Origin of the sequence: Streptomyces sp. NPDC102451, from assembly GCF_044765485.1 — a bacterium.
Lineage (GTDB): Bacteria > Actinomycetota > Actinomycetes > Streptomycetales > Streptomycetaceae > Streptomyces.
In genome coordinates this window covers 554,602-609,314 of sequence record NZ_JBIWKD010000003.1, presented here as the reverse complement: position 1 = coordinate 609,314, position 54,713 = coordinate 554,602, and the positions used below count along the sequence as shown (strand labels likewise).

59 protein-coding genes and 1 pseudogene (2 of these 60 only partly in view) are annotated in these 54,713 nt (G+C 70.8%); 30 read left to right on the top strand and 30 right to left on the bottom strand.

Features of this window, described 5'->3' with window-relative positions; translation table 11 throughout:
- From ACIRD8_RS09955 to ACIRD8_RS09945, 3 genes are all read left to right on the top strand, one after another.
- A protein-coding gene (locus ACIRD8_RS09955) for a GntR family transcriptional regulator (protein WP_403988527.1) crosses the window boundary here: on the top strand, positions 1-471 show its 3' portion. Its footprint begins 420 nt before the window's first position; only the last 471 of its 891 coding nucleotides appear in the window; its start codon lies off the left edge, out of view; the stop codon is at positions 469-471.
- Between the two features lie 135 nt (positions 472-606).
- Positions 607-1,308, top strand: coding sequence for an HAD family hydrolase (locus ACIRD8_RS09950; RefSeq protein ID WP_403988525.1), 702 nt, complete (start codon positions 607-609; stop codon positions 1,306-1,308).
- Positions 1,309-1,479: 171 nt separating this feature from the next.
- Complete coding sequence (locus ACIRD8_RS09945) at positions 1,480-2,598, top strand: phosphotransferase family protein (protein WP_403988523.1); 1,119 nt, start codon at positions 1,480-1,482, stop codon at positions 2,596-2,598.
- Here ACIRD8_RS09945 and ACIRD8_RS09940 read toward each other — a convergent pair.
- The gene (locus tag ACIRD8_RS09940; RefSeq protein ID WP_403988521.1) at positions 2,579-3,352 is read right to left on the bottom strand and encodes an ABC transporter permease; all 774 of its coding nucleotides are present in this window, start codon (positions 3,350-3,352) and stop codon (positions 2,579-2,581) included. The two genes, ACIRD8_RS09945 and ACIRD8_RS09940, sit on opposite strands and share 20 nt — an antisense overlap.
- Positions 3,345-4,313 (bottom strand): ATP-binding cassette domain-containing protein, encoded by a 969-nt coding sequence (locus tag ACIRD8_RS09935; RefSeq protein ID WP_403988721.1) that lies wholly within the window; start codon positions 4,311-4,313, stop codon positions 3,345-3,347. Before ACIRD8_RS09935 ends, ACIRD8_RS09940 begins: the two co-directional genes overlap by 8 nt.
- A 109-nt stretch (positions 4,314-4,422) precedes the next feature.
- On the opposite strand from ACIRD8_RS09935, the gene ACIRD8_RS09930 reads away from it, so the two are divergent.
- Positions 4,423-5,196, top strand: coding sequence for a TetR/AcrR family transcriptional regulator C-terminal domain-containing protein (locus ACIRD8_RS09930; RefSeq protein WP_403988519.1), 774 nt, complete (start codon positions 4,423-4,425; stop codon positions 5,194-5,196).
- A complete protein-coding gene (locus ACIRD8_RS09925) occupies positions 5,193-5,873 on the top strand; it encodes a TetR/AcrR family transcriptional regulator (RefSeq protein WP_403988517.1) in 681 nt (226 codons plus the stop codon). Before ACIRD8_RS09930 ends, ACIRD8_RS09925 begins: the two co-directional genes overlap by 4 nt.
- Here ACIRD8_RS09925 and ACIRD8_RS09920 read toward each other — a convergent pair.
- The 10 genes from ACIRD8_RS09920 to ACIRD8_RS09875 form a co-directional block, all read right to left on the bottom strand.
- The gene (locus ACIRD8_RS09920; protein WP_403988515.1) at positions 5,842-6,660 is read right to left on the bottom strand and encodes a phosphotransferase enzyme family protein; all 819 of its coding nucleotides are present in this window, start codon (positions 6,658-6,660) and stop codon (positions 5,842-5,844) included. The two genes, ACIRD8_RS09925 and ACIRD8_RS09920, sit on opposite strands and share 32 nt — an antisense overlap.
- Positions 6,657-7,280, bottom strand: coding sequence for an HAD-IA family hydrolase (locus ACIRD8_RS09915; protein WP_403988513.1), 624 nt, complete (start codon positions 7,278-7,280; stop codon positions 6,657-6,659). The genes ACIRD8_RS09920 and ACIRD8_RS09915 overlap by 4 nt, the downstream gene beginning before the upstream one ends.
- Complete coding sequence (locus tag ACIRD8_RS09910; protein WP_403988511.1) at positions 7,277-7,762, bottom strand: pyridoxamine 5'-phosphate oxidase family protein; 486 nt, start codon at positions 7,760-7,762, stop codon at positions 7,277-7,279. Before ACIRD8_RS09910 ends, ACIRD8_RS09915 begins: the two co-directional genes overlap by 4 nt.
- Before the next feature lie 26 nt (positions 7,763-7,788).
- The gene (locus tag ACIRD8_RS09905; protein ID WP_403988719.1) at positions 7,789-9,150 is read right to left on the bottom strand and encodes an MFS transporter; all 1,362 of its coding nucleotides are present in this window, start codon (positions 9,148-9,150) and stop codon (positions 7,789-7,791) included.
- Between the two features lie 232 nt (positions 9,151-9,382).
- Complete coding sequence (locus ACIRD8_RS09900) at positions 9,383-9,871, bottom strand: MarR family winged helix-turn-helix transcriptional regulator (protein ID WP_403988509.1); 489 nt, start codon at positions 9,869-9,871, stop codon at positions 9,383-9,385.
- A gap of 50 nt (positions 9,872-9,921) precedes the next feature.
- Positions 9,922-10,257 (bottom strand): deoxyxylulose-5-phosphate synthase, encoded by a 336-nt coding sequence (locus tag ACIRD8_RS09895; RefSeq protein WP_403988507.1) that lies wholly within the window; start codon positions 10,255-10,257, stop codon positions 9,922-9,924.
- A 118-nt stretch (positions 10,258-10,375) separates the two neighbouring features.
- On the bottom strand, positions 10,376-10,969 hold the full coding sequence (locus tag ACIRD8_RS09890; RefSeq protein WP_403988505.1) for a DinB family protein: 594 nt from the start codon (positions 10,967-10,969) through the stop codon (positions 10,376-10,378).
- Entirely contained in the window at positions 10,966-11,484 is a 519-nt protein-coding gene (locus tag ACIRD8_RS09885; protein ID WP_403988503.1) for an ATP-binding protein, read from the bottom strand. The genes ACIRD8_RS09890 and ACIRD8_RS09885 overlap by 4 nt, the downstream gene beginning before the upstream one ends.
- Positions 11,485-11,552: 68 nt before the next feature.
- Positions 11,553-12,386, bottom strand: coding sequence for an NAD(P)H-binding protein (locus ACIRD8_RS09880; RefSeq protein WP_403988501.1), 834 nt, complete (start codon positions 12,384-12,386; stop codon positions 11,553-11,555).
- A 131-nt stretch (positions 12,387-12,517) separates the two neighbouring features.
- Positions 12,518-13,183: a TetR/AcrR family transcriptional regulator gene (locus tag ACIRD8_RS09875; protein WP_403988499.1), complete on the bottom strand. Its 666-nt coding sequence runs from the start codon at positions 13,181-13,183 to the stop codon at positions 12,518-12,520.
- 109 nt (positions 13,184-13,292) lie between these two features.
- On the opposite strand from ACIRD8_RS09875, the gene ACIRD8_RS09870 reads away from it, so the two are divergent.
- Together ACIRD8_RS09870 and ACIRD8_RS09865 are read left to right on the top strand one after the other, a co-directional pair.
- Positions 13,293-14,252, top strand: coding sequence for an SDR family NAD(P)-dependent oxidoreductase (locus ACIRD8_RS09870; protein WP_403988497.1), 960 nt, complete (start codon positions 13,293-13,295; stop codon positions 14,250-14,252).
- A 108-nt stretch (positions 14,253-14,360) separates the two neighbouring features.
- Positions 14,361-15,401 (top strand): hypothetical protein, encoded by a 1,041-nt coding sequence (locus tag ACIRD8_RS09865; protein ID WP_403988495.1) that lies wholly within the window; start codon positions 14,361-14,363, stop codon positions 15,399-15,401.
- On the opposite strand, the gene ACIRD8_RS09860 is transcribed toward ACIRD8_RS09865, so the two are convergent.
- Positions 15,351-16,205, bottom strand: coding sequence for an SMI1/KNR4 family protein (locus ACIRD8_RS09860; RefSeq protein ID WP_403988493.1), 855 nt, complete (start codon positions 16,203-16,205; stop codon positions 15,351-15,353). The genes ACIRD8_RS09865 and ACIRD8_RS09860 overlap by 51 nt on opposite strands.
- A 124-nt stretch (positions 16,206-16,329) precedes the next feature.
- Between ACIRD8_RS09860 and ACIRD8_RS09855 the strand changes: the two genes are divergently transcribed.
- The 3 genes from ACIRD8_RS09855 to ACIRD8_RS09845 all read left to right on the top strand — a co-directional run bounded on the left by ACIRD8_RS09855 (position 16,330) and on the right by ACIRD8_RS09845 (position 18,018).
- Positions 16,330-16,842 (top strand): helix-turn-helix domain-containing protein, encoded by a 513-nt coding sequence (locus ACIRD8_RS09855; protein WP_403988491.1) that lies wholly within the window; start codon positions 16,330-16,332, stop codon positions 16,840-16,842.
- A gap of 32 nt (positions 16,843-16,874) precedes the next feature.
- On the top strand, positions 16,875-17,570 hold the full coding sequence (locus tag ACIRD8_RS09850) for a hypothetical protein (RefSeq protein WP_403988489.1): 696 nt from the start codon (positions 16,875-16,877) through the stop codon (positions 17,568-17,570).
- A 112-nt stretch (positions 17,571-17,682) separates the two neighbouring features.
- Positions 17,683-18,018 (top strand): DUF2516 family protein, encoded by a 336-nt coding sequence (locus ACIRD8_RS09845; RefSeq protein ID WP_359467581.1) that lies wholly within the window; start codon positions 17,683-17,685, stop codon positions 18,016-18,018.
- Here ACIRD8_RS09845 and ACIRD8_RS09840 read toward each other — a convergent pair.
- The 3 genes from ACIRD8_RS09840 to ACIRD8_RS09830 form a co-directional block, all read right to left on the bottom strand.
- Complete coding sequence (locus ACIRD8_RS09840; protein WP_403988487.1) at positions 18,000-19,349, bottom strand: PP2C family protein-serine/threonine phosphatase; 1,350 nt, start codon at positions 19,347-19,349, stop codon at positions 18,000-18,002. The two genes, ACIRD8_RS09845 and ACIRD8_RS09840, sit on opposite strands and share 19 nt — an antisense overlap.
- 312 nt (positions 19,350-19,661) lie before the next feature.
- Positions 19,662-20,738, bottom strand: a complete 1,077-nt coding sequence (locus ACIRD8_RS09835) for an NlpC/P60 family protein (protein ID WP_403988485.1) — start codon at positions 20,736-20,738, stop codon at positions 19,662-19,664.
- Between the two features lie 221 nt (positions 20,739-20,959).
- A complete protein-coding gene (locus ACIRD8_RS09830; RefSeq protein WP_403988484.1) occupies positions 20,960-21,745 on the bottom strand; it encodes a class I SAM-dependent methyltransferase in 786 nt (261 codons plus the stop codon).
- A 193-nt stretch (positions 21,746-21,938) separates the two neighbouring features.
- On the opposite strand from ACIRD8_RS09830, the gene mshA reads away from it, so the two are divergent.
- Entirely contained in the window at positions 21,939-23,288 is a 1,350-nt protein-coding gene (gene mshA / locus ACIRD8_RS09825) for a D-inositol-3-phosphate glycosyltransferase (protein ID WP_403988482.1), read from the top strand.
- 50 nt (positions 23,289-23,338) lie between these two features.
- On the top strand, positions 23,339-23,848 hold the full coding sequence (locus ACIRD8_RS09820; protein WP_403988480.1) for a YbjN domain-containing protein: 510 nt from the start codon (positions 23,339-23,341) through the stop codon (positions 23,846-23,848).
- A gap of 20 nt (positions 23,849-23,868) precedes the next feature.
- Here the strand turns inward: ACIRD8_RS09820 and ACIRD8_RS09815 are convergent, their stop codons facing one another.
- On the bottom strand, positions 23,869-24,843 hold the full coding sequence (locus ACIRD8_RS09815; RefSeq protein WP_403988478.1) for a phosphotransferase family protein: 975 nt from the start codon (positions 24,841-24,843) through the stop codon (positions 23,869-23,871).
- A 223-nt stretch (positions 24,844-25,066) separates the two neighbouring features.
- On the opposite strand from ACIRD8_RS09815, the gene ACIRD8_RS09810 reads away from it, so the two are divergent.
- On the top strand, positions 25,067-25,846 hold the full coding sequence (locus ACIRD8_RS09810; protein WP_403988477.1) for a hypothetical protein: 780 nt from the start codon (positions 25,067-25,069) through the stop codon (positions 25,844-25,846).
- Here the strand turns inward: ACIRD8_RS09810 and ACIRD8_RS09805 are convergent.
- The 4 genes and pseudogenes from ACIRD8_RS09805 to ACIRD8_RS09790 all read right to left on the bottom strand — a co-directional run.
- Positions 25,830-26,099: pseudogene (locus ACIRD8_RS09805) on the bottom strand (EamA family transporter); the annotation flags it as partial. The gene ACIRD8_RS09810 and the pseudogene ACIRD8_RS09805 overlap by 17 nt on opposite strands.
- A 64-nt stretch (positions 26,100-26,163) precedes the next feature.
- The gene (locus tag ACIRD8_RS09800) at positions 26,164-26,406 is read right to left on the bottom strand and encodes a hypothetical protein (protein ID WP_403988475.1); all 243 of its coding nucleotides are present in this window, start codon (positions 26,404-26,406) and stop codon (positions 26,164-26,166) included.
- Complete coding sequence (locus ACIRD8_RS09795) at positions 26,403-26,651, bottom strand: hypothetical protein (protein ID WP_031093484.1); 249 nt, start codon at positions 26,649-26,651, stop codon at positions 26,403-26,405. The genes ACIRD8_RS09800 and ACIRD8_RS09795 overlap by 4 nt, the downstream gene beginning before the upstream one ends.
- Before the next feature lie 88 nt (positions 26,652-26,739).
- A complete protein-coding gene (locus tag ACIRD8_RS09790; protein WP_403988717.1) occupies positions 26,740-27,057 on the bottom strand; it encodes an NUDIX domain-containing protein in 318 nt (105 codons plus the stop codon).
- Positions 27,058-27,259: 202 nt separating this feature from the next.
- Between ACIRD8_RS09790 and ACIRD8_RS09785 the strand changes: the two genes are divergently transcribed.
- The 3 genes from ACIRD8_RS09785 to ACIRD8_RS09775 all read left to right on the top strand — a co-directional run bounded on the left by ACIRD8_RS09785 (position 27,260) and on the right by ACIRD8_RS09775 (position 29,053).
- Positions 27,260-28,072 (top strand): barstar family protein, encoded by an 813-nt coding sequence (locus ACIRD8_RS09785; RefSeq protein ID WP_403988473.1) that lies wholly within the window; start codon positions 27,260-27,262, stop codon positions 28,070-28,072.
- Positions 28,073-28,283: 211 nt separating this feature from the next.
- Positions 28,284-28,646: a hypothetical protein gene (locus ACIRD8_RS09780; RefSeq protein ID WP_403780662.1), complete on the top strand. Its 363-nt coding sequence runs from the start codon at positions 28,284-28,286 to the stop codon at positions 28,644-28,646.
- A 59-nt stretch (positions 28,647-28,705) separates the two neighbouring features.
- On the top strand, positions 28,706-29,053 hold the full coding sequence (locus ACIRD8_RS09775) for a hypothetical protein (RefSeq protein WP_403988470.1): 348 nt from the start codon (positions 28,706-28,708) through the stop codon (positions 29,051-29,053).
- 12 nt (positions 29,054-29,065) lie between these two features.
- Here ACIRD8_RS09775 and ACIRD8_RS09770 read toward each other — a convergent pair whose 3' ends face one another.
- The 5 genes from ACIRD8_RS09770 to ACIRD8_RS09750 form a co-directional block, all read right to left on the bottom strand.
- Entirely contained in the window at positions 29,066-29,485 is a 420-nt protein-coding gene (locus ACIRD8_RS09770; protein WP_403988468.1) for a hypothetical protein, read from the bottom strand.
- Positions 29,485-31,830 carry a hypothetical protein gene (locus ACIRD8_RS09765; protein ID WP_403988466.1) on the bottom strand — a complete coding sequence of 782 codons (2,346 nt, stop codon included), beginning with the start codon at positions 31,828-31,830 and terminating at the stop codon, positions 29,485-29,487. The genes ACIRD8_RS09770 and ACIRD8_RS09765 overlap by 1 nt, the downstream gene beginning before the upstream one ends.
- Positions 31,827-33,698, bottom strand: a complete 1,872-nt coding sequence (locus ACIRD8_RS09760) for a hypothetical protein (RefSeq protein ID WP_403988465.1) — start codon at positions 33,696-33,698, stop codon at positions 31,827-31,829. The genes ACIRD8_RS09765 and ACIRD8_RS09760 overlap by 4 nt, the downstream gene beginning before the upstream one ends.
- 83 nt (positions 33,699-33,781) lie before the next feature.
- Positions 33,782-35,242, bottom strand: a complete 1,461-nt coding sequence (locus tag ACIRD8_RS09755; protein ID WP_403988464.1) for a site-specific integrase — start codon at positions 35,240-35,242, stop codon at positions 33,782-33,784.
- An 83-nt stretch (positions 35,243-35,325) separates the two neighbouring features.
- Positions 35,326-35,535, bottom strand: coding sequence for a hypothetical protein (locus tag ACIRD8_RS09750; RefSeq protein ID WP_403988463.1), 210 nt, complete (start codon positions 35,533-35,535; stop codon positions 35,326-35,328).
- 91 nt (positions 35,536-35,626) lie between these two features.
- Here ACIRD8_RS09750 and ACIRD8_RS09745 point away from each other — a divergent pair, with 91 nt between their 5' ends.
- Positions 35,627-36,166, top strand: a complete 540-nt coding sequence (locus ACIRD8_RS09745) for a GNAT family N-acetyltransferase (RefSeq protein WP_403988462.1) — start codon at positions 35,627-35,629, stop codon at positions 36,164-36,166.
- A gap of 699 nt (positions 36,167-36,865) precedes the next feature.
- Positions 36,866-37,624, top strand: a complete 759-nt coding sequence (locus ACIRD8_RS09740) for a DUF6928 family protein (protein ID WP_403988461.1) — start codon at positions 36,866-36,868, stop codon at positions 37,622-37,624.
- Positions 37,625-37,815: 191 nt separating this feature from the next.
- Here the strand turns inward: ACIRD8_RS09740 and ACIRD8_RS09735 are convergent, their stop codons facing one another.
- Positions 37,816-38,577 carry a phosphoglyceromutase gene (locus tag ACIRD8_RS09735; protein ID WP_403988460.1) on the bottom strand — a complete coding sequence of 254 codons (762 nt, stop codon included), beginning with the start codon at positions 38,575-38,577 and terminating at the stop codon, positions 37,816-37,818.
- A 202-nt stretch (positions 38,578-38,779) separates the two neighbouring features.
- Between ACIRD8_RS09735 and ACIRD8_RS09730 the strand changes: the two genes are divergently transcribed.
- A complete protein-coding gene (locus ACIRD8_RS09730; protein WP_403988458.1) occupies positions 38,780-40,051 on the top strand; it encodes an MDR family MFS transporter in 1,272 nt (423 codons plus the stop codon).
- A gap of 157 nt (positions 40,052-40,208) precedes the next feature.
- On the opposite strand, the gene ACIRD8_RS09725 is transcribed toward ACIRD8_RS09730, so the two are convergent.
- Together ACIRD8_RS09725 and phoU are read right to left on the bottom strand one after the other, a co-directional pair.
- Positions 40,209-40,352 carry a hypothetical protein gene (locus ACIRD8_RS09725; RefSeq protein WP_356707990.1) on the bottom strand — a complete coding sequence of 48 codons (144 nt, stop codon included), beginning with the start codon at positions 40,350-40,352 and terminating at the stop codon, positions 40,209-40,211.
- A gap of 182 nt (positions 40,353-40,534) precedes the next feature.
- Positions 40,535-41,212, bottom strand: coding sequence for a phosphate signaling complex protein PhoU (gene phoU / locus ACIRD8_RS09720; protein WP_099174137.1), 678 nt, complete (start codon positions 41,210-41,212; stop codon positions 40,535-40,537).
- A 247-nt stretch (positions 41,213-41,459) separates the two neighbouring features.
- On the opposite strand from phoU, the gene ACIRD8_RS09715 reads away from it, so the two are divergent.
- Positions 41,460-42,728, top strand: coding sequence for a sensor histidine kinase (locus ACIRD8_RS09715; RefSeq protein WP_403988455.1), 1,269 nt, complete (start codon positions 41,460-41,462; stop codon positions 42,726-42,728).
- Positions 42,725-43,405, top strand: coding sequence for a response regulator transcription factor (locus ACIRD8_RS09710; RefSeq protein WP_099174135.1), 681 nt, complete (start codon positions 42,725-42,727; stop codon positions 43,403-43,405). The genes ACIRD8_RS09715 and ACIRD8_RS09710 overlap by 4 nt, the downstream gene beginning before the upstream one ends.
- A gap of 132 nt (positions 43,406-43,537) precedes the next feature.
- On the opposite strand, the gene ACIRD8_RS09705 is transcribed toward ACIRD8_RS09710, so the two are convergent.
- Positions 43,538-44,206: a DUF461 domain-containing protein gene (locus tag ACIRD8_RS09705; protein WP_403988454.1), complete on the bottom strand. Its 669-nt coding sequence runs from the start codon at positions 44,204-44,206 to the stop codon at positions 43,538-43,540.
- A 676-nt stretch (positions 44,207-44,882) separates the two neighbouring features.
- On the opposite strand from ACIRD8_RS09705, the gene ACIRD8_RS09700 reads away from it, so the two are divergent.
- The 9 genes from ACIRD8_RS09700 to rlmB form a co-directional block, all read left to right on the top strand.
- Positions 44,883-45,365, top strand: a complete 483-nt coding sequence (locus tag ACIRD8_RS09700; RefSeq protein ID WP_006380568.1) for a CarD family transcriptional regulator — start codon at positions 44,883-44,885, stop codon at positions 45,363-45,365.
- A 500-nt stretch (positions 45,366-45,865) separates the two neighbouring features.
- The gene (gene ispD / locus ACIRD8_RS09695) at positions 45,866-46,630 is read left to right on the top strand and encodes a 2-C-methyl-D-erythritol 4-phosphate cytidylyltransferase (protein WP_403988452.1); all 765 of its coding nucleotides are present in this window, start codon (positions 45,866-45,868) and stop codon (positions 46,628-46,630) included.
- Positions 46,620-47,135, top strand: coding sequence for a 2-C-methyl-D-erythritol 2,4-cyclodiphosphate synthase (gene ispF / locus ACIRD8_RS09690; RefSeq protein ID WP_099174131.1), 516 nt, complete (start codon positions 46,620-46,622; stop codon positions 47,133-47,135). The genes ispD and ispF overlap by 11 nt, the downstream gene beginning before the upstream one ends.
- A 157-nt stretch (positions 47,136-47,292) precedes the next feature.
- On the top strand, positions 47,293-47,874 hold the full coding sequence (locus ACIRD8_RS09685; RefSeq protein ID WP_403988715.1) for a GNAT family N-acetyltransferase: 582 nt from the start codon (positions 47,293-47,295) through the stop codon (positions 47,872-47,874).
- A gap of 27 nt (positions 47,875-47,901) precedes the next feature.
- Positions 47,902-49,416: an ABC transporter substrate-binding protein gene (locus ACIRD8_RS09680; protein ID WP_403988450.1), complete on the top strand. Its 1,515-nt coding sequence runs from the start codon at positions 47,902-47,904 to the stop codon at positions 49,414-49,416.
- Positions 49,417-49,420: 4 nt separating this feature from the next.
- Positions 49,421-51,133, top strand: coding sequence for an ABC transporter permease subunit (locus tag ACIRD8_RS09675; protein ID WP_403988448.1), 1,713 nt, complete (start codon positions 49,421-49,423; stop codon positions 51,131-51,133).
- Positions 51,130-52,371 carry an MFS transporter gene (locus ACIRD8_RS09670; protein WP_403988446.1) on the top strand — a complete coding sequence of 414 codons (1,242 nt, stop codon included), beginning with the start codon at positions 51,130-51,132 and terminating at the stop codon, positions 52,369-52,371. Before ACIRD8_RS09675 ends, ACIRD8_RS09670 begins: the two co-directional genes overlap by 4 nt.
- A 60-nt stretch (positions 52,372-52,431) precedes the next feature.
- Positions 52,432-53,829, top strand: coding sequence for a cysteine--tRNA ligase (cysS, locus tag ACIRD8_RS09665; protein ID WP_403988444.1), 1,398 nt, complete (start codon positions 52,432-52,434; stop codon positions 53,827-53,829).
- A 106-nt stretch (positions 53,830-53,935) separates the two neighbouring features.
- Positions 53,936-54,713, top strand: partial view of a 23S rRNA (guanosine(2251)-2'-O)-methyltransferase RlmB gene (gene rlmB / locus ACIRD8_RS09660; protein WP_403988442.1) — the 5' portion only. Its footprint extends 179 nt past the window's final position; only the first 778 of its 957 coding nucleotides appear in the window; it begins with the start codon at positions 53,936-53,938; its stop codon lies off the right edge, out of view.

Genomic DNA, 54,713 nt, shown 5'->3' with positions numbered 1-54,713 from the left:
CGCATCGCCCCGCGCTCGGTCAAGGTGCGCATCCTGCTGCCCGACCGCCATCTGGAGCTGGCCTTCCCCCGGCCGGCCGACGACGCCGGCGACACGAGGCAGGTCCATGAGCGCTGGCTGGATCTGCGTAACGTCCAGGGCGCCTCTCTGCGGCACAATCTGCTGGCGCTGCGCAGCACGCGCGATCTCGATGTCGAAGTGACCTTCCGGGCGCTGCCGTTCACCCCTCCCGTGAAGATCTACCTCCTGAACGGGAAGGAGGCGCTGTTCGCCTACTACACCGTCACCAGGCGCGCGGAGCAGATCGACGGCAGGCCGGTGGAGCTGTTCGACGTGCTGGGGAGCGACTCGACCCTCTTTCCCTTCACCGGAGAGGGCGGGGTGCGGGACGAGGCCTTCGTCGCGGAGTCGGCCGGGTGGTTCGACGGCCTGTGGACCACTGTCGCGACAGAGCTGAAGCTGAACAGGTGACGCGGGAGCACGGTTCCCGGAATGCTGCGGTGGGGTGCCCGGGCACTATGAGGGTGTGGACGCGGGCCCCTGCGCGGTTCCGTGCTCTCGCGCGTGCCCCGCACCTGCCCGCAGTCCCCCCACGGACGGAGCGTCGTGACCCGACCGCACGTGAGCGACCCGTACGCCCTGCTCCTGTCCGCCACCTGCGTCCTCTTCGACTTCGACGGGCCGCTGTGCAGGCTCTTCCCCGGCCGGAAGGGCGTGGAGGTCGCGCAACGGCTCTCCGGGAGGCTGGCGGAGTTCGGCCATGACCCCGTGTCGGTGGCCGCCGGAGTGGAACGCGGCGATCCGCTCGGCGTGCTGGTGGAGGCCTGGAAGCTGTTCCCGGACGACCACGCCCTGCTGACCGCGCTGGACGACCTGCTCACAGCCGAGGAGGAGGCCCTGGCCGCGGACGAGGCCGTACCGACCGAGGGTGCGGCCGAGCTCGTGCGGGCGCTGGAAGCGGCAGGCACACGCCTGGCGGTCACGACCAACAACTCACGCCGCGCGGTGACTGCCTACCTCGCCCGTCAGGGCCTGGTCTCCTGTTTCGGCGGGCACATACACGGGCGTACGGCTGACCCCGCGCGGCTCAAGCCGGATCCGGACTGCCTGCACCGGGCCCTGGAGTCGACCGGCGCCTCCGCCGCGGACGCGCTGATGATCGGTGACTCGGCCGCCGACCGGCTGGCGGCGGGCAAGGCCGGGGTGACTTTTCTCGGGTACGCGGAGGACACCAGGAAGTACGAGGAACTCCACGGCGCGGGCGCGGACGTGAGTGTCCGTACGTTCACCGGGCTTCTCGAACGGTGAGTGGGCGGCGTTCGGCGCGCCACGACGAGCGGGGCGGGCCCACCGCGCGGCCGGGCGGAACGGCCGGCCGAAACGGTCGGGTGACGGCGGTGTCAAATTCCCGCGTCCCGGCGATCAACGGGGTATCTTCCTCGTCAGTTCCTGAGTTCCGCATCCATGAGGCCGCCGCTGATGACAGTCGACGTACAGTCCGAGGTCTACCGGGCTGCGGCGGACAGAGCCGGACTGGAGTACGGCGACCGGGCGATCGAAGGCCCGCTGCGGGGACACCACCACGAGACGTACGTCATTCCGCTTCCGCCGGGGAACACGCTGGGTGCCGTGTCGCGGCGCGGCAAGGTGCGGGAGCGGCGGCCCGGGCTGTTCGGGTACGACCGGCGGTGCTTCCGCTCCGAGGAACCGCTGCTGGCGGCCCTGCAGGGGCGGGTGCAGAGGATCCCGGAGATCATCGAGGTCGCGCCCGGCGTCCTGCTGCAGGGCTTCGTCGAAGGGCGCACGCTGGGCCGCGGTGTGCTGCCGAGCCGGCCGCTCTCGCCGCGTCATGGCGACCAACTCGGCCAACTTCTCGCCGAGATGGCGGCGATCAAGTCCGGTGAGATCGATGTCGAGCAGATCTGCCATGCCGAGGACCTTGCCGAGGAAGGGGACTGCGCAGGTTTCCTGGACCGGCTGATCCACTTCACGTACGAGCGCGTCTACCAGGAGCACGGTGCCCCGTACCACGGCCTGTTCGAACAGCTGGGTGTGGACGGCACCGCGCTGGAGAGCATGGTGGAGCGGGCCGGGCGGCTGGCGTCCCGGCCGTTCACCCTGGTCCACGGTGATCTGCACCGTGCCAACTTCATCGTCGACCGCCGGGGCGATCTGTGGACCATCGACTGGGAACTCGCCCTGTTCGGTGATCCGCTGTACGACCTGGCGACCCATCTGCACCTGATGCGCTATCCGGAGCGGGAGCGGGAACGGATCTGCCGCATCTGGCAGTCGTCGGTGGAGAGCGCCCGGCCGGACGCCACCGCCGGGTGGCGGCAGGATCTGCCCGTGCTGCTCGCGTACAAGCAGGCCCAGTCCGTGTACACCGACGTCATCCGGGGTGCTCTGGCGCTGGAGCAGCAGGGCGGCAAGCTGAACTGGCGCAAGCTCCCCCGGGTCGCGCGGCGGGTGCAGCTGGCGCTGGCCGGGGCGCAGGAGGTTCCGGGGATGCCGGCCGCTCCCACGCTCCGGCAGGTCGCGAGTGCCTACGCGCAGTGGTTCGGGACGCGCTCCCGCGTCACCGCGTCCGCACCCTGAAGAGCACCCCCGACAGGGCCACGGCCACCAGCAGGATCCCGCCCGCCCAGGCGAGCGCGGTCCAGGGGGCGTTGCCCACCGGCTGGTCCAGCAGGAGGGTGCGGAGGGATTCGATGGCCGGGGTGACCGGCTGGTGGTCGGCGAAGCCGTGGAGCCAGCCGGGCATGCTGTCGACCGGGACGAACGCGCTGCTCGGGTAGGGCAGGAAGGACATGAAGAAGGTGAAGCCGCCGGCCGCCTCCGGGGTGCGGGCGAGCAGGCCGATCGCCGCCGAGATCCAGGACAGGGCCACGATGTAGGCGATGAGCACCGCGGCGACTGCGAGCCAGCCGGCCGGGGTGGCGGCCGGGCGGAAGCCGATGAGCAGGGCGACGGCGAAGACCAGCGTGGTGGAGACCAGGTTGCGCACGGTGCTCGCCACGACGTGGCCGGCCAGGATCGGCATCCCGCCGATGTCCAGGGAGCGGAAGCGGTCGATGATGCCGCCCTTCATGTCCTCGCTCACGGCCACCGCGGTGGTGGCCGAGCCGAAGCCGGCGCACAGGAACAGGACGCCGGGGACGACGTACATGACGTACGAGTCGTACTGCGTGCCCGTGTCGATCGCGCCGCCGAAGAAGTACACGAAGATCAGCATCAGCATGATCGGCAGCATCATCGAGGTGATGACGGCGTCGATGTTGCGGCGGCTGATGAGCAGGCTGCGGCCGGTCATGACCGTGGCGTGGGTCAGGGCTCCAGGGGCGTCAGACATGGGACGGTGCCTCCGTCTTCTCGGTGGTGAGGGCGAGGAACACGTCGTCGAGGGTCGCGCTGTGCAGGGAGAAGCGGTCGACGTCGGTGCGGTGCGGGTCGGTCTCGTCGAGCAGGGCGCGGATGTGGGCGGCGGTGCCGTCCGTGGGGATGCCCAGGGTGAGGGTCTCGGGGGAGTGGTGGACGGCGCGGCCGGCGAGCCTGAGGTAGGCCTCGCGGCTGCTGAGGACGAGGTCCAGACGGTGTCCGGCGACGCGTGACTTCAGCTCCTGCGGGGTGCCCTCGGCGGCGCAGACGCCCTTGTCGAGCACGGTGATGCGGTCGGCGAGCTGATCCGCCTCCTCCAGGTACTGGGTGGTGAGCAGCACCGCGGCCCCCCGGCCGGCGAGGTCGCGGACCACCTGCCAGAGCTCCCGGCGGCTGCGGGGGTCGAGGCCGGTGGTGGGCTCGTCGAGGAAGAAGACGCCCGGCTCGGGCGAGCCGACAAGCCCCGCCGCCAGGTCGAGGCGGCGCCGCATGCCCCCGGAGTACGTACGGGCCTGGCGGCGGGCCGCGTCGGTGAGGTCGAAGCGGGCGAGGAGTTCCTCCGCACGGGTCCGTGCCTGGGCGCGGGTCCGGCCGGAGAGCCGCGCCATCATGCGGAGGTTCTCCTCGCCGGTCAGCGTCTCGTCCACGGCGGCGAACTGCCCGGTCAGGCTGATGGCGCGGCGCACCCGGCGCCGGTCGGCGACGACGTCGTACCCGGCGACGCGCGCCGTGCCGGAGTCGGCCGTGGTGAGGGTGGCGAGGATCCGCACCGTCGTGGTCTTGCCCGCGCCGTTGGGGCCGAGCAGCGCGTGGATCCCGGCGCGGGGGACCCGGAGGCCGAAGCCGTCCAGAACCCGGACCCCGGTCCCGGGCTTTCCGTAGGACTTGGTCAGGCCGTGCGCCTCGATCATGACGTCGTTCATGGCTGTGCTCATGGCTGAGCTCATGACGATCCCCCTTCTGCGTATGTCGTACGCGCTACTGTGTAAGCATTACGCAAACCTAGGATGGTGGCAAGCCATTACCGGGAAAGGGCGGCTTCGGGTGACGGAGAACAGCAGCGCGTCGGGTGGTACGGGCCTGCCGGCCAGCATCGAGGCCGCGTGGGGACTGCGTGAGCGTCCGGTCAAGGGCCCGAAGCCGGGCCTGACGCTGGACCGCATCGTCGCCGCGGCCGTGGGGGTCGCCGCGGCGGAGGGGCTCTCCGCCGTCTCGATGGGCCGGGTCGCCAAGGAGCTGGGCGCCTCCACGATGTCGCTCTACCGCTACGTCTCCGCCAAGGAGGAGCTGTACGTCCTCATGCAGGAGGCGGCCATGGGGGTTCCCGAGCCGCTGCCGGCCCTGGAGACGGGGGCGGGCTGGCGGGAGGCGCTGAGCCAGTGGGCGTGGGCGCAGCGCCGGATGTTCCAGCGCAGCCTGTGGTCCCTGCGCATCCCGATCTCGGGCCCGCCGGCCAGCCCCCACTCGGTCGCCTGGTGGGAACAGGGCCTCCAGGCGCTGGAGGGCAGCGGACTGGCCGAGGGCGACAAGATCTCCGTCATCCTCTTCGTCTCGGGCTTCGTGCGGAACGAGGCCCTGCTGATGAGCGATCTCGCCGCCGCCGTCGAGGCGAAGGGCGTCTCGCCGGAGGAGGTGATGGCGCAGTGGGAGCGGACGGTGCAGCGTCTCGTCGACCCCGTCCGTCATCCGGCGCTGTCCAGGCTGCTGACCACCGACGTCCTGAGCGAACCCGACGAGGCCGACTACGAGTTCCGGTTCGGCCTGGAGCGGGTCCTCGACGGGGTCGAGGCACTCATCGCGAAGGGTGCGCCGTCATGAGCCAGGGTGTGCGGGACGGCGGGAGCGGCAGCGGGAGCGGCGGGAAGGGCGGCCTGCGCGAGCGCAAGAAGCAGCTGACCTACCAGGCGGTCTCCGAGGCCGCGATCGCGATGTTCCTCGAACGGGGCTTCGACAAGGTCTCGGTGGCCGAGGTGGCGGCGGCGGCCGACATCTCGAAGCCGACGCTGTTCCGGTACTTCCCGGCCAAGGAGGACCTGGTCCTGCACCGGTTCGCCGACCACGAGGACGAGGCGGCCCGCGTCGTCGCCGGCCGGCCGGACGGCGTCTCCCCCCTGGACGCGCTGCGCCGCCACTTCCTGGAGGGCCTGGACCGCCACGACCCGGTGACCGGGCTCTGCGACAACCCGCACGTGCTGGCCTTCCACCGCCTGCTCTACGGAACCCCGTCGCTCGTCGCCCGTCTGTACGGCTACCAGGGCCGTTCCGAAGCGGCGCTCGCCCGCGCCCTGGACCCCGGCGGCCCGGTGGCGGCGCGGCTCGCGGCGGGTCAGATCATCGCCGTACTGCGGATCCTGGCCATGGAGAACTGGCGGCGGGTGGACGCGGGGGAGAGCGCCGGCGAGGTGCACGGCGACGCGGTGGCGGCGGCCGGCCTGGCCTTCGCACAGCTGCGGGACGGGCTGGTCATCGCTGCTCCCGGAGGAGCCGTTCGGTGAGCACGGCGCGGTTCGCGGCGAGCCATGCCTGGTGGCGGTCCCAGCGCTCCCAGCCGCCGCGGTCCGCGAGCGCGCGTACATGGACGGGGCTGCCGTCGCGCACCCGCCGCTCGGTGAAGGCGCGGGCCGCCGCGGCGGCCTGTTCGATCGCCGGGACAAGCCCGGCGCGCTCCTCCGCCGTCAGGCCGTAGCCGTCGGCGAGGACGCGGAGCCGGTGCGCCGCGCCGGGGTCCTCCCCGGACAGCCGCACCCAGTAGCGGGCCGTTGTCGCGACGTCCCAGAGCGGGCGGCCGGGCGCGGTCAGGTCGAAATCGATGAAGGCGGCGGCGCGGCCCTCGCGGAAGACCACGTTCTCCGGACAGATGTCGTTGTGACAGAGGATCAGGGCGGTGTCCGGCTCCGATCCGGCTTCGGGGTCGGCTTCGGGGTCGGCCAGTTCGGCCGGCCACCGGACGGTGCGGTCCACGGGCAGGGATGCGGAGGCCCGGTGCAGCCGCCGCAGCAGGACGGCCACCGAGTGCAGCGCCTCGTCGGTGAGCGCCCAGGAGGGGAAGGGCGGAAGCGGTACATCGCCGGGGAGGTAACTGAGCCGTTCCCGCAGGCCGTCCTCACTCGTCCCCAGCGGGGTGGGAGCCCCGTCGAAGCCCGCCGCGGCCAGTGCCCTCAGGTGGGCGTGCAGGACCGGGGCGTGGGGCAGGGCAGGCCGCTCGACCGTGTCCCCGCGGCGGACGACCGCGCCCACGTTGGTCATGCCGCCGTGCAGGATCTCTTCCTCGTCCTCGCTCATGCCTCTCCCGGAGTGATGCCGAACGGCCCGTGCAGGTCGGACGGTTCGCGGAAATGTACTCCGGTCATGCCGAGCGCGACGGCCGCATCGACGTTCTCGCGGCTGTCGTCCACGAAGAGGCACCGGTCCACCGGCACCCCGGCCCGTGCGGCGGCGATCCGGTAGATCGCGGGATCGGGCTTGGCGACCCCCTCGACGGCGCTGCTCACCACGTGGTGGGCCAGGTCCGTGAGGCCCAGCGCGGCGAGGTCGTCGGCCAGCCGGGGCGTGGCGTTGGTGACCAGCACCAGCGGTACGCGCGCCCGTATCCGGCGGAGCAGGGCGACCACCGCCGTGTCCGCACGGAACGGCGCCTCCGCGAGCGCCCGGCCCAGCTCCCGGGCCTTCGCCTCGCCGACCCGGTCGGCGAGGGCGCGCGCGACGGTCTCCGCCCACTCCTCCAGGGTGATCCGGCCCAGGAGGAGCGGGAGGTCGGTCTCGGGGGCGTACGCGATGTCCTCCGTCGTGCCCTCCGGCAGACCGGCCGCCTGCTCCAGTGCGGCCAGGTGCGTCACGTCGTAGAAGCGGACCACGTTGTCGAGGTCGCAGAGCACGGCGTCGAAGGCCAGGTCGTGGGTCACTGTCCGGCCGCTTCGACGTCCAGGGCCGCTCCGTACAGCCGGGAGACCCGGAGGCGGATGACCACGCGGTGTTCGGCCACCGCCTGTTCCAGAAAGGCCCGTTCTTCCTCGGGGGTGTCGAAACCCGGTGTCAGGGAGAGCAGTTCGCGTCCGACGGCGTCGCCGGGCAGCGTGGTCGGTCCGGATACCTCCGCCAGGCCCTCGGCCACGGCGAACGACCAGACGTCGCCGCCGTGGACATGCAGCGAGGCGTGCGGATTCCGGCGCAGGATGCGGGTCTTGAGGCGGTCCTCGGTGGAGGAGACACGCAGGACGCGCTCCTCGGCGTCCCAGCGGTACAGCACGGTCGACAGGTGCGGATGGCCGGTGGAGCGGACGGCCCCGAGCACGCCGAACTGCTGATCCCGCAGGATCCGGGAGAGTGCCTGGTCGGTGAGGGTGCGGGGCGGGGGGCCGCTTCTGGTCTCTCCGGTGGTGTTCACGGTGTGCGCCTTTCGGAGCCGGTGGTTCAGGGGCGTGCGGAGCGGGCGGGCGTGGGGCGCAGTACGAGGAACGCCACGGCGAAGGCGGCGACGAGCAGTCCGGTGCCGACGGTGAACGCGAGCTGGTAGCCGCCGGTCAGGGCTTCGGCCCGGCGGTGGCCGGCGTCCAGCAGCCGTTCGGTCCGGGACGCCGCCAGTGTGGTCAGCACCGCGACGCCGATGGCCATGCCGATCTGCTGGGTGGTGTTGAAGACCCCGGACACCAGCCCGGCGTCGTCCTCGCCCGCACCGGACATCCCGAGGGCCGTCAGCGCGGGGAGCGCCAGCCCGAAGCCGGCCGCGAGGAGCATCACGGGGAACACGTCGGTGAGGTACCGCGCGTCCGTGGGGATCCGGGTGAGGAAGCCGAGGGCGCCGATCAGCAGGACGATCCCGGTCAGCAGCACGGCGCGTTCGCCGAACCGGGCGTTCAGCCGGGCCGAGACGCCCAGGGACACGCTGCCGATGACGACGGCGGCGGGGAGCATCGCGAGGCCGGTCTCGGCGGCGCCGTATCCGAGGACGTTCTGCAGGTGCAGCGCGACGATGATCTGGAACGAGAACAGCGCGGCCACCATGAGGGCCTGGACGAGGTTGGCCCCGGCGACACTGCGTGAACGGAGGACGCGCAGGGGCATGAGCGGGGTCCGGGCGGTGGCCTGGCGGACGACGAACCCTCCGAGCAGCGCGAGGGCGACCGCCCCGAGGCCGAGGGTGGGGGCGGAGACCCAGCCGTACTCCTCGACCTTGACCACCGTGTAGATCCCCAGCATCAGACCCGCCGTGACGAGGGCGGCTCCGACGACGTCGGCCCCGGCGGCGAGCCCGATGCCGCGGTCGGCGGGCAGGACCCGGCGGGCGACCAGCAGGGCGACCACTCCGATCGGCAGGTTGATGAAGAAGATCCAGTGCCAGCTGAGGGCGTCGGTGAGGATTCCGCCGAGCACCTGACCGATGGAGGCGCCGGCCGCCCCGGTGAAGGAGAACACGGCGATGGCCCTGGCCCGTTCGCGGGCCTCGCCGAACAGGGTGATGAGGATGCCCAGGCCGACGGCGGCGGCCATCGCGCTGCCGACCCCCTGGAGGAAGCGGGCGGCGATGAGCAGCGCGGGAGTCGTGGCCGCACCGGCCAGCAGGGAGGCGACGGTGAAGACGGCGGTGCCGGCCAGGAACATGCGGGTGCGGCCGAGCAGATCGCCGAGCCGGCCCGCGAGCAGGAGCAGGCTGCCGAAGGCGATCAGGTAGGCGTTGACCACCCAGCTGAGCCCGGCGGAGGTGAATCCCAGGTCGCGCTGGATGGTGGGCATCGCCACGGTGACGATCGAGCCGTCGAGGGTGAGCGTGAGCATCCCCGAGGCGATCACCGCGAGCGCGAGACCGCGGTGGCGGGCCGCCGGGCCGGGCGTGGGCGGCGGTGTGGAAGGAGTGGGCGCGGAAGGAGTGGGTGCGGAAGGAGTGGGCGCGGACGTGTCGCGCGGGGCATCAACAGCCATCGGTCTTCTCCTGTCGGACGGGTCGACAAGAAAGACCGTAACAGATGGTTTTGTTGCAGACTATATTTAACGGTCCGGTCCGGAGTGGTTACCTCTGCCCCTGGCGCGCCCGCCGGACCGGCCGGGGGCTCTCCGAGGGGGTGGCCAGATGGTCCGTGGCCAGCTGGTTCAGTGCGCGCAGCAGTACTTCGCGGTCGCCTTCGGGGAGTGACCCCAGGGTCTTCCGGTGCACGCCGTCGACGATCTCCTGGCTCCGTGCGGCGACCCGGGCGCCCTCCTCGGTGACGGCGATGATCCGCGCCCGCCGGTCATGGCTGGAAGGGCGACGTTCGGCGAGCCCCGCGCTCTCCAGGGCGTCCACGGTCACCACCATCGTGGTCTTGTCCATGTCGCCGATCTCGGCGAGCTGGATCTGGGTGCGCTCCTCCTCCAGGGCGTGCACCAGCACGCAGTGCATGCGCGCGGTCAGCCCGATCTCGGCGAGTGCCGCAGCCATCCGGGTGCGCAGGACGTGGCTGGTGTGGTCGAGGAGGTAGGACAGGTCGGGCGCCGTACGGGCGGGGGTGAGGGCGGTCATGCCGACCAGCGTAACAATTCGTACCGTGGCAGATCGTCCGTAAGGGGACGTTACTGCGCCGGCTCGGTCCTGACCAGGGCCTTCGCGAACGGCTCCCCGGTGCGCTCGGCGTACGCCATCCGCTCCTTCACCTCGCTCAGGGTGCGCGGGCGGTAGCCCGGGCCGTCGCAGCAGCCCATGTGGAAGCGGACGCCTGCGTTCAGCAGTACGGAGAGGGTGCGCCAGGCGGCGGTGTCCCGCCGCTTCGGCGGCGCGAAGGCGGACCCGACGTGGATCAGCGCCCCGGCGCACCGGGGGCAGACGCGATGCTCCCGCTCCCTGTCGTAGGGCTGCTTGTACGAGCCCCGGCAGGGCAGGCAGACGTACGCGGTCTTGGAGGGCGGCATGCGGACAGAGTAGGGCGCGCGCCCCGGCCGTTCGACCGGTTTACGCAGGAGGCCGCTCAGGCGCCGCAGCCCCCGGGTCCCGGGGGCTGCGGTGAGAGGGCGGGGAGATCCGTCGGCGTCAGGCGCGCCCGTCGGCCTCGCGGGCGGCGCGCTCAAGCCGGCTGCGGTGCTCCTCCCACCAGGCCGCGTCGCCCGGCGGGATGCTGTCGTTGCCCTCGTTCATCCCCACGGCCCCGTCGATGAGTTCGCGGAGGATGTCGGCGTGCCCGGTGTGCCGGTGCGTGTCGGCGATCACGCGGACCACGGCGTGATGCAGCGTCACCTCGGCCCGGTGGCTCGGCCACCACGGCACCCGGCCGACCGTGTCCAGCGGCAGCGCGTCGATCGTGGCGTCCGCGTGGGCCCAGGCCCGGTGATAGAGGTCCACCATCTGTTCGCGTGACTCGTCGGCCGTCGCCCACATGTCCGCGTTGGGCTCGGCCCCCTCCTCGACCCACGGCAGCGGCTCGCCGGACGGCCGGCCGAAGGTGTCGCCGAGGTAGCCCAGTTCCACACTGGCCACGTGCTTGACCAGGCCGAGGAGGTTCGTGCCGGTCGGCGTCAGCGGGCGTCGGGCGTCGTACTCGGAGAGCCCTTCGAGCTTCCACAGCAGGGCGTCCCGCGCCGACTGCAGGTAGAAGTGGAGGTCGGCCTTGGCGTCGGGCAAGGTCATTTGACGGCCTCCGCGATCCGCAGGGCGGCCTCGGCGGGCGTGAGGTGCGTGGTGTCGACGACCTCGGCCTCCTCGTGCAGCCAGGTACGGGCCGCCTCGGCGTAGGGCTCGAGGTATTCGAGGCGGAAGGCGGAGGGGCCGAGATCGGTGTCCCCCTCGATGCGCCCGCGGAGGGTGTCCTGGTCGGCGTGCAGGACGAAGTGCCGTACGGGAACGGAGTGCCGGGCGAGGCCCGCGCTGATCTCGCGCCAGTACTCCTCGACCAGGACGGTCATGGGCATCACCAGGGTGCCGCCGGTGTAGTCCAGCACATGGCGGGCGGTCTCGACGACCAGCGGCCGCCACGGCGGCCAGTGCTGGAAGTTGCCCGTCCACGGCAGCCCTGGCGTGATGTCCATGAGCATCTCGCCGACCTTCTCGGCGTCGAACACCCGTGAGTCGGGAAGGAGCTGCTGCACGAGCGCGGCGGTCGTCGTCTTGCCCGCGCCGTGGGTGCCGTTGAGCCATACGATCATGGCTCGACGCTAGCGCTGTGCGGGCCGCAGGAACAGGGCCCCGTGCCGGACGGCTGGGCGGGGGCGGCTCAGCGGAAGGCGGTGGCGTTCTCCGCGGCCCACTGCCGGAACGGCCGGGCCGGGGCTCCGGTGACCTGCGGAACCGTGTCGCGCACCGCCAGCAGCTCGTCGTTGACGTCTCCGCCCGTGACGTCGAGCACCGCGTCCGCGGCCTCGGCCCCGAAGACCGCGGCCATCTGTGCGTGGGCCTCCCGGCGGCTGATCCCGGCGAAGGGCACCTCCCGGCCCAGTGCTGCCGCGATGGCCTCGGCCTGGTGGCGGGCCGACACCGGCTCCGGACCGGTCAAGGCGTACGTGCGCCCCCGGTGGCCGGGCTCGGTCAGCGCCACCCGTGCCACCGATGCGATGTCCGCGGGGTGGATGGTCGGCAGCGCCGTGTCCGGGTAGGGCGCGTGGACGGTCTCGTGGCCGCGGACGGCGGCCGCCCACATCAGGGTGTTCGAGGCGAACTGGGTCGGCCGCAGGATCGTCCAGGCCATGCCGCTGTCCTTGAGCAGTTGTTCCACCTCCAGGTTCTCCTGGGCGGGGCCCAGGTGCGGATGGGTCTGCGCGGTGATCGAGGACACCAGCACCACGTGCTCCACACCCGCGAGCCGGGCGGCTTCGACGACCTCGGCGTCCGGGCCCAGGCGCGATACGAGAAACAGCGAACGCACGCCCTCCAGCGCGGGCTTCAACGAGGCCGGATCCGCGAAGTCGCCCTCCACGGCCTCGACGCCTTCGGGGAAGCCGGCACGCGCGGCGTCACGGGTGAGCCCTCTCAGCGGCCCGGCACCGTGTGCGTGCAGCTCCTTCAGCAGTGCACTGCCTATGTTTCCGGTGGCTCCGGTCACGAGGATCATGCGCGTTCTCCCGTCGTCAGGTGATCGACCGGGAGACACGCTAGAAGCTCGATCGCGCTTGAGGTCAAGGAGCCGCGGACGGGTGCTTCAGGGCACGTGCCCGTTCCCGGCGGGCTGAACGGCGACGCGGGTCAGTCGCGGGGCAGCACGCCCAGGAGGGTCGCGGTCAGCGCCGACTTCAGGTACTCGCTCAGCTCCAGATGGAAGCGGGCCAGGTCGGGCTCGGCCTCGTAGGCCGCCTGCAGGCTGGGCGGGGGCGTGCTGTACGCCGACAGCGCGCCGGCCATGACCATGGTCTGCAGGCTGAACAGTGTCGCGTTCCCGCCCAGCTCCGGCAGGTACGTCCGGATCAGGGCGGTCATGGTCGTCAGGCGGTCCAGGGAGGCGCGCTTGTAGCGTGCGACGACCTCGACGGAGACGTTGTGCTCCAGCACGCCGCCCTGTGCGCCGAAGAGGTCGCACAGCACCCCCCGGTCCGAGAGCGACCGGCTGAGGATCCCGGCCACCGCCGCCGCTCGCTCGGTCATGGGCTGTTCCTCGTCGACGCCTACGGCCAACTCGTCCGCCAGTTCCGTCAGCCATTCCTGCAGGAAGCGGTCCAGCAGTTCCAGCAGCACCGCCTCGCGGGACTCGAAGTAGCGCAGCACGTTCGGCTTCGCCAGGCCCACCCGGCGGCTGAGCTCGTTCAGGGTGACCGCGGCCACCGGCATCTCGTCGAGCATCGCCGACGCCGTGTCGAGGATCGCCCGCCGGCGGATCTCCCGCTGCTCTTCGGTTCGCGCCCGCTGGAAAGTCACGGTCGCCAGCCTAACTTAGGTACCTGCGGTACGTTGACAACGTACCGTGAGTACTTTAGCGTCGGGAGTGCAAGATACTTCCGGTACGTTAAATGGTTGGGGGCCCGTCATGGGCGAGAAGTGGACGACGGCGAACATTCCGGATCAGCGCGGGCGGGTGGCCGTCGTGACCGGGGCCAACACCGGACTGGGGTACGAGACCGCCAAGGCGCTCGCCCGGCGCGGGGCGTCCGTGGTGCTCGCCGTGCGCGACGTCGAGAAGGGCGAGCGGGCCGCGGCCCGTATGACCGGCGACGTGAGCGTGCAGGAGCTGGACCTGACCTCGCTCGACTCCGTACGGACCGCGGCGGCGGCGCTGCGGTCCCGGCTCGGCCGGATCGACCTGCTGATCAACAACGCCGGCGTGATGTACACCCCGAAGCGGACCACCCGGGACGGCTTCGAGCTGCAGTTCGGCACCAACCACCTCGGCCACTTCGCGCTCACCGGGCTGCTGCTGGACCTGATGCTGCCGGTGCCCGGCTCGCGCGTGGTGACGGTCAGCAGCACCGGCCACCGCATCCGGGCCGCGATCCACTTCGACGACCTGCAGTGGGAGCGGTCGTACGGCAGGGCCGCCGCCTACGGCCAGTCCAAGCTGGCCAACCTGATGTTCACGTACGAGCTGCAGCGCCGGCTCGCCGCGCACGGCACCACCGTCGCGGTGGCCGCGCACCCCGGCATGTCCAGCACCGAGCTCGCCCGCAACACCCCCGCGGCCCTCCGGCTCCCGCTCACCTGGCTCGCGCCGCTGATCACCCAGACGCCGGCGATGGGCGCGCTGCCGACCCTGCGCGCCGCCGCCGACCCCGCCGTGCTCGGCGGTCAGTACTACGGTCCCGGCGGCCGCAACGAGATCATGGGCCACCCCCGGCTGGTCACCTCCAGCCCGGCGTCGTACGAGGTGACCGTCCAGCAGCGGCTGTGGGCCGTCTCCGAGGACCTCACCGGGGTGACGTTCCCCCCTCGTGCGGTCCGGGGAGTCCCCGGTGTCCTGTCCCGGATAACTGTGGGCAGGGCAAGGCTCTGACCTGTGGTGCCTTCAGATGGTTGGGGCACGACGGTGGTCACCACCGGGCGCGCGGTACGCCGTCGCTGTCGGGGAGAGCGGCTTGGAACGGCCGTAGACTCGCGCGCCATGGAAGAGATCTTCAGGCTCGGTGAGATCCGCTGTCCGTCGGGGACCCTGGTCGTCGTGGACGGCGGCTCTTTGGGGTTGTGGAGCGGTGAGCGGTCGCCGGCGGAGATTGATCCTGCTCTGCTTGGCGTTGACGACCCGGCGACGGCTGCCGAAGTGATCAACTCGGTCGACTTCGCCGGGGTGGGCCCGGACGCTTCGGTAGCGGTGCGCAGCTTCGACCGACAGCCGGGTGCATTGCTCCATGACATCCCCGCCTCCCGGGCGGCGGAGTTCGGGAGGATGTTCGAAGAGCACTGCCGGGCCGCTGGCCTGGACGCTCGCTTGGAGGCGTTGCCGGGCCGTGAACCGCATGCACAACGTGTGCGCCGGACTGCCGCTGAAGGCGGCGGCAGTTTCCTGATGTTCGGGGTGCCTGTCGTCGCGGTGGGCGGGGTGCCCCGCGACCGTCATCTGCCGGTGCTGGCTTCGCGGGTTGACCTCGGCGACGGTGTCGGGCCGCGCTGGTCAGAGGTATCGGTTCGGATGAGCGACGTCCCGGCGGAGTCATCCGTGCTGCTCGGTGACATCGGCGTTGACCGGGCCCGGGTGCTTTTCGGCGATACCGATGCCCTGAACGCCTGGCAGCACGACGAGCCTGTGGACGGCTTGGCCGACGTCGCGTTCTGGGGTGCTGCCGCAGAGGAAGCCGCCGCGACGTTCGCAGCACCGGAACTCGGCGAACCCGGCGAGGACGGTGTCCGCGGGTGGACCGGGCTGGCCGTGGCGGAGGCGATGGAGAAGGCTCGCGCTGTGCAGAGCTGGAAGGAGGAGACCGGGAGCCGCATGATGGTGGACTTCCGGCCCCATTCCCATCACTGGCAGGTCATGCGACAGATTCGGGCCTCTGAAGTCGAGGCCGGAACTGTGGACATCGGCGACGCCCGACTGCTCTGCGCGATGACGAGCTGGGGCGACGGCTACTTCCCCGTGTCGGCCGACCTGGATGCGTCAGGCACTGTGGTCGCGGTGCGGGTGAACTTCTCCGACGCGACTGCGTAGCCGTTCTGCCTCCGTGGGGGCCGGGGCAGCGAGGGGCGTCGACTGGCGATGCTGGAGGCCGAGCGAGAAGCTCTCCGAGTACCCACGTACCCAGTGGCCGGGGAGGGCGGTGCAGAGCGACTCCAGGTCGGCGAACGTACTTCCCCGGACGTGCAGCCAGCTGTGGTCACTCAGTCCGTCGAGCCGCAGGAGCTTCCCCGGTGCGGAGAACCAGCGCACGGGTGACTCCTCCTTCCCCGTCCACATCGGGTACTCGGGAAACTCCACCGGCGCGAACCGACTCGGCAGCTCTCGAATCAGGCCGGCGGGGAGTTCGCGGGCGTTGTAGAGCCGCCCTTCGCTGCCATGCAGCGTCTCGCTGAGTACGAGCTCGACACAGGCCAGGGAGACCCGCTCCAGGAAGGGAACCCAGCCATCGCGCGACTGGACGAACACCGGCGGATCGTCCTGACCGAGGTCCCGCAGCCGTACTCCCCAGAAAGCGCACCCCTGGTTCTCGCTGCGGAAGACGAGCACTCCACCGAACTCGTCGTGCACGAACAGCTCGGAAGGGCGCAGCAGCGGGTCCTGGTTGCCGGTGAGGTCGTGACGCGTACCGAGAAGCGAGTACGCCTCGCGCAGCGCGGTCGGCAGCGTGAGCCCCAGCATCTCCTCGGCTCGCTCCAGCTCCTCCGCTCGCGTACCCGCACTGTCGGCGAGCGGCTCCGCCCACGCTGCGGCAAAGTCCCGAACGAAGGCCCAGGCGCGCGCCCTGTCGGGTATCCCACCGCGCAGAGCTTGAGCCACATCGAACTCGTCAACCATGCGGTGGACCGTACAGGCCGGCCGGCTTCGCCGGGACTCCGCAGTCCATCACCCCCGCATGACGCGGAACACTTTTGCTAGCACTCGCTTGCAATAGTTAGCAAAGGTGGGGCACCATCGTGGCATGGCATCACTCAACGTCGGCAATCTCGGCGAGTACCTGCGTGAGCAGCGGCGTACCGCGCAGCTCTCCCTGCGGCAGCTCGCCGACGCCGCCGGGGTGTCCAATCCGTATCTCAGCCAGATCGAGCGCGGTCTGCGCAAGCCGAGCGCCGAGGTGCTGCAGCAGGTCGCCAAGGCCCTGCGGATCTCGGCCGAGACGCTCTATGTGCGGGCCGGGATCCTCGATGAGCGGGAGCGGGAGGAGCTGGAGACGCGGGCGGTCGTACTGGCCGATCCGTCGATCAACGAGCGGCAGAAGAACGTGCTGCTGCAGATCTACGACTCCTTCCGCCGGGAGAACGGTTTCGATGTCGCGCCCGACACCGGCGCCGGGTTCCACGGTGCCGCCGGTGCGGAGAGCAGAATCGATGCCGACGCGGACAGCGGCGCCGGTGACGCGGACGGTGCCGGTCCGGATGCCCGCGGCCCCCGCACGGCCGGCGGCAGTGATGCAGACCCACCAGCTACGAGCTAACCGACTTCTGATGATCCGGGAGGACCACAGTCATGGCCATCACCGATGACCTGCGCAAGACCCTCACCGACCCCACCCCCCTCTACTTCGCCGCCGGCACGGCCGACCTCGCCGTCGAGCAGGCGCGCAAGGTCCCGGCCCTGATCGAGCAGCTGCGGGCCGAGGCGCCCGAGCGGATCGAGGCCGTGCGCAACACCGACCCGAAGGCCGTTCAGGAGCGGGTCACCACGCAGGCCAAGGAGGCTCAGGCCACCGTGCAGGCGAAGGTGACCGAGGTCTTCGGGGCGCTGGACACCGACCTCAAGAAGTGGGGCGAGACCGCCCAGGACCTGGCGCTGCGGAGCGTGGGTGTGGCCGCCGAGTACGCCGTCCGGGCCCGTGAGACGTACGAGAAGGTCGCCGAGCGCGGCGAGCAGAGCGTACGGACGTGGCGCGGCGAGACGGCCGGGGAGATCGTCGAGATCGCCGCCGTCGTCGAGGCGGAGCCGAAGTCCGTGCCGAAGCAGAAGTCCGAGGCGGTGACCAAGCCGGTGACCAAGCCCGTGACCCCGGCCAAGCCGGCCGCCTCCGCGAAGCCGGTGGCGCCCGCGAAGCCCGTGGCCCCCGCCGCGAAGAAGCCCGCGCCGAAGCCCGCGGAGTCCAAGGCGTCGCCCGCCCCCGCGGCGAAGAAGCCCACGCCCGTGCGCAAGCCCGCGGCCAAGAAGGCGACCCCGCCCTCCGCGAAGTAGGCGCGGGCCGGGGTTGCCGGAAGAACGGGCCGGGCACCTTTCAGGGTGCCCGGGTCGTTGTCCCGGTACCTTGGCCGCGAGGCGCTCATCCACTGACTAGGCGGTGCTCACCGTGTTGCTCGAAGCATTCGGCTCGTTCCTCCAGCTGCTGTACCTGGCCATGCTCGTCCTGGCCGTGGTCGCGCTGGTCTTCGCCGTGACGGCGCGCGAGGACGCCTACCGGGCCGCGGACAAGCAGAAGAAGTCGTTCTGGCTGATCATCCTCGGCGCCACGGTCTTCGTGAACCTCGTCATCCCGATCCTGTTCCTGCAGATCGCGGGCGTGATCGCGTCCATCGTCTTCATGGTCGACGTGCGGCCGGCGATCAAGGCCGTATCGGGCGGCGGCGGCCGTCGCGGAGGGTCCAGCAGCGACGGACCGTACGGCCCCTACAACGGCGGGCGCTGAGCTCCCGCCGACGAGGCGGCACCGGGGCGGGGACGCGACGCGTTCCCGCCCCTCCGTCGTATCCGGGCCTCGTCGCGTTCCAGCAGCAGGACCGCCACGTCGTCGGTCAGCTCGCCGCCGTTCAGCTCCTGCACCTGGGTGACGGCGGCCTCCAGCAGCGCCTCGCCGCCGAGGCCCTGGTCCAGTCGCCCGTTGACCATCGCGACCATGCCGTCCTGGCCCAGCCGCTGGGTCCCCTCCTGCCCGACGCGCCCCTCGATCAGCCCGTCGGTGTACATCATCAGGCTCCAGGAGCCGCCCAGCTCGACCTGGCGGCGCGGCCACCGGGCGTGCGGCAGCAGACCGAGGGCCGGGCCGCCGTCCTCGTACGGGAGCAGGTGCGCCGCCCGGCCCTGGCGTGCGATCAGCGGCGCGGGGTGGCCCGCGATGCACAGGCCGGCGCGGCGGCCGTCGGGGGCGATGTCGAGGGTGCAGAGCGTCGCGAAGATCTCCTCGCTCTGCCGTTCGTGCTCCAGGACCTGCTGCAGCGTGGAGAGCAGGTCGTCGCCGCAGAGCCCGGCCAGCGTGAGCGCCCGCCAGGCGATGCGCAGCTCGACGCCGAGCGCGGCCTCGTCCGGTCCGTGCCCGCAGACGTCGCCGATCATCGCGTGGACCGTGCCGTCGGGCGTGCGGACCGTGTCGTAGAAGTCGCCGCCGAGCAGGGCACGGCTGCGGCCCGGCCGGTAGTGGGCGGCGAAGGCGAGATCGGAGCCGTCGAGGAGCGGGGTGGGCAGCAGCCCGCGCTCCAGCCGGGCGTTCTCCTGGGCGCGCAGCCGGGACTCGGTCAGCTGGTGCTGGGCGATGTCCGCGCGCTTGCGCTCCACGGCGTAACGGATGGCGCGGCTGAGGAGGCGTCCGTCGAGCTCGCCGCGGAAGAGGTAGTCCTGGGCCCCGACCCGCACGGCCTCGGCGGCCCGCTCGGCGTCGTCCTCCGCGGTGAGGGCGAGGACGGCGTGGCGCGGCGCGATGCGCAGGACGTGCTTGAGGGCGGCGAGCCCGTCCGGCAGGCCGGAACCGTCGTCGGGGCTGTCGGCGCGTACGCCGGCGGGCAGCGCCGCCGCCTCAAGGTCGAGGTCGAGCAGGATGCAGTCGACGTCGTCGGTGAGCAGCCGCCCGGCCTCGGTGAGGTTACGGGCGGTACGGACGCGGACCCGCGCCCCCGTGGTGGACGACAGGTCGGGGACGGCGAAGGTGCCCGCAGGGTCGTCCTCGATCACCAGGAGTGTGAGGTCGGCGCCGTGATTGGTCTCCGCAGCGGGAACGGCACGTTGCTGCGGTACGGGTACGGGCATCGGTTCGGGTTTCCTTCCCTCCCCCCGAGGGCGCGGCGGAACGACGATCGACGACCCGCCGACGGGGACGATAGCGGTCCGCGGCGGGGGAACGGAATGGCGCCCGCTGATCATCCTCTGTCATATGCGCGCCCATAAGCCGCGTCCCACCACGGATCCGGCGTGATGGGGCCGCACGAAACGGACATGAGGCCATGACGAACATCACGCGCTCGACACGCCTTGCGCACAACTCGCCGAGCCGGCCGTCCGTGCGGGGAGCGGGCCGTGCCGTGTGCCGCCCGTCACGCGCCGACCGCCGCGTCCCGGCGCCTACTTGTCCGGCCGGACCACGCCCAGGATCTGCATCGAGCCCGCACCCGTCAGCGTGACGTGCCGGCCGGGCCGGGGGGCGTGCACGATCGAGCCGTCGCCGACGTACATCCCGACGTGGCTGGCGTCGCTGTGGTAGATGATCAGGTCACCGGGGCGCATGTCCTGGATGGCGATGTGGGGCAGCTGCCTCCACTGCTCCTGCGAGGTCCGGGGGATCGGACGCTTCGCCGCCGCCCAGGCCTGTGAGGTCAGCCCCGAGCAGTCGTACGACCCCGGGCCCTCGGCTCCCCATACGTACGGCTTGCCTATCTGGGCGGTCGCGAAGGCCACCGCCTGCTTTCCGGCGGCGCTCGCCTCGCGGTTGATGTCCTTGAGCGCGCCGGAGGACAGCCAGGCGGCCTGCGCGGTGGACGCGGCGTCCTGCTCCAGCTCGAGGAGCCTGGCCTGCTCCTCCTTCGCGAGCTGCGACTCGAGCTTCTCCGCCGCCGCTATCTGCGCGTTGATGCTCTTCCTGGCCTTGGCCTGCTTGACGCGATTGGCCTCGATCTTCTCCCAGTTGAGGCTCGCGTCCTTCGTGTACGTCTCCAGGTCCTCCTGCGCCTGCTCCAGTTCGGTCAGCATGCCCTTGGTGGCCTGCTGACCCTGGCGGGCCTGGTTGACGCCGTCCATGAAGAGGTCGGGATCGCCGCTCAGCACCAGCTGCGCGCCCGGGGGGAGTCCGCCGTTGCGGTACTGCTCGCGGGCCTGGGCGCCCGCCCTGTCCTTCAGTTCGGCGATCCTCGCCTGGCCGTCGGCGATCGACTTGGTCAGCCGGGCGATCTCGCCGGACTGCTGCTCGGCCTGTTCCTCGGCGAGGTTGTACGCGTCGGTGGCGGCCCCGGCCTTGCGGTAGAGGGTGTCGATCTCCTCGCGGACCTCTTCGAGGCTCTTCTTCGGTGCGGCGGAGGCGGCGGGGGAGGTGGCGGTCGGGCCCGGTTCGGGTATCGGGGCGGCCATGGCCTGGACCGGCGCGGTCAGCAGGGCCAGTGCGCAGACCAGAGTGATCGCGGCAGTGGCACAGTGGCGTCGGTTCACAAGCTCCCCCTCCGGGCGAAAAGGCAACGAAAGCCGTATCGCGAACATCTGACTTACCGTCAGTAACATTTGGGTGACGACGCGATCGTGCCATGTTGTCCCGTAAAGCAACAGAGGTCCGCGTCACCCTCCCCGTCACACAGGGGGACGAACGGTGATCCACCGGTGTTCCCGGATGCGGTCACGTCCCTCGAACGTGTTGCCCCCCTGTCCGGCGCCGCTCACCCCGTGGCCGGCCGCAGCGCGGACCAGCGCACCGTGATCTCGCCCTGCCGCCACCGCCGTACGCCGTCCGTCAGGGGCCAGTCGGCGGAGACCGCGCGGACCGCCGCGATCCAGCGCTGCCGCGCGCCCAGCGGCGCGTACGGGGAGGCCGTGGCCCAGGCCCGGTCGAGGTCCCGCAGGAAGGCGTGGACGGGTTCGCCCGGCACATTGCGGTGGATCAGGGCCTTCGGGAGGCGTTCGGCGAGGTCCGAGGGCCGCTCCAGTGAGCCGAGCCGGGTCGCGAAGGTGACCGTGCGCGGCCCCTCCGGGCCGAGCGCGACCCATACGTGCCGGCGGCCGATCTCGTCGCAGGTGCCCTCGACCAGCAGGCCGTCCGGGGCGAGCCGGGCGCACAGCCGCTGCCAGACCGCCGCGACCTGACCCTCGTCGTACTGGCGCAGCACGTTCGCGGCCCGGATCAGGGACGGCCGGCCCGCCGTGGGGATCTCGAAGCCGCCGTGCACGAAGGTGAGGCCCTCCCGCTCGTACGGCTGCGCCGCGGCGACCCGGGCGGGGTCGATCTCGACGCCCACGACGGCCGTGCGCGGTTCGGCGGTGCGCAGTCGGCCCAGCAGCTCCACGGCCGTCCAGGGCGCGGCGCCGTAGCCGAGGTCGACCGCGACGGGCGCGTCGCTGCGGCGCAGCGCGGGGCCGTGGGTGTCGGCGATCCAGCGGTCCATGCGGCGCAGCCGGTTGGGGTTGGTGGTCCCGCGGGTCGCGGTGCCGATGGGGCGCTGGTGCATAGAGGGGAGCGTATGCGAAGCGCCGGAGGGCACACGCGGAGCAGCGGCGCGCGCGGGGGAACCCTCAGGCGCGCCGGTAGGAAGGGCAATGATTTGGCAAAGCGGAAATGAAAGGACAGGTTCCGCTGTTCTGGCCTTGGAAGGGGCCTTGTGCCCTGTACGTGTCATGCCCTGAGCGAGGAGGAGCGGACCCGTGAGCCAGTACGTCTCCCGGCTCGGCAGCAGCCGTGCGGCACCCCGTATCCGCTTCCCGGGCGCGTTCGCCGGGCACCGCAAGCCGCGCCGTGTCGCGATGCTCTCCGTGCACACCTCTCCGCTGCACCAGCCCGGCACCGGCGACGCCGGCGGCATGAACGTCTACATCGTGGAGCTGGCCAGGCGCCTCGCCGCGATCGGCATCGAGGTCGAGATCTTCACCCGGGCCACCACCGGCGGACTGCCCCCGACGGTCGAGCTGGCCCCCGGAGTCCTGGTCCGCCACGTCGACGCCGGACCCTACGAGGGCCTCGCCAAGGAAGAGCTGCCCGCACAGCTCTGTGCCTTCACCCACGGCGTGATGCAGGCCTGGGCCGGCCAGCGCCCCGGCTTCTACGACCTGGTCCACTCCCACTACTGGCTCTCCGGCCAGGTCGGCTGGCTCGCCGCCCAGCGCTGGGGCGTCCCCCTCGTCCACGCCATGCACACCATGGCGAAGGTCAAGAACGCCGCGCTCGCCGAGGGCGACACCCCCGAGCCCGCCGCCCGCGTCATCGGCGAGACCCAGATCGTGCACGCCTCCGACCGGCTCATCGCGAACACCGCCGGGGAGGCCGACGAGCTCATCCGCTTCTACGACGCGGACCCGGCGTCCGTCGCCGTCGTACACCCCGGCGTGAACCTGGAGCGCTTCCGCCCCGGCGACGGCCGTGCTGCCGCGCGCGCCCGCCTCGGCCTGCCGCAGGACGCCCTGATCCCCCTCTTCGCGGGCCGCATCCAGCCGCTCAAGGCGCCGGACGTGCTGCTGCGCGCCGTCGCCGTGCTCCTGGAGCGCGACCCCTCGCTGCGCTCACGCATCGTCGTGCCCGTCGTCGGAGGCCCCAGTGGCAGCGGGCTCGCCAAGCCGGAGGTCCTGCAGAAGCTCGCCGCGCGCCTGGGCGTCGCCGACGTCGTACGGTTCCACCCGCCGGTCGGCCAGGACCAGCTCGCCGACTGGTTCCGGGCGGCGTCCGTGCTGGTCATGCCCTCGTACAGCGAGTCCTTCGGGCTGGTCGCGATAGAGGCCCAGGCGACGGGCACACCCGTGATCGCGGCGGAGGTGGGCGGTCTGCCGGTCGCCGTGCGGGACGAGGTCAGCGGCTTCCTCATCCCGGGCCACGACCCGGAGGCGTACGCGCAGGCGCTGGGCCGGTTCGCCGACAACGCGGAGCTGGCCGGCCGGATGGGCGCGGCGGCGGCAGCACACGCCCAGTCGTTCGGCTGGGACACCGCGGCGTCCGCCACCGCCGACGTGTACACGGCGGCCATGCACGACCACCGGCGCCGCGCCCGCTCGCACCACGGCTGACGTGCCGTACCCCGGCTGAGCGCGCGTCCGCGCTGTCGTACGCTCGGACCATGGCTGACGTATCCGACGAGGCAGCAGCGGCGCAGGTCATCGAGGCGACGCTGAGCGGCGCGGGGCTCGACTGGGAGAGCCCCGGGCCCGGCACCTACGTCGTGAAGCTGCCCGGCACGCGCAAGCTGTCCACGACCTGTTCCCTGATCGTCGGGCAGCACTCCCTCTCCCTCAACGCGTTCGTCGTCCGTCACCCCGACGAGAACGACGCGGCCGTGCACCGCTGGCTCCTGGAGCACAACCTCCGCCTGTTCGGGGTGAGTTACGCCATCGACCCGCTCGGCGACGTCTACCTCGTCGGTCGGCTCCCGCTCTCGGTCGTCACGCCCGAGGAGCTCGACCGGCTGCTGGGCGTGGTCCTGGAGGCGGCGGACAGCGCGTTCAACCCGCTGCTCGAGCTGGGCTTCGCGAGCGCGATCCGCAAGGAGTACGCCTGGCGGGTGGAGCGCGGGGAGTCGACCCGCAACCTGGACGCCTTCACCCACCTGACGCAGCGCCCGTCGCCCTGAGGGCTGAGGGGCGGTCCGCCCTACGCGAGCTCCTCCAGCGCCGCGACCAGCCGCGGCGCCACCTCCTTCCACGTCCACTCCACCGCGTCGGGCCCCGCGCCCCGGGGCACCGTCTCGGTGAGCATGATCAGGTAGAGGTAGCTGCGGTACAGGCCGAGCCGGCGGCGTACGGACGGGGTGAACACCAGCGGCGCGCCCGTCGCCGCCGCGTATCCGGTGAGGAAGTCCGGGTCCGTCTCCGGGTCGCCGAACAGGGACGTGGAGACGAGATCGGCGACCGGGTCGCCCCAGAACATCCGCTCACCGTCGACGATCCCGCCGATGCGCCGGGCGCCGGGCTCCCCGGTCACCAGGAGGTTCCCCTGCCACAGATCGAAGTGGACCAGGGCGGGCCGGACCACCTCGTCCAGCACGTCCGACGCCCCGGCGAGCACCTCACGGACCCGCCCCACCGGCCATGGAAGCCGCGCGCCGTACGTCACGGCGTCCGCGAGCACGGCGTCGGTCATCGCCGTGAACGCCTCACGCCAGGTGGCGGAGAGCGGCCCCAGGGGCTCGGCGGGATACCCGTACCCACCGGGGCCGGTGATGCCGTGCAGCCGGCCGACGATGCTCCCGAACTCGGTGCGCAGAGCGCGTGTGTCGCCGGCCGTCAGCTCACCGGCGAGCTCGCTCCAGGGCCGCCCCGGGCGCGCGGTCATGACGACGTACGCCCCGGTCGGCGCCCCGGGGTCGAGCTCGCTGTGCACGACCCGCGGGATCACGTCGCCGTCCCCGGTGGCGGCGGCGTAGAAGGTCACCTCGTTGACGAGCAGGCGCTGTTCGTAGCTCAGTCCGGTGGTGTGCGCCGGAGGGACCTTCACCACCCAGTCCCTGCCGTCCGCGAAGGTCACGCGGGTGACGGTGTTGTACGTGCCCCCGGCGAGCGGCTCACGGGAGGCGGGACCACGGGCCCCGACGGCTTCCAGTACGGCGGTTGTCACGTCGACGGACACGGGCGGGGCCCCCATGGCTCGGCTGCGGGAGTCGACCGCCCCACAGTGCATTCACAGAGTGATCACAAGGGAGTCACGATCACATTCCGTGACCGTTCGGGGCGATCGTCGGACAGGTGTCCGATCGTAGAGTGTCGTGCACCGCTGCAGCCCTCTCGCACCGGCCCTGAATTCCAGGCCGGGGCAGGGCTGTTGCTCCTTCAGACGGAGAGATGAACGAACCATGCGCGCCACCGCCGTACGCCGTACCGCCCTCGCTGCCGCCGTGGCGTCCCTGACCCTGCTCGCCACCGCCTGCAGCGGCTCGGACTCCGACGCCAAGGGTGACGGCGGAACCTCGGGAGGCAAGGACGCCACCTCCTCCAAGCCCGCGGCGGTCAAGGCGCTGACGTCGGCCGAGCTGGAGAAGGTGTCGCTGGAGCAGGGTGACGTCGCGGGCCACAAGGTCTCGAAGACCGGCCCCGAGGACATCGCTCAGCCCGAGGACGTCACCGTCGACAAGAAGGAGTGCGAGCCCATCGGCTTCGCCTTCTACGGCGTGAAGCGGGGCACCCCGGTCGGGAACGCCGGGCGCAAGGTCGTCCAGGAGCCCAAGAAGGACGAGTCCGCCGACCCCGAGGACGCCCTCGCCGGCCTGCTCGACGTCACGTCGTCCCTGGTCACCCTGGCCTCGTACGAGGACGACGGCGCCGCGAAGAGCCTCGCCGAGCTCCGCGAGTCCGCGGCCAAGTGCGCGAGCGGCGGTTTCACCCTGACCATGAAGGGCTCGAAGCAGAAGGTCACCAAGGTGACCGAGGAGAAGGTCACGGGCGGCGAGGAGGCCCTCGCCTGGCGCGTGCAGATGGGGGAGGGGGACGCCGCGGCGCCCTTCAAGCTCGTGAGCCTGCGTCAGGGCGGCACGGTCGCCACCTTCTTCTCCTTCAACCTCGGCAAGACGGGTGCGGATTCCGACTTCGACCGGCCGACCGCGGTGATCGACGCGCAGGTCAAGAAGCTCGGCTGACGCTCGGCAGCTGAGGGGGCGGGGGAGCGGAGGACGCCCCCCGCCCCTTCGCCGTCCGGGGGCGGGCGAGGAACACGGCGACGACCACCGTCAGCGCTCCGGCGAGCTGCACCGGGGAGAGCGTCTCGTCCAGGACGAGATAGCCCAGCGTCATCGCGGCGAGCGGTGAGGCGAAGCCGAGCACGGACACGGTCAGCGCGGGCAGCCGCTCCACACCCCGGAACCACACCGCGTACGCGAGCAGGGCACCGACGAACGGACTGCTGGAGTCCCTCGGCGGCACCGACCGCCAGATCAGGCTGGGGTGACGGCCCGCCTCACGGCAGCGGTACGAGCCTGACCACGGTGACCGTCAGCACGGAACCGGAGACGTAGTAGAGGACGATGGCGCCGTACACCGTCGCCTCGCGCCGGTCGCGTTCACGCTTCACGGCGGTCGAGGCATGTCCGTACGGATCGAGGGCCAGCGTGCGCGCCATCTCGTCCCGGAACGAGTCGCCGTCGCGCATCTTGGCCAGGGTGTCGTCGGCGGGCGGCGCGTAGGAGATGCGGAAGCTCAAGCGACGTTCCGCCTCTCGGCCTCGTCCTGCGCCAGCCGGTCCAGGATCTGCTCGGCCTCGGGATCGGGCACGGACTCGAGCATCCAGTGCCGCATGACGGCCTGGATCTCGTGCACCCCGGCCTCGTTGATCGCGTGGTCGAACTCCTCGCGTCTCTCCTCGGGCAGCGCGGCCCGGATCGCAGGAATGCTGTTGGGCACCTCGACCTCGGTGCCGCCGACGAAGGTCTTCAGAGACTCGCCCATGATCGCTCTCCCCGATCCCCTTGCTCTCCGCGCCCCGCCTGCCCGTCCCTCCGGGGGTGTGTACCTGGGTAACAGGCAGGTGTGGGGGTCAGGTTAGCGGGTGCCCGGCCGGGCGGGGGACCGACTCCCGGCTGAGCCGGGCCAGGTGTACGTCGAGGAGCGCGACCCGGCCGGGCAGCGGTGACCTCAGGTCCCACCAACAGATGGCGGAGATCTCCTCGTTGGGCTCGAAGTCGCGCCGGGTGCGCGCATCGCCCGCGAACAGTGCCCCGTACTCGCGCCGTTGGTCGGGTGCCAGGACGAACCCGGCATGGCCGACGAACCGCAGGACACCGCCCGGAACCTGCCCACTCTCCTCGAACAACTCGCGTACGGCCGTCTCCCGGGCGCTCTCACCGGGCTCGATGCCTCCACCGTTAGGAACAGTTCACCTGTCTCAGAGCCACTGTCGTCTCAGTGGATCCGCCTCAGGGATCGGCAAGGAGTCCCCCGATAGGCGGTCGATGGTGTCTCACATTGAGCGACAGATTTTGCCCTGCTGTGACCTGGCAATCCATCGGCTCCGCCCGGTCCTGGGCTCGGTAGAATCAGCGGCTCATGGGGGTGCGGTGGGATCAGTAAGTGCCGGGGCAGGGTTCAAGTACTCCCTGGCCAGTGACGACGGTGGTAGCGACTTCTGGGGCTTCGCCCGCGAGGCCAGGGGTCTGTTCGGTGTGTCGGAGGACGGCTTTCGGCAGGTCGAGCTGCTGGGGTGCACGCCTGGCGGCGGGCTGCTGGCCGCCCTTGATCATGTCGGCGGCCGCCGCGCCCGGGCGGGGAACGCGGAGCTGGCCCTGCTGGATGCCGAAGGCGTCGAGATGGGGTCCTACTTCGTCAACGACGTCACCGCGATCGCCGCCAAGCCCTCAGCCTTTGGTGCCGACCTTGTCGATGTCACCGTGCAGCTCTGGTGCGACCAGACGCTTCCCGGCTCCGATCGGATGTGGGAGCTGATCCGAACCGGGCAGCTGAACCGGAAGGGCCTGTGGCACTCCCTGGACCAGCCGGGCCGGCGTGCGTGGTTGTCCGTGGCCCTGTGGTCCAGCGAATACCAGCGCCGCGGCAATAGCGCGGACATCGCGCCGGGCCGGGTTTTCGTGCTGGACGGCCAGCAGGTCCACGACGTGGACAGCTTCTACTGCGCGATCGGCGAGGCGGTCAACGGGCCCGGCGGGTACTTCGGGTGGAACCTCGACGCTTTGAATGACTGTCTCAGAGGCGGCTGGGGTGCCGCGCCTCCGTTCACCCTGGAATGGCAGTATGCCGAAGTTGCCAGGTCACGACTGGTGGACCACCGGGCTGTGCAGGGTGACCCGGCCACCTTGTTCGAGCTGATCCTGCACATCATCGGAGAGCATGACGTCGAGGTCGTCCTGGTGTGATTCGGGCGCCGACACATCGTGCCGTCGGTGGCGCGGGCGTGCCCCATTCCCATGCTCAGCGCTGTAGCGGCCCGAATCCGGTCGCGCTCACACCATCGTCCGCGAGAGGATCCTGCGAGCAGGAGCAGAACAACAGGGAGCCCGAGTGCACGGTCAGACAGCGAAGATCGCAACACGCTGCGGCGAGTGCGGCGCCATGGCAGTCCGGCAGGTGAACCAGTTCATCCTCGACGATGCCCTGTGGTCGGATTCCGAGTTCTCCTGCGCAGCCTGTGGCACCTATATATGCGAGGACGCAGGCCCGGGGACGGCGCCCGACGATGTGCGAGAGGCCCTGCTCGCCGCGAACGGACCCGCCAGGCTGCGACTCGCCGGTCCGCTACCAAGCCTCGTTCCGGCTCTGAAGGTCCTCAGGGAAGTCTCGGCGGTTTCCTTGTCGCGGGCCCAGGAACTGGTCGGCGAACTGAGCGGCGACGGCCTGGAAGGGACGTTGCCGGAGATGGAATTCCTGATGGCCCGACTGCGCACTCGCGGGGTCCCCGTCGACATTGATCAGCGGGAGGGGTTCCGTTGATGTCGCCGGCCGTCCGGAATTCCTGGATGCCACCGGAGCCGGTGAGCGACTATTCCGCCATGGAGCGAATCATCGACCTCGACCAGGCAGCCACGAAGATCACTGAACGCCGAAACGGCTGGGAAGCAGTCGGCCTGACCGTGGGATCCGTGACGTGGCGCGACGAGACTGCCTCCTGGCCCCAACCCCTCCAAACCGACAGGTCGCTGGTCATCGAGCCGGACTCGATTGGAGTACGCATCACGAACACCGTAGGAATCGAAGCGCACATCACCCTGTATCGGGGAGGCTGGGCCGACCTCGACACCCTGACAGGCGACAACGTCGTGTGCGACGCCCCGCAGGTCGCATCGGCAGACGCATTCGGCACCCTGCTTGACGTTCACGTCGCCCGCTTCTTGAGCTGACTCGTTCGAGGGTCATGTCTCCACAGAGTTGCCGCCGCGGAGGAGACCGAGTCGGTTCTGCTCCGGTTTGCGTGCTGCCTTCTTCTTCAGCTCGATGGTTTCGCGATAGAGGTTCGCGGTCACCGTAGCGAGGGCGTCGAGTTTGTCCTGTAGTTCGCCGGCCCTCTTGTTGGCCTTGCGGAGCTTGGTCTTCAGCTCGGCGATCGTCTCATCGCGGCGGATCTCTCCCGGCGTGCGCAGGACGGGGTGGGCAACTTTGGCGTCCCATTCAGCCAGGATGTCCTGGGCGCGATGGACGGTGGCATGGCTGACCCGCGCCTCGCGGGCCAAGTTCTCCTTCGTCAACGCGCCATTGCTGTGGAGGGGTTCTCCGGCCAGAAGTCGGGCCATGGCTTCGCGTAGTTTGTCGGCGGTTGCCGCGGACACCGGCATCAGGTGCTCTCCTTGAGTCGGTCGATCTGTTGGGTGGCGGCGCGGACCTCCGCGAGTCGGGCCAACGCTTGGTCGCGCAGGGGCTTGGAGAGCTTCTTCTTCAAGAACTCCACCAGGTCGGCCTCCTCCATTCGCCAGATCCGTTCGTGCGACAGCGTCAGAACGGAGTTGCGGCAGCGTGAAGGCTGGCAGGCTCCCAGCAGTGGTGCTTGGCCGCGCTGGGCGAGGGGGAGCTGGTTCTGACACTCCGCGGTGGGTGCGTTCCACATGCAGTGGTTGACCGTGCCCAGGTGCAGGTCGGCGAACTCGTCCCGCAGCAGGGTGATCTCCAGCCGTTCGTCAGCGATCTGGGCTCGCAGTGACGGCCTCTGGTCGATGGCGGTGTTGACCTTGTCCAGTCCGGCGTGGAAGCGGGCGGCGCCGGGTCCGACCGCTATGGTCTCCCCGCTGCGGCGGGCTTTGAGGAGGCTCACGAGCTTGCGGGCGGCCGCGGTCTGCAGGTCGGTGTCGAACTCCTTCGCCCACTTGGCGTCGATCTGGCCGTATGCCCCGGATAGGCGGTTGGCCAGAGCGCGCCGCGCCGCGTGCTTGAGCTGGATGCCGACCGCGATCTCGCCGTCCGGTTGCTGGCTGGCGATGATCGACATGGTCCTGCGAAACATGTGCGGGCGGACACGCCCGCTCGGTATCTCCTCCAGGCCGGTGAGGTGCCGGTTGGCGTTCACCTGCGCGATGAAGAGGTCGATGTCGGCTGCCGCCTTAATACCGACGCGTCCCGCGCCCAGTGCTGTGAAGAGGTGGGTGTCGTGCCAGGACAGGCGTTCGGCCACCGCCAGGGTCTGCGCGACAGGCTCGATGATCCACCAGTTCTTTCTGGGCGTCGAGGAGTCCCCCTTCACCTTGCGGGAGGCGATCGCCGGGGAACCGTAGTGCTGGGTGAGTGCGCCGCGCTGGATCTCCTGAATCTCCGAGTCGCGCATGGCACTCAGCGCGGCGACGAAGATGTAACAGGCTGCCCTGAGCATGTGAAGCTCCAGGATCAGCTTCCGTTCGTAGCTCACCACTGGGTGAATACCGGTTGCCAGGACGTGGAGTACGGCCTCGCGCCGACGCCGGCTGGCCCGGCTTGTGTTGTTGAAGAGACTCATCTGCGCGGGCGTTTCCAGCACAAGCTCCTCCAGCCTGGACCACACCGGCTCACCCGCGCGGCCCGAGGCCGCTCCGTTCGCGTGGACGGGGATGACGTTGGCCGGATTGGCCAGCCACCTGTGGAGCGTGTCGTCCAGGTACTGCCGGGAGCGCTTGACCGACTCCTGCGTAGGGAAATGTGACACCCTCCGCCTGACCTCCAGGGGACCGAGAGTTTCGACCCTGCCGGTTTCCTCGATCATCCGCAGGACCTCCGACCGGCGCATCGCACCCTGTTTAGTACCGGCGAGCTCGAAGATCTTCTTGCTGGCGCCTCCCGTGATGCTCCGGCTGAGCAGAGCCCATATCGGGACCCCTTTCGGCTGCCATCGGGTGTCGTGCGGGTTGAGGGGAACCAGGTTCGCGGGATCAGCGAGCCACTGCTGCAACTGCGAGTCGGTACTGTCCGCTGTCAGACGACGCGGCGACGGATCCTGCATTGTCAACCGGTCGGGCTCACGGTCTCGCCGCTCCAGGATGTCTGCGGAGAATCGGTCGATGTAGGCCCAGGCCGCCCGTAGCAGCGGCCACCAGACCTCCGGCGGAATCGACGGCGTGGACAGGTTGTCGCTGGCCGCGAGCTTGGCCACCTCACTGTCCGTCTTCCCCGGCCAGGGGTCCTCCAGCACTCCGGTGCCCGTCAGAACTCCGGAGTACCGCACCAAGCGCCGCACTGCGCCGACCGTACTGCGTACCGACTCGGGCCCGGTGCTTGAGGCACGGTGGTCGATGTAACCCTGCCAGTCCTCGGTCGCCCACATCTGCAGGTCATCCGGCATGCCTTCTTTGACCGCCCAGGTACCCAGGGCAGCCAGGCAAATGCACTCCTTGCGGACTGTGGCCGGACTCCAGATCTTTCGGCCGGGGAAGATTCCCGCGTCCCTCAGCGCTCGGTGGTGAGGGTTGAGCATGCAGAACGCGACCTCCCGCGCCCGCAGGTTCCAGACGGGGTCGAGCGGGAAGGAGCACTTCCACTCATGCGGCTTTCGGTTCGCCGGCCGCCTGAGGCAGTCGCAGGGCCACTCGTCGACCCGCCCGAACACCGGCCCCGCGACTCCAGGGAGTTGCCCGGACATGGCCGTGTAGACCGGCTCGTCGTCGGCGAAGGTACGCGATGCCAGCCGGACGAGAGCGGCAGCCGAAGTGGGGGCGGTCATCGGTCGTACTCCGTTCGCATGCCCAACGACAAGTTGAGGCGAATGTCTTGTTCCTTGATCGCCCGACGGGCCGCGGGCAGGTGTTCGGCGCACTCCTCGAACACCTCGGCCAAAGCCCTCGCTTGGCGCCCCCAGACGGCTTCCCAGACCATGGGCGGCTGGGTCAGGCGCATCTGCTCGATGTGGTCGGACAACAGGAGCTGCTGCGGCAGCTGGGTGACGAACACGACGGCGTTGCCGCAGATCATGCACATCGCCGGCGCGACATGGCAGAGCTTGCCCGGGCTGCTGTGCGGGGAGTCCAGGGGGTCCTTGCAGTTGCTCACGCCCATGTCCAGCTCGCCAGCACTCAGTGCGGCTCCCAGTTCAGGGCTCACGCCCAGCGCCTGGGCGACCTCGGGCTCGCCCAAGCGGGACTGCGCGTGGGGGGTGACCAGGACCGGCTTGGCCGCGAGCCGGTCGAAGACGAGCTGCTGGGCGCGGTTCATCGCCGCCCCGGCCAGGACATGGGCGGTGGTGCCGTGGGCGTAGTGCCCCTGGAACACCTGAATGCTGTGGTCGTCGCCGGCCATGTCGGACAAGGTGCCGCCCAGGGCGACAACCCGCGTGGTCTTCGCGGTTTTGCGCAGACGACGCGCCTCATGCGGCTCGGAGATGTCCAGGACGGTCGCACCAGACGCGTCGAGGTGCGACGCGATCCAGTGCGTGAAACGCCTCCCCGGATCAACGAACCTGGCAAAACGGGCGTCCATGGTGCTGCGATTCTCGGCGGACTCCACTGCGGTGAACAGCCAGGGCTCACCGCCGAACACCTCGCGGGTCAGCGCGGTGGCCTGCACCAGACGCCGCAGCAGCCCGGCCACGTCCCACTCGCCGCGACCTTCGTAGGCGAGTTCTCCAGGGCCCTCGCCCTCCTCCAATGGCCGGTCGGTCACGTGGTAGTCGGCGCGGATCCGCTCAGCCCGGTTCTTGACCTGGACGACGCGCACCCCCTGGGCACTGAATTCGAGGTCCGGGACTTGGAGCGCTGCCAGTTCATCCGTGGTGCAGTCGAGCATCGCAAGGAGCAGCAGCACCCGAAACGGGTGCAGGTCCAACTCTTGAGGGAACAGGAACCCGTTCGCGGCCCGCATGAGGCCGTAGCGACCGGCGAGGGCGCCCTTACTGGCCGGACGTACGTCCTGCAGTTCCTCGGGCCAATACCTGGCGTGAGGCGGAAGGCCGTCTTGGAGACCGTCGCTGGTCAGCACGCGGTGGCGAGCAGCCCAGACCAGATTCGACAGTTCCCTCCACCCGTGCTCGCGCGGATCCCGGCCGACCGCCAAGAGCTCTCTGCCCCGGGTCAGCCGCTTCTCCAGAGCCCGGAGATCCGCCTGGGCCGCGCCCTTCAGGGCCAGGCGTTCAGCGTTGGAGAACTCGTCGAACGGTTGGCTGCTGGCCTTGCGCGCACTGGCGGGAGCCGCCGCACGTTTGCGGAGCTTGTCCGGCACCTTCGCATCCCGCTCAGCACGGTGATGGATCAGCACCAGCAGGGCCCTGGCGAACTGCCACGGCCGCCCCGCGTCCTGCGGATACCTCGCCAGGAGATCGTTCTCCCAGGCGTAGATGACCTCGGTGAGGTCGATGCGGTCATCGTCCAGACGGGCATCGGCCGGGTCCAGGCCCGACGCGATCAGATACGGGCCGGCGAACTTCGCGAACGCACGAACCGCCCCCGAATAGCCGTCGCTGTTCTTCAACGCCGCCTTGTGGTGGTAGTCGAGCCAGGCGTCGGCCAGCTGTGCGACCAGCACCGGGCAGTCGTAGTCACCCGGATCGATCCGGCTGGCGGCCAGCCGGCCCCGTTTCACCTCTGTCAGCTCCCGCACGCCGATGCGGTCAACTTCGCGTACGGTCGCGGGCCGCGGCGGAATGGCGGCTGACTGGGGGCGGCGCTCTCCTCGGCGCGGCATCAGGTGGCCCAGCCGGAGGCGTGGCGAGCGGCCAGGTCCGCGTAGGTGCGGTCCTCCTCGTTCCAGTCCCTGATAGCCCTCGCGACCAGCAAGTTCGTCCTTCTTTTGTAGGTCAGGTAGCGCATGGTCGACTCCGGTCGGCGGTGTCCGAGGAGCCGCATAACGGTCAAGAACGGATTGCGGGACACGTGGTCGGCCGCGTAGGCCGGTGTATGGCCGGTGAGGCGGAACTGCTCGGCGTCTTGGGCGATCAGCAGCTCAGTCAGTTGCTCGAGCATGAAGATCGCGAATGTGTGGCGCAGGTCGTGGATTCGGACCCTGCTCGGCATCTCCAGGGGCAGGCCGTACTCAGCGGCGATCCGTAGCGTCCGGGCGTGGGCGGCGGTGAAGACCTGTTCCCAGCGCTGGCTGCTGATCATCCGCCCGTTGCGTCCGACGAACAGTGCCATCGGCTCCAGTCCGTGGTCGCCCTCGATGACCGTGATTCGTCGCAGCGGGGCCTTCATTGCCTTGACGGTGTAGGTCCGTCGGCGGCCCTCATGGATTCCGCTGACTTTCATCGTGCGCAGGTTGACGTCGTCGACGACGAAGAGCTCGTCGCGTTGGCGGTGCAGGTTCCGTGCGGCCTTGCGGATGCAGCTGGCGCGCTCGGTCCGCCGGTACCAGTCCAGGTCTCGCAGCATGGCGTCCTGGACCTCGACGGTCCTGGGCAGGCCGAATTTCGCGATGGCCTCCAGCTCGACCTCGCAGGCAGAGCCGTCCCGACGCGCAGGACCGACCTCGATGTCGAACAAGGTGCTGAACTCGCGCAGGCGAAGTCCGGTCGTGATGGCCAGGTTGCCCCCGCAGCTGTTTCGCAGCGCGTGCCCAGAGCGGAACGAGGGGTCGGCCGCCCCGTCGGGCAGTAATCCGCGAAGGCCCACCCGGTCCAGGAACCACCATTGCCCGAACGTCAGATGGCGCACATCCAGCTGGGTGGTCGACCCCCAGGCAAGAATGTCCCTGCCGTTCTTCTTCCGGTAGTACGGGCGCCGATCGAGAACCTTCGCCTCGTCGACGGCCCAGTCGTAGAAGCGGTTGATCGTGGCCCGCCGGCGCTTCCACGTTGCCGGTCCCATCGGTTCATCGCGGTACTCGGTGCAGTATTCGCGGTAGGCGATCAGATCGTCCTCATCAGCCGACAGCACATCGGCCGGCGGGTCCAACCTGGCCAGGAAGTCGTCCAGGTCGAGGAAGTCGTAGGTGTAGTCCTGCAGGGACTTGGCCTCGAGCGTCTTGGCCAGTTCGAAGAAGAACGAGCAGTGAGGCTCCCTGGGGCGCATGTCCGGCCCGAGAAAGAACGGGGTGCCGTCCTTCAGGGCCTTGTCCCGGCTCGTGTACTGAGCTCCGTCCAGACCTACCTCGGGTATCGGCTCGTAGAAACGACGTACCTTGCTGCGTGACGTGAAGAAGTAGCTCATGGGTCCTTTGAGACATCGGGATCACCATGAACATAACTAACTCCCAGCTCAGAGACGGTGTCGTGAGAAGCTGGCTGAGACAGCTACAAACCCTTGGCATAACCGCCGGGCAGCTCCCAGGACGCCCGGTTCCGGTCGTGGACCATGAGCACGCAGCCTCCGTGCCAGAGGGCCGCCAGCGCCACGGGAACGGGAGCGTCCCGGGGAGGCGAGTCCTCTCGCCCCGGGGTGAAGGAGACCAGGAGATTGCCACGGCTGTCGGCAGCGAGCGGCTCAGCGGCGTACTCGGTCATGCCGGAAGTCTTCCCCCGCGCACGCCTCCCGGAACAACGGCCGTACGGATGCCGGGCCTTCCCGCCCCCGTGCCGCGATAGGTTGCCCGCCATGACCGGACTCGGACCCGTCGCCTGGCCCCCCGCCCCGATCAGGACCGAACGGCTCGTGCTCCGCGAGTCCGAGGCCCGGGACCGACCGGCGTTCATCGAACTGTTCGCCTCCCCGGACGTACGCACCTACCTCGGCGGCCCCCGCCCACGCGCCGAGCTCGAACGCGCGGTCCCCGGGACACCGGGACGACGCCCCGGCCTCTTCGTGGTCGAACGCGCCGGAGCGATGATCGGCACGGTCACGCTGGACCGCCGCGACGCGGAACGGGCCACCGGGACAGCGGAGATCGGCTACATGTTCCTGCCGTCGTCCTGGGGCCAGGGGTACGCCACCGAGGCCTGCACGGCGGCACTCGCCTGGTTCACGGAAACACTCCCGGACGAACCGGTGGCGCTCTGCACCCAGACGGCCAACACCCGGTCGCTGCGCCTGGCGGCGAAGCTGGGATTCACGGAGGCGGAACGGTTCGAGGAGTACGGGGCGGAGCAGTGGCTGGGGGTGCGGGGGGCGGGGGCTGCCGCTACGGGCGGCGAGTGACGGGGTGGCCAGGAACTCCCGCGCCCCAGGAGGTGGGCACGAGGAAGCACCCGGCGACTGGCCTGGGGTGTGTCACGGAGGGAGCGAGCGGCCTCCCTACTGCATCGCATCGCAGCTTTCACAGCGGCTCACAGCCTCCCGCTGGGTGTTGCCCTGGGTGGCTCGGAGTGGGCTGGAGGGTGCGAGACGACGCCATGCCCCGGGCGAAGGGGCGAGCACCCAGCCGTAGCGGGGCGACCGGATGTCGGCCGGGACGATGTGCATGCAGCCGGGAAGATGGGCCTTGCCGCTGGCGTGGACGATGATCGCAGCCACCGGCCAGCCCTCCCATTCGCTGGTGGGTGCGCTGCCGCGGGGTGCGCGCGCAGCGCAGTCCGCGCAGTTGTGCATCTCATGGCGCTCGCAGTACTGCATGGTCCTCACCCTGCCAGGTTTCGAGCGTCGCTCCGCGTTCGCCGCCGATGTCGTCGTACCCGACGGTCCGAAAGGCCCGGCGCACCGGAAAGCCTCCCACCGAGCGTAAAACTCCCACCCAGGAGGCTTGTTGTGGTGCGGCTGGATGTCAGGTCGTTGACGGGCTGCTGCCGGAGCAGCCTCGGCCGGCCCGGAGACGGCCGAGGCAGCCGTGCTGACGCCGCTCCTGTGTCATAGCGGGGGGATACGGTGCAGCCACGTTCGCATCGCACGTAGGGAGGGGCTTTGGGAGCCAAAACCGGTCTGCTCGTGTACGCCGACGGCGAGGTGCCCGGCCGGCTGCGACACGTGGGAGCGGCGGACTTCGAGCAGACGTCCGCGACGATGCGGCGACTCAATCCGGGGTGCGAGATCCAGGAGAGTGAGGGTTCGGGCCTGTACGAAGGCGTGTATCCCCCGGACGGAACCACCTATGCGGCGAGTTGGCCCGGCCTGGAGATCGTCTGCGATCGACGCGTGATGATCGATTCCCCGTCACAGCTGCCCTCGCATCTTGTCGCGGCGAGTGCCGGCCGCCGGTTGGTTCTGCACGCCATGCACAGCGTGGTCGACTGGCTGGCGTTCGCTGTGTGGGAGGACGGCCGTCTCGTCCGATCCCTGAGCTTGTCACCGGACGACGGGATCATCGAAAACGTCGGAGAGCCCCTCCCCTTCGAACTCCCCTACTGGGCCGGGGACCGTCCGGCGGACGTCATTCCGTGGCCGGGCGAGGAAGAGGAGCCGTACGCGCTGCCCTTTCACCCTCTGGAGCTCGGCGAAGACGCGCTGCGCGCGCTGTGCGGCTTCGTCCAGGAGGGCATGCCGGAGCCCGACGACGTCGACGCGGCGAACATCGAACTCCATGGCTTCGTCGTACGGGACCCGAACGGCCCCGACCCCGCCGAGGAGAAAGCGGAGATGAGGAGAGCACGGGCAGCGATGGGGCCGCCGCAGTTCTACACGATGGGACCTGACGGCGTACTGATCGACGGGACGGGCTCTTAACGCGGGCCGCTCTCCGGCCGTGCGGGCCTCGCAAGGTGCACGCGCAGCTTCTGCCGAGTAGCCGGAACCGGGCCCGGAAGCACGTCGACCGCCGCAGGATTCGCTGGGCTGAGTCCCACGGTGGGCCCAGGCCGTGGAAATGCCCCCGCCCCCGCGCCGTAAGCGCAGGTCGGGGGCTTGTTGGTGTCGCGTTACTTCTTCTTGCCCTGGTTCTTCACGGCCTCGATCGCAGCCTTCGCCGCGTCCGGGTCGAGGTACGTGCCGCCCGGGTTCAGGGGGCGGAAGTCGGCGTCCAGCTCGTAGGCGAGCGGGATGCCGGTCGGGATGTTGAGGCCCGAGATGGCGTCGTCGGAGATGCCGTCCAGGTGCTTCACCAGGCCGCGGAGGCTGTTGCCGTGGGCGGCGACCAGGACGGTCTTGCCGTCGAGGAGGTCCGGGACGATGCCGTCGTACCAGTACGGCAGCATGCGCTCGACGACGTCCTTGAGGCACTCCGTGCGCGGGCGCAGCTCCGGCGGGATCGTCGCGTAGCGCGGGTCGGCGCTCTGCGAGAACTCGGTGCCGTCCTCCAGGGCGGGCGGCGGGGTGTCGTACGAGCGGCGCCAGAGCATGAACTGCTCCTCGCCGAACTCGGCGAGCGTCTGGGCCTTGTCCTTGCCCTGGAGGGCGCCGTAGTGACGCTCGTTCAGGCGCCAGGAGCGGTGCACGGGGATCCAGTGGCGGTCGGCGGCTTCCAGCCCGAGCTGGGCGGTGCGGATCGCGCGCTTCTGGAGGGAGGTGTGCACGACGTCGGGGAGCAGGCCGGCGTCCTTGAGCAGCTCACCGCCGCGGACCGCCTCCTTCTCGCCCTTGTCGGTGAGGTCTACGTCCACCCATCCGGTGAACAGGTTCTTCGCGTTCCATTCGCTCTCGCCGTGGCGGAGGAGGATCAGCTTGTACGGTGCGTCGGCCATGGGTCCGAGCGTAATCGAACCCGTGCGGCCTCCGCGCGCTCGCCCGAAGGGCGGACCGGGGGTGGGAGTGGGGCCCGACTGTTGACGGGCGGCGTCAATTGAGTGGCGGCCGGGGAATCCGCCTTCGTAAGGTTCGGGCTGTCGCAGGGCCTCTTACAGGGTCGGCGTCCTGTCCGTACGCGCACGTCCCGGGAGAAGCCCTATGTCCGTCGCCGGTCTCAAGAAGGCGGCACACGAGTCGGTCGCCGGGCTCCCCAGGGAGTTCTGGTGGCTGTGGACCAGCACGCTGGTCAATCGCCTCGGGGCGTTCGTCGCCACGTTCATGGCGCTCTATCTGACCCTGGACCGGGGTTACTCGGCCTCGTACGCCGGTCTCGTCGCCGCACTCCACGGGCTCGGCGGGGTCGTGTCGTCGCTGGGTGCCGGGGTGATGACCGACCGGCTGGGGCGCCGCCCCACCATGCTGATCGCGCAGCTCTCGACCGCCGTGTCCGTGGCCGTGCTCGGCTTCATGGTCCACCCGGTGGCGATCGCCGGTGTGGCCTTCGTCGTGGGCATGGCCAGCAACGCGTCCCGGCCGGCCGTGCAGGCGATGATGGCCGACATCGTCCGGCCCGAGGACCGGGTGCGGGCCTTCTCGCTCAACTACTGGGCCATCAACCTGGGGTTCGCCGTGTCGTCGGCCGGAGCCGGGTTCGTCGCCGAGTACAGCTATCTGGCCGGTTTCATGGGGGAGGCGGCCCTGACCCTGCTCTGCGCCGTCGTCGTCTTCCTCAAGGTGCCGGAGTCCCGGCCCGAGGCGACACCCCGGGCCGCCGGGACCCCGGCGCCGGACGACGTGCGGCTGGGTACGGTCCTGCGCGACGGGCGCTACATGGGCGTCGTCGGGCTGTCGTTCCTGGTCGCGCTGATCTTCCAGCAGGGTTACGTGGGCCTGCCGGTGGCCATGGGCACGGACGGGCTGTCCGCCTCCGACTTCGGCACGGCCATCGCCGTCAACGGTGTGCTGATCGTGGCCCTGCAGATCCCCGTCACCCGCTTCATCCAGCACCGCGACCCGCGCCGGCTGCTGATCCTCTCGTCCCTGCTCGCGGGCTACGGCTTCGGGCTGACCGCGTTCGCGGGATCGGTCGGGGCGTACGCCATGACGGTGTGCGTCTGGACCCTGGCAGAGATCGTCAACGCGCCGACGCAGACGGGCATCGTCGTGCAGCTGTCCCCGACCCACGGCAGGGGCCGCTACCAGGGCATGTACACGATGTCCTGGTCGGTGGCGGCGCTCGTCGCCCCGCTGATGTCCGGCTTCGTGATCGACCACTACGGCGCGGCCTGGCTGTGGGGCGCCTGTGCGGTCCTGGGCACGGTGACCGCGCTCGGCTACTGGCTGCTCATGCGGAACCTGGAGCTGCCGGAGCCGGTGGTCGCCTCGTCGCCGGTGCCCGAGGACCGGACGGTCGCCGAGCCCGCAGTCTGAGGAGCACGGAAGGAGTACGGGAGGGGTACGGGAGGGGTACGGGCCCGCGGTCCGAGGCGTACGAGCCCAACGCGGCTCCGCCCCGCCAGGACTCGCGGCGCCGCCCCGCCACGGACACGTGTCCGTCGCGGGGCACCGCCGCAGGATTCGGCCGGGCTCAGCCGCCGCACTGGCACGGGGCGCCGGACTGGCAGCCGCACCCGCAGCCCGAGCCGCAGCCGCAGGCTCCCAGCAACGGCAGATGCACCACTTCGGTCGGGGTCTCCTGCTGCTGGGGTTCGGTCATGGGGGAATCGGCCATGGTCCCTCCTCAGGGCGTACGACTCGACGGCGTACGGCACATGTGTGGGCACACATGCCGACGGCGGGGGGCCGCAGGCATGCCGCGCCGCCCCCGCACCCATTGCATGCCCAGCCCGGAGGGCGCATCAACGGCGCACGAGCGCGGGAACGGATGTGCGACCGCCGTGGGGGCCGCGCCCCCTACGCCCCCTCCACCGGCGTCGCCGCCTGGATCTCGTCCGCGTGCTCACCCGTGACCAGGTAGACGACGCGCTTGGCGACCGACACGGCGTGGTCGGCGAAGCGCTCGTAGTAGCGGCCGAGCAGGGTGACGTCCACGGCGGTCTCGATGCCGTGCTTCCAGCGGTCGTCCATCAGGTGCTGGAACAGCGTGCGGTGCAGCAGGTCCATCTCGTCGTCGTCCTGCTCCAGCTGGAGCGCCAGGTCGACGTCCTTCGTGATGATCACCTCGGCGGCCTTCGCCATCAGCCGCTGGGCGAGTTGCCCCATCTCCAGGATGGTGGCGTGCAGGTCGTGCGGCACCGCCGACTCGGGGAAGCGCAGCCGTGCCAGCTTGGCGACGTGCTGGGCGAGGTCGCCCGAGCGCTCCAGGTCGGCGCTCATCCGCAGCGAGGTCACCACGATCCGCAGATCGGTGGCGACCGGCTGCTGGCGGGCCAGCAGCGCGATGGCGCGGGCCTCCAGGTCGTGCTGGAGGTCGTCGACCTTCTGGTCCGCGGCGATCACGCTCTCGGCGAGCTTGAGATCGGCGTCGAGCATGGACGTCGTGGCCCGTCCGATCGCCGAGCCGACGAGCCTGGCCATCTCGACCAGGTCCTCGCCGATCGAGTCGAGTTCCTCGTGGTAGGCGTCGCGCATGGAAGTCCCTCTCCAGATCCTTGTGACCGGCCGGCAGCGGGGGCGGCGTCCCCCACCCCGGCCGGGTTTGCTGAGGCCGGGGTCTAGGGGCCGACCCCCAACGCTGCCACGGTGCGGGGCCAACGCGTCGGGATCCGGCCGCCTAAGTGAACCGGCACTATCCCCTTGGTGAACTCTGGGCGACGAGTGTTCGAGATGGCACCCGGATGGCTGGGAGAGTGTCGGCGAGCCCGCATAACCTTGAGGCATGGACGTGAACGCGGCAGTCGCCGCAGCTGCCGCGATCGCCGGGCTCTGTACCGGTGTGATCGCGATGCTGGCGTTCCGCTGGAGCGAACGCGAGCAGAAGCGGCCCACGCGTACGTCCCTGCGGCCCGACGGCAACGCCGCGCTGCCCCCGGGGGTCGACACGGTCCTCTCCGTGCTCAGCTCCTCCGCCGTCGTGCTCGACGAGAGCGACAGCGTCGTCAAGGCCAGCTCCGCCGCGTATGCGCTGGGCCTGGTCAGGGGCGGTCGTCTGGCGGTCGAGCCGATGCTCCACATGGCCAGGGACACCCGGCGTGACGGTGAGATACGACAGGTCGAGCTCGACCTCCCGCGCCGCGGTACGGGCCGGGGCGAGGCGCTCGCCGTATCGGCCCGGGTCGCCCCACTGGGCTCACGACTGGTCCTCCTGCTGGTGGAGGACCTCACGGAGGCCCGCCGCATCGAAGCGGTGCGGCGTGACTTCGTCGCCAACGTCAGCCATGAGCTCAAGACCCCGGTCGGAGCGCTCTCCCTGCTCTCCGAGGCCGTCATGGACGCCTCCGACGACCCCGAGGCGGTGCAGCGGTTCGCCGGCCGCATGGAGATCGAGGCGACCCGGCTGACCAACCTCGTGCAGGAGCTCATCGACCTCTCCCGGGTGCAGAACGACGACCCGCTCGAGGACGCCGAGCCCGTACGGGTGGAGGAGCTGGTCGCCGAGGCCGTCGACCGGTGCCGTCAGCAGGCCGGTTCGAAACAGATCACCATGGCCTCCGGCGGCACAGCGGACCTCTTCGTCTGGGGCAACCGGAGCCAGCTGGCGGCCGCCCTCGGCAATCTCGTGGAGAATGCCGTCAACTACAGCCCCGCCCGCACCCGCGTCGGCATCGCCGCCCGGAAGCTGGCCGTGCCCGGCGGGGATCTGATCGAGATAGCCGTGACCGACCAGGGCCTCGGCATCTCCGAGAAGGACCGCGAGCGTGTCTTCGAGCGGTTCTACCGCGTCGACCCGGCCCGCTCACGGGCCACCGGTGGCACCGGTCTCGGCCTCGCCATCGTCAAGCATGTGGCCGCCTCGCACGGCGGGGAGGTCACCGTATGGAGCTCGGAAGGACAGGGCTCCACGTTCACCCTGCGACTGCCCGAGTCGGGCGTCGTACGGAGTCGTACCACCGGCGGATCCCTCGTCGTCAACGGTGCTGTTGACCACGACGGGCCGTACGAGACCGATTCTTTTGACACATTTCCTGCCCCGGAGGCCCTTCCGTGACCCGAGTGCTTGTCGTCGAGGATGAGGAATCCTTCAGCGACGCCCTGTCCTACATGCTCCGCAAGGAAGGCTTCGAGGTGGCCATCGCGGCCACCGGCCCGGAGGGCCTCGACGAGTTCGAGCGCAACGGCGCCGACCTCGTGCTGCTCGACCTCATGCTCCCGGGCCTGCCCGGTACGGAGGTCTGCCGGCAGCTGCGTGTCCGGTCCAACGTTCCGGTGATCATGGTCACCGCCAAGGACAGCGAGATCGACAAGGTCGTGGGCCTGGAAATAGGAGCCGACGACTATGTGACCAAGCCCTTCTCCTCGCGGGAGCTGGTGGCCCGCATCCGCGCGGTCCTGCGCCGCCGCGGAGAGCCGGAGGAGGTCACCCCGGCGGCCCTGGAGGCCGGGCCGGTCCGGATGGACGTGGACCGCCACGTCGTCACGGTCTCCGGCGGCAAGGTCGATCTCCCGCTGAAGGAGTTCGACCTCCTGGAGATGCTCCTGCGCAACGCGGGGCGTGTGCTGACGCGCATGCAGCTGATCGACCGGGTCTGGGGCGCCGACTACGTGGGCGACACCAAGACCCTGGACGTCCACGTCAAGCGGCTCCGCGCCAAGATCGAGCCCGACCCGGGGGCGCCGCGCTACCTGGTGACGGTGCGGGGCCTGGGCTACAAGTTCGAGCCGTAAACCGTAAAACCGTAGAACGAAGGCCGCAAGCCGCAAGCCGCAGGCCATATGCCGAAGGCCGCGAGCTGTTGCCCGCGGCCTCCTGCGGCCCGTACGGGGGTGTCTCCGCCGGAGGCACCCCCACGCGCGCGATCAGTGCGTGGCGGCCTCGTCGTCCGCCGTGCCGGCCGCGTCGGTCTCCGTGCCCGAGGGGGTCCCGGACTGCCCGTCCGACGGCTCGCCCGACGCCACGGACCCGGTCTCGGATGCCGAGGGGGTGGGCGTGGGCGTGGGCTTGGCCGACGGCACGGTGCTCGGGCCGAACTTCTCGAAGAAGCTGGTCGCCGGGACGATGGCGGCGCCGAGCTCGATGTCGCCGGTCTCGCTGAGCGTGAAGGCGACGGTCTGCACGCTGCCGTCCGCGCCCGCCTGGCGGCCGTTCTCGATGACGGCCGAGGCGTTGTTCTTGCCGCCGATGATGAGCCGTCCGCCGGCCGGGACCACGACCGGGCCCTTGCCCTTGGCGGGCTTGAGCTCCACGACGGCGTTGGTGCCCGGCAGGGTCACCTTCTCCACGACCTCGCGCTTCGGGCCGTCGTTGAACAGGGTGGCGGCGATGACCGCAGGGCCCTCGGTCTCCGGGTCGGGCTGGGTGATGATGTTCAGGTTCTGGATCTTGATGGAGTCGACAGCGGTGGCTGCGTTGTCCGGCCTGACCTGAAGCGTCTGCGCGTCGTTGCCTGCACTGCACGCGGACAGCGCGGCGATCGAGAACACGAGGGCAGTGGCGGCGAAGGCGCCGTGTCGAAGGCTGCGGCTCACGGCGGCGGCAACTCCTTGAACGTTCGGACTGCGGACTTCGGACTCTGCGGACAGGAAGGCCCGAGCGGCCGTAAAGCCGCCCTAAGTGTGTGTCAGCGGGCTCAGGTTACCGAGCCGTCGTCCCGGGCCCGCACCCGACCCGCCCCTAGGGGCTCCCGACCTGTGGGCCGGTGTCCCCGGCCGTGGTCGCGGACATCTCCCGGTGGCGTCACGGCCCTCTCCCCGCCACGACCCCCGGCCACAACGATTCGCACAGCGTTCACAAAACGCCGGTGAGCAGTGCGGTTGACCGGCCGATGATCGATTTCCGGGCGGTGGCGCATTTCCCGCGCATAATCCACCCGTTCCGGGGTCGTTGATCAATTTCAATGGCCACGGACGCTAAGAGCCGTACGGGTGATCGAGGTCCGAACGGAGTACGGAAAGTTCACCATCTGGAATCCGGCAAAACGGGACGTTCGGCACCTTCTTGAGGGCTTCCGGCGCCTGTGACGCGCGTGTTTCGGCTCGGTCGTACGCCCGCTCCGACCTGCGAATATCGCCTTCCGGAAGGCTCCCGCAGCACGTTCGTGTCTCAGTTGTCAAGCCCCGAGATATGCCCTGACCTGCGAAAACGCCATTCAGGAGAAGCCGTTCTCGTGTTACTCTGGATAGCCACGGAAGGGGTACCTGTCACATGACGTTCAAGGTTGGCGACACCGTGGTCTATCCCCATCACGGGGCCGCGCTGATCGAGGCTATCGAAACTCGCCAGATCAAAGGCGTGGACAAGACCTACTTGGTGCTCAAGGTCGCCCAGGGCGACTTGACGGTTCGTGTACCGGCGGACAATGCGGAGTTCGTCGGTGTGCGCGACGTAGTCGGGCAGGAAGGGCTGGACCGGGTCTTCGAGGTGCTGCGCGCGCCGTACGCCGAAGAGCCGACGAACTGGTCCCGACGCTACAAGGCAAATCTCGAGAAGCTCGCCTCCGGCGATGTCATCAAGGTCGCCGAAGTAGTGCGCGACCTGTGGCGTCGTGAGCGCGAGCGTGGACTCTCCGCAGGTGAGAAGCGCATGCTCGCCAAGGCCCGCCAGATCCTGGTGAGCGAGCTCGCTCTCGCGGAGAACACGAACGAGGACAAGGCCGAGGCTCTGCTCGACGAGGTCCTCGCGTCCTGAAACCGGACGACAACCGGTGATCGGACGTCACCGGTCGTCGGACGACGCCGGTGACCGGATGACGGTGACCGGATGCCACCGGCGAATCCGGATCCGGTATTGAAAAATGTGCCGCGGTGCCCGCTGACCAGCCGTCTTCACGGCGAGTCGTCGGGCGCTGCGGCATGTTCGGACCCGGGAACAAGATCCGTCGAACCCGGGAACAAGATCCGTGTCGAACCCGGGAACAAGATCCGTCCGGAACGAGATCTGCCGGAACAGGATCCACCACAGGATCTGTCCGGGGATCCGTCCGTAAAGCTGCCGACGCGCCCCGTGCCGTCCCCTTCGGCAACCCCCACCGGGCCTCGCTGCGGCTCGGCCGACCGGGGGTCACGGAAGGGTCCCGGTCAAGTCGAGGCGAAGCGCCCGGCTGTCCCCCGGCCTACGGTCGGGGCACGCCCAGGCCATACCCATGTCGGCCGTGGAAACAAACCTGCCGAAGCTTCGGAGTGCAACCGATGTCACCGATGTCACCGACGCCTGCTGAACCGAGCCCGTCCCGTACCGCGGCGGTCATCCCCGCGGCGGGCCGCGGCGTCCGGCTCGGCCCCGGTACCCCGAAGGCGCTGCGCGCGCTCGGCGGTACCCCGATGCTGATCCACGCCGTACGGGCCATGGCCGCGTCCCGCGCCGTCACCCTCGTCGTCGTGGTCGCGCCGCCGGACGGCGCGCCCGAGGTCAAGAACCTCATCGACAGCCACGCGCTGCCCGAGCGCACCGACTACGTCGTCGTCCCCGGCGGCGCCACGCGCCAGGAGTCCGTGAAGCTGGGCCTCGACGCCCTGCCGGACGACGTCTCCGTCGTACTCGTCCATGACGCGGCCCGGCCCCTCGTGCCGGTCGACACGGTGGACGCCGTCATCGAAGCCGTACGGGACGGGGCCCCGGCCGTGGTCCCCGCGCTTCCCCTCGCCGACACCGTCAAGGAGGTCGAGCCGGGTGAGCCGGGCGCACCGGAGCCGGTCCTGTCGACGCCCGTACGGGCCCGGCTGCGGGCCGTGCAGACGCCGCAGGGCTTCGACCGGGGCACGCTCGTCAAGGCGCACGGGAGCGTCGCCGTCGACGGGGAGGGCGCGACCGACGACGCGGGCATGGTCGAACAGTTGGGCTCGCAGGTCGTCGTCGTAGCCGGGCACGAAGAAGCGTTCAAGGTGACCCGGCCCCTGGACCTGGTCCTGGCCGAGGCCGTTCTCGCACGCCGGAGGGCGAACGATGGATTCTGAGACCGTGACGCGTCAGCCGGCCCCCCTGATCCCGCGCGTGGGCATCGGGACCGACATCCACGCCTTCGAGGAGGGCCGCGAACTCTGGTGCGCCGGCCTGCTGTGGGAGGGGGAGGGGCCCGGTCTCGCCGGGCACTCCGACGCCGACGTCGTGGCGCACGCCGCCTGCAACGCCCTGTTCTCGGCCGCCGGACTCGGTGACCTGGGGCAGCACTTCGGCACCGGCCGCCCCGAGTGGTCGGGTGCCTCCGGTGTCACCCTGCTGACCGAGGCCGCCCGGATCGTGCGCGCCGAGGGCTTCGGGATCGGCAATGTCGCCGTGCAGGTCGTCGGTCTCCGGCCGAAGATCGGCAAGCGGCGCGACGAGGCGCAGAAGGTGCTGTCCGAGGCGGTCGGCGCGCCCGTCTCGCTCTCCGCGGCGACCTCCGACGGCCTCGGCTTCACCGGCCGGGGCGAGGGCATCGCGGGCATCGCGACCGCCCTGGTCTACCGCGCCGAAGGCTGAGCCGCGGGACCCGGCCGGTCCTTTCCGGGCGCTCCTCGGAACCCCGCCCGCCTTATTGCACATCGCTTGCACGTACGCTGGTGCGGCAAGTGATGTGCCGTACGGCCGAGAGCGAGGGTGAGCGTCAGTGGTGAGCGCGACCGCCGGGGCGACGAGGATGCCGGACGCGCCGGCCGGAGCGGACGGGTACGTCCTGCGGACCGCGACCGCGCAGGACGTCGGCGGGGCCCGTGCCGTGATGCTGGACACCGTCTATCACGACCTGTGCTCGGGCTACGTACCCCGCTGGCACGCCGACATCATCGACCTCGAGGGCGCCTACCTGCTCCCCGAGCGCTGCACCCTCCTGGTCGTCGTGCGCGGCGACGAGGTCGTGGCGACGGGTGCGGTGCGGGACCGGGGCCCTCAGGCGCCGCCCAATCCGCAGTGGGTCGCGGACCGCTTCCCCTCCGGCTCGACGGCCCAGCTGTGCCGGATCTACGTACGCCCCGAGCACCGCAGGCACGGCCTGGCCCGCAGGCTGGTGCGCGAGCTCGGCGACTTCGCCGCGCGGGCCGGTGGCTACACCTCGCTCTATCTGCACACCGATCCGGCCGTGCCGGGCGCCGAGCCGTTCTGGCGGTCGCTCGCCCAGGAGGTCTGCGACGAGCGCGCACTGCCGGACGGCGGTCAGGGCATCGTCCACTTCGAGCTGCCGGTGCCCGCTCCCCGGGGCCTCACCGCCCCACACATCAGATGATAATCGTTTCCATATAGGGTCTCCGTCATGCCTACGTCCCGAAGCCGCCGCTCCCCGCTGCGTGCCATCGCCGCCACCGCCGCACTGCTGCTCCCGCTCGCCGCGTGTTCGTCCTCGGGCGAGTCCGGCGGTTCCGGCGACCAGCGGCTCAGGGTCGTCATGGCCTTCCCGCCCGCCCAGGCCATGTCCCCGTACGGCGACGACGCGGTCACCCTCAGCCGGCTCGCCGTCGTCGAAGGCCTCACCACCCTGGACAGGAACGGCGCCGCCAAGCCGTCGCTCGCCGCGTCCTGGAAGCAGGACAACCCCACCACCTGGACGTTCACCCTCCGCGACGCCGTCTTCCAGGACGGTGCGAAGGTCTACGCCGACGCCGTCGTCCGGTCCCTCACCGCCGCGAGCAAGGCGTCCCCGCTGCCCCGGGTGCTGTCCGACACCACCCTGAAGGCGACAGCCACGGGAGCGAAGACCGTACGGATCGTCACGGACGAGGCCGACCCGCTGCTCCCGCAACGGCTCGCCAACCCGTCCCTTGCGATCCTGTCCGCCGGCGCCTACAAGAACGGCAAGGTGAACCCCGCCGGGCACGCCACCGGGCCGTTCACCCTCACCGACGTCAAGGGCGCGGTCGCCGCCACCCTCGAACGCAACGCCGACTACTGGGGCGCCAAGGCGAAGGCCCCGGGCGTCGACGTCACCTTCGCCGCGGACGGCACCGCCCGCGCCAACGCGCTGCGCACGAAGGCCGTCGACGTCGCCGAGTACGTACCGATCGCACAGGCGTCCCTGCTCGGCGACTCCTACGTCCACGAGTTCCCCTCCGCCCGGACCAACGGCCTCTCGCTCAACACGGAACGCGGAGTCTTCGCCGACCCCGCCCTGCGCGCCGCCGCCCGCGAGGCCATCGACTCCAAGGCCCTCGTCGACGGCGTGTACGAGGGCCGGGCCGACACCGCCCAGGGACTCCTCGGCCCCGGCATCCCCTGGGCCGCCGACCAGCGCACCGCACCCACCGGCCGGACCCCGGCCGCGAGCCGCGCCGAGGTCGCGAGGACGAAGGAGATCGTCCTCGCCACCTACACCAACCGGCCCGAACTCCCCGAGGTCGCCACGCTCGTCCAGCAGCAGCTGGAGAAGCGCGGATTCACCGTCAAGCAGGTCGTACGCGACTACGCCCAGATGGAGGCCGACGCGCTCGCCGGGAAGTACGACGCGTTCATCCAGGCCCGCAACACCCTGCTGGACACCGCCGACCCCGTCTCCTACCTCGCCTCCGACTTCACCTGCGACGGCAGCTTCAACATCTCCCAGCTGTGCGACAAGCAGGTCGACGCCGCAGTCACCGAGGCCGCCTCGCTGACCGGCACCGACGCCCGTCACGGCGCCGAGATGACCGCCGAGGCAGCCGTCCTCGGCGCCGACGCCCTCGTCCCGCTCGTCCACGAACGCTTCGTCCAGGGCTACGACGACGCCCGCGTCGAAGGCGTCGCACTCGACCCGATGGAACGCACCCTCATCACCGCCGACACCCACGTCGGGTGACCGCATGAAGTACCTGGCCGGACGGCTCGGCGCGCTCCTGGCCGTCGTCGCCGTCATCGGCCTGCTTCCCTGGCTGACCCGCACCGACCCCGCCCTGACCGTCCTGCACGCCCGCTACGCGGACCGTCCGCCCACACCGGCCGTGCTCGACGCGATCCGCGCCGAGACCGGACTCGACGGCGGCCCGCTGCACGTCCTCGGCGGCTGGGCGTCCGGACTGCTCCACGGCGACCTGGGGGAGTCCTGGGTCTCCGGACAGCCCGTCGGCCCCGACGTCACCTCCGCCCTCGGCGTCTCCCTCACCCTCATGGGCGCCTCGCTCGCCGTCGCCGCCCTCCTGGCGCTCGCCCTCGCCGCCCGAACGCTCCGCCGGGGCGCCCGCCGCCGACTCGTCACCACCCGGGCCGGCGTCGGCGCGGCCGTGCTCGCCGCCCTGCCCGAATTCCTCCTCGCCGCGGTCCTGGCCACCGTCATCGCCGTACAGCTGGGCTGGTTCCCCGCCCTCGGCTGGGGCGGGCCCGAGCAGCTCGTCCTGCCCGCCCTCGCCATGGGCGTCCCCGCCGGCGCGCTCCTCGGGCGGCTGCTCGACGACGCACTGCCCGCCGCGTTCGCCGAACCCTGGGCGCGCGCCGCCACCGCCCACGGCATGCCCGCACACCGGATCGCCGCCCACGCCCTGCGCCGCACCCTGCCCGCACTGCTGCCCCAGCTCGGCCTCGTCGTCGTCGGACTCACCGGCGGCGCCGTCGCCGTCGAGACGCTCTACGCCATACCCGGGCTCGGCGGTACGGCGCTGGCCGCCGCCCTCGCCCAGGACCTGCCCGTCCTCCAGGCCTGCGTACTCCTGCTGCTCCTCCTCGGCGTCGCCGCCGGACTCGCCGCCCGCCTCGCCTCCCGCGCCCTGCTCGGCCCCGCACGCACCGACGGCGCCCTCCCGCCGCTCGTCGCACCGCCCCTCCCCACCCGCCGCACCGTGACCGCAGGTGCGCTGGTCCTGGGGGCCCTCCTCGCCGCCGTCGTCCTCACGGGCCTCCTGCGCGACCCGCTGTACGCCGACACCGCCGCCCGCCTCGCGACCCCCTCCGCCGCCCATCCGCTGGGCACCGACTCCCTGGGCCGCGACATCCTCGCCCGCCTCGGCCACGGCGCGGCCGGAACCGTGCTCACCGCGATCGCCGTCGGCGCCGTCACCCTCCTCCTGGGGCTGCTCGCCGGGTTCGCCCGGGCCTGGGCCCTCACCGAGACCGCCAACGCCCTGCCCGCCGTCCTGGCCGGCCTCGTCGTCGCGGGCATCGCCGGCCCCGGCCCCTGGGGCGCCGCCGCAGCCGTCGCCGCCGTCGCCTGGGCCCCGCTCGCCGCCCACACCTCCGCGCTGTACGCCCAGGAACGCGCCGCCCCGCACCTCACCGTGGCCCACGCCCTCGGCGCCGGGCCATGGCACCGGCTGCGCCGCCACATCCTGCCGGGCGTCCTCCCGCCCGTCGTACGCCACGCCGTCCTGCGCATCCCCGCCATCGCCCTGGCCCTCGCCTCCCTCGGCTTCCTCGGCCTCGGAACCCCGGCCCCCGCACCGGAGTGGGGCCGCATGCTCTCCGAGAACATGCCCTACGCCGAACGCGCCCCCTGGGCCGTCCTCGCCCCCGCCACAGCCCTCGCCGCCCTCGGCGCACTCGCGGTGCTGACCTCGGCGGCCGTACGCAGCCGTGGGCACCGATGACGACGGCCACCGGGAGCACGCCCGCGCTGAAGCCCTACCTCCGGCTCCTGACCGCCACCCAGTTCGCCTTCAACACCGGCTTCTACGCCGTCCTGCCCTACCTCGCCACCCACCTCGGCGACGGACTCGGCATGGCGGGCTGGCTCGTCGGCCTCGTACTCGGCCTGCGCACCTTCAGCCAGCAGGGCCTCTTCGTCGTCGGAGGCGCCCTCACCGACCGCTACGGCCCCCGCCCCGTCGTCCTCACCGGCTGCGCCCTGCGCATCGCCGGATTCTGCTGGCTCGCCCAGGCCGGCACCACCGCCACCGTCATCGGCGCCGTCCTCCTCATCGGCTTCGCCGCAGCGCTCTTCTCACCCGCCGTCGAATCCGAGACCGCACGGGCCGCCGTCGCCCACGAGACCGCGACCGGGACGCCACGCGCCCAGGTGCTCGCCGTCTTCTCCGCCGCCGGCCAGGCCGGAGCATTCCTCGGCCCCCTCCTCGGCAGCCTGCTGCTGCTCCTGGGCGGCGACTTCCGCACGGCGTGCATCGCCGGGGCCGTCGTCTTCGTCGGCGTACTCGCCGGACACGCCCGCCTCATGCCCCACCGGCCCCGCCGCGCCCGCACCCCCGGCACCGGCGCCGTCCTGCCCCGCGAGGTCTTCGCCAACCGGCCCTTCCTCGTGCTCTGCCTCACCTACAGCAGCTACCTCCTCTCCTACAACCAGCTCTATCTCGCCCTGCCGGCCGAGGTGGAGCGCGCCACCGGCTCCCAGAGCGCGCTCGGCGCACTCTTCGCGCTCTCCTCCCTGCTCGTCGTCGTCGCCCAGCTACCGCTGACCCGCTGGTCCGCCCACCGCCTCGCGCCCCGCACCGCACTCGTCGCGGGGCTCGCCGTCGTCGCCACCGGATTCGCCGCGGTACCCCTCACCCCCGACGGGCCCGCCGGACTGCTCCCCGCCGCCACGCTCGTCGTCCTGCTCACGCTCGGCCAGATGCTGCTGGTCCCCGCCGCCCGCGGACTCGTACCCGACCTCGTCGACGACCACCGGCTCGGGCTCGCCACCGGAGCACTGTCCTCCGTGTCGGGCCTCGCCGTCCTCGTCGGCAGCGCCGCCACCGGAACGCTCCTCGACACCCCCGGGCCCGTCCTGTGGACGGTGCTCACCGCCGTCCCCCTGGCCGGTGCGGGACTCGCCCTGACCCTGTCCGCCGGGCGGCGCACGCCGGAGCCAGGCGCCACCGTCACCGATTAGTTGTGACACGTTTTCCACAGGGTGCGCTGGGCACTGGTGCGGGCCCACTACCCTTGAGGGGTGACTATTCGCCTGCATGACACCAACGCCCGGCAGATTCGCGACTTCGTCCCGCTCACAGCGGGTTGTGTCTCGATCTACCTCTGTGGCGCGACTGTCCAGGCCGCCCCCCACATCGGGCACATCAGGTCCGGACTGAACTTCGACATCATGCGCCGCTGGTTCGAATACCGCGGGTACGACGTGACGTTCATCCGGAATGTCACCGACATCGACGACAAGATCATCAAGAAGTCCGCGGAGCAGGGCCGCCCCTGGTGGGCCATCGGCTACGAGAACGAGCGCGCGTTCAACGCGGGCTACGACGCCCTGGGCTGCCTCCCGCCCACGTACGAACCGCGCGCCACCGGCCACATCACCGAGATGGTCGAGATGATGCGCGGCCTCATCGAGCGCGGCCACGCCTACGAGGCCGACGGCAACGTCTACTTCGACGTCCGCTCGTACGAGGGATACCTGGAGCTCTCCAACCAGGACCTGGACGACCTCCGGCAGCCCTCCGGCGACAACGAGACCGGCAAGCGGGACAAGCGCGACTTCGCCATGTGGAAGGCCACCAAGCCCGGCGAGCCCAGCTGGGAGACCCCCTGGGGCCGCGGCCGCCCCGGATGGCACCTGGAATGCTCCGCCATGGCGCACAAGTACCTCGGCAGCGCCTTCGACATCCACGGCGGCGGCATCGACCTGATCTTCCCGCACCACGAGAACGAGATCGCCCAGGCCAAGGCCTTCGGCGACGAGTTCGCGAAGTACTGGGTGCACAACGGCTGGGTCACCCTGGCCGGCGAGAAGATGTCCAAGTCCCTCGGCAACTCCGTGCTGGTCAGCGAGATGGTCAAGGCCTGGCGCCCGATCGTCCTGCGCTACTACCTCGGCACCCCGCACTACCGGTCCATGATCGAGTACAGCGAGGAGTCGCTGCGCGACGCCGAGTCCGCCTTCGCGCGGATCGAGGGCTTCGTCCAGCGCGTGGTGGAGAAGGCCGGACCGGTCGAGGCCGCCGCCGAGGTCCCGCCCGCCTTCGCCGAGGCCATGGACGACGACCTCGGTGTCCCGCAGGCACTCGCGATCGTCCACACCACCGTCCGCCAGGGCAACTCCGCCCTCGCCGCCGACGACAAGGAAGCCGCCGTCGCCCGCCTCGCCGAGGTCCGCGCGATGCTCGGCGTCCTCGGACTCGACCCGCTCGACCCCCACTGGGCCGGCGAGAGCGACCGCGGCGAAGACCTCCACGGCGTCGTCGACACCCTCGTACGCCTCGTCCTCGACCAGCGGCAGTCCGCCCGCGAACGCAAGGACTGGCCCGCCGCCGACGCCATCCGCGACCAGCTCAACCAGTCCGGCCTCGTCATCGAGGACAGCCCCAGCGGCCCCCGGTGGACACTCGGACCGCGCTGAGCGGACCTTCGCACCATGCGTGAGCAGCGCAAATGTGCCGCCCGGCCATCCGGGCGGCACACTTTCACTTGACGACGTTTTTCTGAAGCAACGAAACAGGTAGGTCATGGCCGGGAACAGCCAGCGCAGGAACCGCCGCACGTCCAACAAGAAGGGCATGCAGGTCGGCAGCGGCGGTAACCGACGCCGTGGTCTCGAAGGCAAGGGACCGACGCCGCCCGCCTCCGCCCGCAAGGGACACAAGAAGAACAGGGTGGCGAACGCCCAGGCCAAGCAGGCCGCCTCCCGCCGCCCCGCCCCGCGCCGCGGTGGCGCCAAGGGCACGTCGGAGATGGTCGTCGGCCGTAACCCGGTCTTCGAGGCACTGCGTGACGGCGTGCCCGCGACCACCCTCTACGTCCAGCAGTACATCGACAACGACGAGCGGGTCCGCGAGGCACTCCAGCTCGCCGGTGAGCGCGGCAACATCCACCTCATGGAGGCCCCGCGCCCCGAGCTCGACCGGATGACGAACGGCCTGAACCACCAGGGCCTCGTCCTCCAGGTCCCGCCGTACGAGTACGCGCACCCGGAGGACCTCACCGCCGCCGCGTACGACAACAACGAGGACCCGCTGATCGTCGCCCTCGACGGCGTCACCGACCCCCGCAACCTCGGCGCGATCGTCCGCTCCGTCTCCGCCTTCGGCGGCCACGGCGTCGTCGTCCCCGAGCGCCGCGCGGCCGGCATGACCGCCGGAGCCTGGAAGTCCTCGGCCGGCACCGCGGCCCGTACGCCCGTCTCGCGCGTCACCAACCTGACCCGCGCCCTGGAGGGCTACCAGAAGGCCGGCCTCACCGTCGTCGGCCTCGCCGCCGACGGCGAGCACACCGTCGAGGACCTGG

Coding starts and splice junctions, on each gene's coding strand:
- ACIRD8_RS09675 (WP_403988448.1), top strand. CDS start 49,421: ATGAAGTACCTGGCCGGACGGCTCGGCGCGCTCCTGGCCGTCGTCGCC.
- ACIRD8_RS09850 (WP_403988489.1), top strand. CDS start 16,875: ATGGCCATCACCGATGACCTGCGCAAGACCCTCACCGACCCCACCCCC.
- ACIRD8_RS09820 (WP_403988480.1), top strand. CDS start 23,339: ATGGCTGACGTATCCGACGAGGCAGCAGCGGCGCAGGTCATCGAGGCG.
- ACIRD8_RS09775 (WP_403988470.1), top strand. CDS start 28,706: ATGGAGCGAATCATCGACCTCGACCAGGCAGCCACGAAGATCACTGAA.
- ACIRD8_RS09765 (WP_403988466.1), bottom strand. CDS start 31,830: ATGACCGCCCCCACTTCGGCTGCCGCTCTCGTCCGGCTGGCATCGCGT.
- ACIRD8_RS09670 (WP_403988446.1), top strand. CDS start 51,130: ATGACGACGGCCACCGGGAGCACGCCCGCGCTGAAGCCCTACCTCCGG.
- ACIRD8_RS09890 (WP_403988505.1), bottom strand. CDS start 10,969: ATGACCTTGCCCGACGCCAAGGCCGACCTCCACTTCTACCTGCAGTCG.
- ACIRD8_RS09880 (WP_403988501.1), bottom strand. CDS start 12,386: ATGATCCTCGTGACCGGAGCCACCGGAAACATAGGCAGTGCACTGCTG.
- ACIRD8_RS09795 (WP_031093484.1), bottom strand. CDS start 26,651: ATGGGCGAGTCTCTGAAGACCTTCGTCGGCGGCACCGAGGTCGAGGTG.
- ACIRD8_RS09935 (WP_403988721.1), bottom strand. CDS start 4,313: ATGAGCACAGCCATGAACGACGTCATGATCGAGGCGCACGGCCTGACC.
- ACIRD8_RS09700 (WP_006380568.1), top strand. CDS start 44,883: ATGACGTTCAAGGTTGGCGACACCGTGGTCTATCCCCATCACGGGGCC.
- ACIRD8_RS09750 (WP_403988463.1), bottom strand. CDS start 35,535: ATGACCGAGTACGCCGCTGAGCCGCTCGCTGCCGACAGCCGTGGCAAT.
- phoU (WP_099174137.1), bottom strand. CDS start 41,212: ATGCGCGACGCCTACCACGAGGAACTCGACTCGATCGGCGAGGACCTG.
- ACIRD8_RS09895 (WP_403988507.1), bottom strand. CDS start 10,257: ATGCCGCCCTCCAAGACCGCGTACGTCTGCCTGCCCTGCCGGGGCTCG.
- ACIRD8_RS09905 (WP_403988719.1), bottom strand. CDS start 9,150: ATGCTCACGCTCACCCTCGACGGCTCGATCGTCACCGTGGCGATGCCC.
- ACIRD8_RS09940 (WP_403988521.1), bottom strand. CDS start 3,352: ATGTCTGACGCCCCTGGAGCCCTGACCCACGCCACGGTCATGACCGGC.
- ACIRD8_RS09745 (WP_403988462.1), top strand. CDS start 35,627: ATGACCGGACTCGGACCCGTCGCCTGGCCCCCCGCCCCGATCAGGACC.
- ACIRD8_RS09680 (WP_403988450.1), top strand. CDS start 47,902: ATGCCTACGTCCCGAAGCCGCCGCTCCCCGCTGCGTGCCATCGCCGCC.
- ACIRD8_RS09685 (WP_403988715.1), top strand. CDS start 47,293: ATGCCGGACGCGCCGGCCGGAGCGGACGGGTACGTCCTGCGGACCGCG.
- ACIRD8_RS09860 (WP_403988493.1), bottom strand. CDS start 16,205: ATGGTTGACGAGTTCGATGTGGCTCAAGCTCTGCGCGGTGGGATACCC.
- ACIRD8_RS09865 (WP_403988495.1), top strand. CDS start 14,361: ATGGAAGAGATCTTCAGGCTCGGTGAGATCCGCTGTCCGTCGGGGACC.
- ispD (WP_403988452.1), top strand. CDS start 45,866: ATGTCACCGATGTCACCGACGCCTGCTGAACCGAGCCCGTCCCGTACC.
- ACIRD8_RS09885 (WP_403988503.1), bottom strand. CDS start 11,484: ATGATCGTATGGCTCAACGGCACCCACGGCGCGGGCAAGACGACGACC.
- ACIRD8_RS09755 (WP_403988464.1), bottom strand. CDS start 35,242: ATGAGCTACTTCTTCACGTCACGCAGCAAGGTACGTCGTTTCTACGAG.
- ACIRD8_RS09725 (WP_356707990.1), bottom strand. CDS start 40,352: ATGGCCGATTCCCCCATGACCGAACCCCAGCAGCAGGAGACCCCGACC.
- ACIRD8_RS09870 (WP_403988497.1), top strand. CDS start 13,293: ATGGGCGAGAAGTGGACGACGGCGAACATTCCGGATCAGCGCGGGCGG.
- ACIRD8_RS09900 (WP_403988509.1), bottom strand. CDS start 9,871: ATGACCGCCCTCACCCCCGCCCGTACGGCGCCCGACCTGTCCTACCTC.
- ACIRD8_RS09920 (WP_403988515.1), bottom strand. CDS start 6,660: ATGAGCGAGGACGAGGAAGAGATCCTGCACGGCGGCATGACCAACGTG.
- ispF (WP_099174131.1), top strand. CDS start 46,620: ATGGATTCTGAGACCGTGACGCGTCAGCCGGCCCCCCTGATCCCGCGC.
- ACIRD8_RS09925 (WP_403988517.1), top strand. CDS start 5,193: ATGAGCCAGGGTGTGCGGGACGGCGGGAGCGGCAGCGGGAGCGGCGGG.
- ACIRD8_RS09715 (WP_403988455.1), top strand. CDS start 41,460: ATGGACGTGAACGCGGCAGTCGCCGCAGCTGCCGCGATCGCCGGGCTC.
- ACIRD8_RS09770 (WP_403988468.1), bottom strand. CDS start 29,485: ATGCCGGTGTCCGCGGCAACCGCCGACAAACTACGCGAAGCCATGGCC.
- ACIRD8_RS09810 (WP_403988477.1), top strand. CDS start 25,067: ATGCGCGCCACCGCCGTACGCCGTACCGCCCTCGCTGCCGCCGTGGCG.
- ACIRD8_RS09840 (WP_403988487.1), bottom strand. CDS start 19,349: ATGCCCGTACCCGTACCGCAGCAACGTGCCGTTCCCGCTGCGGAGACC.
- ACIRD8_RS09735 (WP_403988460.1), bottom strand. CDS start 38,577: ATGGCCGACGCACCGTACAAGCTGATCCTCCTCCGCCACGGCGAGAGC.
- ACIRD8_RS09855 (WP_403988491.1), top strand. CDS start 16,330: ATGGCATCACTCAACGTCGGCAATCTCGGCGAGTACCTGCGTGAGCAG.
- ACIRD8_RS09730 (WP_403988458.1), top strand. CDS start 38,780: ATGTCCGTCGCCGGTCTCAAGAAGGCGGCACACGAGTCGGTCGCCGGG.
- ACIRD8_RS09830 (WP_403988484.1), bottom strand. CDS start 21,745: ATGCACCAGCGCCCCATCGGCACCGCGACCCGCGGGACCACCAACCCC.
- ACIRD8_RS09945 (WP_403988523.1), top strand. CDS start 1,480: ATGACAGTCGACGTACAGTCCGAGGTCTACCGGGCTGCGGCGGACAGA.